This is a genomic window from Microbacterium sp. NPDC055910 (assembly GCF_042271185.1).
In the GTDB taxonomy this organism is placed as follows: Bacteria; Actinomycetota; Actinomycetes; order Actinomycetales; family Microbacteriaceae; genus Microbacterium.
The window spans coordinates 1-55,311 of record NZ_JBHJZS010000017.1 but is presented as its reverse complement, the minus strand read 5'-3'; the positions used below and the strand labels follow the sequence as shown (position 1 = coordinate 55,311).

Here is a 55,311-nt window from a genome sequence, read left to right as displayed (position 1 = left end):
GCGACGACCGGCGCGCGCGTCTAGGCGGCGGCACCGGTGTCTGCTCGCGAGGAGGACGACAGCGTCTTGCAGGCGCGGATCGCGCAGCTCGAGGCGGAGAACAGACGCCTGATCGAAGCGGATGCCGCGCGCTCGGCGCCCGGTCCGCGCCGAGGCCGATCGTGGCGGGCCTTCCTGTCCGCGATGTGCATCGTGCTGGCGGGATTGCTCGTGCCCGTGTCGATCGTGGGCGGCTGGGTGCGGGCGGAACTCGTCGACTCCGACCGGTTCGTCGCGACGTTCGGCCCGCTCGCGGAGGACCCCGCCGTCCAGGCGATGCTCGTCGCCGAGATCTCCGGAGTCATCGATGACCACGTCGACGTCGCTCAGCTGACCGACGACCTCTTCGATGGCGTGGCGACTCTGGACCTGCCGCCCCGGGCGCTCGCTGCCCTGGAGCTGCTGCGCGTGCCGGCCGCCGCCGGGGCGCGCGGCATCGTCGACAGCACGGTCACGCGAGTCGTGGAATCCGAGACCTTCGCGGACGTCTGGCGCACCGCGCTCGGCGCGAGCCACCGTGCGCTCGTCATCGCGGCGACCGGGGGAGCCGACGGTGGCCCGGTCACGATCGACGGCGCGGGCGTCATCGGCATCCAACTCGGTCCGATCATCGGCGAGGTCAAAGCCCAGCTGATCGATCGGGGTGTGACCTTCGCGAGCGTCATCCCGCAGGTGGACCGAACGATCGTCGTCGCGCAGAGTGACGCCCTCGTCACGCTCCGGCTCGTCTACGGCCTGGCCGTGACCGCGGGATGGTGGCTGCCGGTCATCGCTCTGGCTCTCTTCGCCGTCGGGGTGCTCGTCGCGCGCCGACGCACGACGGCGATCCTCGGCGTCGGCGTCGCGTCGGCTTTCGGAGGCGCGACGCTCGCCGTCGCGCTCGGCGTCGGCCAGCTCGCACTCGAGCTCGCGCCCTTGGAGGCCGGAGTGAGTACCGACGCGCTCCTGGCGATCTACGAACAGGTCATCGCCGCGATGCGTCAGACCGCCGTCGTCGTCGCCGTCGTGGGAATCGCCGCGGCGACCCTCGCCTGGAGCCAGGGCCGCTGGCGGGCCGCGACCTCGCTTCGCCGTCTCGTCGCCGCCGTGAACGCGTCCGTCCGGCAGGTGCTCGCACAGCGCTCGATCGGCTCGGGTGCGTTCGGAGCGTGGATGGACCGTCGCCGGGTGCTCGTCCGGACGATCATCGGGGCCGGGGCCGTGCTCTGGCTCGCCGCGCTGCGACCGCTCGGGATAGGCGACATCGTGGTGGTGATCGTCGTCGCACTGGTCGCCTGGTGGTTCTGCGAGCTCGCGCGCCGGCCGGGGACGCCCGAGATCGACGACCCGCTCGCGGCGTGATCTCGGCCCGGGCGGTCACGCCTGCGGTCGCCGCCAGCCCTTCGCCAGCACAGTGGCATCGCGACTGAGGCCGCCACCCAGCAGCATCCCGATCGCGATGGCGATGAGGGACCCGAAGGTCCGCAGGATCGTGCTGGTTGCTCCCGCCGTACCGGATGCCGCCTCACTCAGCCCGATGAAGCCCATCGACCCTGGCACGAGCACCCAATACGCGCACGTCAGCATGATCGCCGTCGACGCTGCGGGTGTGAGACGGCGGGCGAGGTACACGGCCGGGATCACGATGAGCGCGCCGATGAGTCCCGACAGCTCGGCCCCGACGAGCAGGTTGCCCAGCAGCTGCGCCGAGTGCGCGACGACGAGGGCGTACACGATCCAGATCAGAGACCCGGACGGCGCCGAGGAGAAGAGGTAGTAGCCCAGGCTCACGAGGAGGAGGCCGACCCACGGTGCCCAGGCACCCAGTTGAGCGGGAGCCGTGGTGATGGCGGGAGGCTCGCCGGCGACCGAGATGCCCGCGAAGACCCCGAAGGCGAGAAGGCCCAGCCGCGCGAGCCCGAAGACGAGCCGGCTCGCTCCGGCCATCACCTGGCCGGAGGTGAGTTCGACCGCGGCGATGGTGAGGGTGAGTCCCGGGAGGAACGAGACGAGCGACGGTGCGACGAGCCGCAACACGTCGTCGTGGACGAGCGGACGCACCAGCAGCGAGATCAGGAGGGTGACCGTGAAAGCGGTCGCGACGGGCAGGAGCAGCGAGAGCGTGGGGATGCGGGCGCCGATGAACACGATGGCGCCGACGATCACGCCGAGCACGACATAGACGGGCAGAGCGGTGACGGTGGGATTGAGCACCAGGCCGAAGCCGACGGTCAGGAGCGCATAGCCGATGACCGTCAGGATCGAACCGAATCGCGGCGGTGCGGCTTTGATCTCGGCGAGCGCCGCGACGACCTCTGCCGGCTCGGGCGCCTGCGCGAACGCGCGCTGGACGACACGCTCGACCGCGCCCGCCTGATCCAGCCGGAGGGGCTCCTGGTCGGCGGCGACGAATGCCATCTGCGCCGGAGACGTCGAGGGATCTTCGAGGAGCACGAGCGTCGGGAGGACGAAGATGCGCAGCTCGGGTCGTTCGTAGCGCACGGCGAGCTCCTGCAGCGTCACCTGGACATCGCTCGTGGCCTGAGAAGAGGCGAGCAGCGTCGCGCCGAGCTGCCCGAGCATCCCCGACACTCCGGCGTCTCGCTCCGCGGTCGCGTCGGCGCCCGCGTCGGGGTCGGCGGGACGCAGCGCGAGCAGCGCACCGCGGGCCCGGGCGAGGAACCCGGGTTCTCGCTGTCCGCCACGCGACATCGTCGACTCCTCAGCCGACCGGGACGGCGATGAGGCGGTGGCGGATCGCGACCTTGAGCGCCTCTTCGCGCGTCGAGCAGCCGAGCTTGCGGTAGATGGACTTCAGCTGCGACTTCACCGTGTTGGGGGAGACGTGGAATGACGCCGCGATGGCAGCCGTGGTCGGGTGCAGGGGGAGCGCGTTCAGGACGCGGAGCTCACCGGGGGTGAGCGCGGGTGTGCGATGGCTCTCGGTGTGCGTGAGCCCCGCCGTCGCGTCATCGAAGGCGGCGGCCTCCGGCTCCGGAAGGTCCGCACGGACGAGCGAGATCAGCTGCTGCGGCATCGTTGCGAGGAGCCGGCGGACATTCCTCTTCGCGGTGAGGCGCGCGATCTGCCGTGCGGTCTCGGGATCGACCGCGTCGGTGCGCATCATCTCGACCCACGTCGACAGCAGGAGCGCCTCGACCCGCTGCCCGGGCCCCAGGGTGAGATCGGCCGAGATCTGCCGCACACCCCGCGCGGCGAGGTCGAGACGCGAATCCTGCAGCGCGAGTCGAACGGACGCGATCGTCGTGAGGGTGCCGGCCTTGGCGTTCGTTCCCGCCACGCGCCGTGCTCCGGCCGCGTCTCCCGCGGCCCACAGCGCCTCGATGGTCGCCGAGTGGATGACATCGGACGCGAAGGATCCGTGCTGAGTGGGGTGCGCATCGCTCGCCAGATGAAGGGCTTCCAAGGCGTCGTCGGCGCGATGACGCGCCAGCAGCGAGCGCGTGCGAGCGAGGAGCGCGAACGGCCAGCTCAGCTCGATGCTGTCGTAGGACTCCAGATCCGCGAGCAAATCGTCGACGTCGTCCACCATCCGCTCGACGCCCACGAGCGCTGCCGCGGTGCGCTCGGTCATCGTGCTCGAGTTGACGTGCGCACCGGTCGGCGGCGGCTGGTGCACGAGCTCGGCCAGCGCGAGTTCGGCATCATCGAGCGACCCGCGCACGGCGTGCGCGAGGGCCGTGCGCCCGAGCGCCAGTCGTTCGGCATCCGCCTGAGGCGAGAGCCGTCCGAGCTGTCGCGCGGTGGCGAACTCGAGCAGCGCGCGTGAGGAGTCGCCCGCGGCGAGCAGGGTCGACCCGATCTGCTGGTGGTAGTACCACAGCGGTCCGTCGATGCGCTCGCGCGATTCGACCCGCACCTGCTGGATGCGCTCCTCGAGACGACGCGCATAGATGAGGGCCGCGGTGACATCACCGCTGAACCGGAACGCGATCATCTGCACGAGAGTGAGGATGTCCAGTTCGTCGGGGGACATCGATCGGGCGTCGTCGGGATAGATCAGCGGCTTGAAGGGACGCGTCGTCCGGGCGAGCACCGGTGTCATGCGGTGCACGATCCGCAGGACGGGATACCGGGCCAGGACCGAGTTCGGCAGGGCCTCGGTCGCGGCGGTCAGCAGCTCGAAGTGCGCGCTGTAGAGCGGCCACACGTTGGACATCGCCGCCCGCGCGATCGTCTCCGGCTTTCCGGACGCGATGGCGCGTCGCAACTCGGCTTCGGCTCTGACATCGTCGTGGAGGTTCATCAGGAGGCATCCGGCCGCACCACTGTTGTGCACATGCGGGCGGGCGCTACTTCTTGCGCGGGCGGAACCAGGGGAAGAGGGAACCGATCACGACGCCGGCGATGAGGACCGCGAGGAACCATCCCCAGGCGGGCATCGTGAACTGCAGGAACAGGAACCGCAGCGTCGCCGGTCCGACGTTCGAGAAGACGAAGGTCAGCGCAGCGATCGACAGGAGGATCGCGAGGATCACTTTGCCGTTCGCGGCGCGAGTCTCCTTCTCCGCCGCGGTAGTTTCCTTGTCAGGCATACGTTCTCCTTCTCGCCCTGCGATGAGCGTCTCGCAACGGACCCTATCCGCAAACGCACCTCGCGCACGATGGGGTGAGATGCGGGTGATCAGTGGGTGAGAGGCGAGATGACGGGCCGGGCGAAATCCTCTGGGATCCGGCTCGCGATATGAACGACGCGGAATAGTCTCGCCGGCATGACCCCAGGCACCAAGGCACCGCAGAGAATGATCATCCGCAACGTCCGCGTGTTCGACGGCGTGAGCGACACGACCCAGGACAACGTCGACGTCCTGATCGAGGGCGCACACGTGGTCGCCGTCTCGTCGTCACCCGTCGCCGGCGACGCGTCCGACGGCGTGCTCGAGATCGATGGCGGCGGGCGATTCCTGATGCCGGGGCTGAGCGATGCCCACGTCCACCTGATGGGCAACGCCAACAGCATGATGGAGTTCCTGCAGGGCCCGACCGGAGCCCTTTACGGCAACACGATCGCCGAGGCCAAGCGCATGCTGCTGCGCGGGTTCACGACGGTCCGCGACATGGGCGGCGACACCGCGCCCGTGAAGTCGCTCATCGACCGCGGCGTGTTCGAGGGGCCTCGCATCTTCCCGAGCCAGGCGATGATCTCCCAGACCTCCGGTCACGCCGACTTCTCGTTCGTGTACGACGTTCCGGAGGAGTTCGGCGGCAAGCCCAGCCGCACCGAGGACATCCACTTCACGCGCATCGCCGATGGTGTTCCCCGCGTGCTGGCCGCCGTGCGCGAGCAGCTCAAGCACGGCGCCAGCCAGATCAAGCTCACCCTCGGCGGCGGTGCGGCGTCGATGTACGACCCGCTCAACACGCTGCAGTACACGCCGGACGAGATCCGCGCCGCCGTCCAGGCGGCGACCGACTACGGAACGTATGTCGCGACGCACGTCTACACGCCGGCCGGAATCGCGCGTGCGATCGACGCCGGTGTGGCCTCGATCGAACACGGTCACCTGGCCGACGAAGAGACCATCAAGCGCATCGCTGACGCGGACATCTGGCTCTCGACGCAGCCGTTCGCCGAAGACGACCACCACTACCCCGACCCGTCGCGAGCGGCGAAGAACACCGAGATCTGCCACGGCACCGAGCAGGTGTACGAGTGGGCGAAGAAGTACGGCGTCAAGACCGCGTGGGGCACCGACCTGCTGCTCGAGCCGCAGTCGGCTCCGCGGCAGAGCGTCATGGCGGCCCGTCTGAGCGAGTTCTACACGAACGCCGAAGCGCTCAAGATGCTCACGTCGGGCAACGCCCAGCTCTTCGAGATGGCCGGTGAACGCAACACCTACCAAGGCGGCAAGCTCGGCGTCATCGCCGAGAACGGCTGGGCCGACATGATCCTCGTCGACGGCGACCCGCTCACCGACCTCTCGCTCATCGCGGACCCGGACACCAACTTCCGCCTCATCGTCAAGAACGGTCAGGTCGTCAAGAACACCCTCTGATCGGCCTGCTCGACGCCGACCGATTCTCGATATCCCCGCAATGTCAGGAGTGAAAGTGACTTCCAACACCAGCAAGGCGCGTCAGTCGACCAACATCGACCCGACGCTCGCCATCAACCCCGTCTTCGTCCGGCCCGGCGAAGCGACCGAGTTCGACAAGTTCGTCATGCCGGACGGCCCGAGCCTTCCCGAGACCGCCTATCAGATCGTGCACGACGAGGCGATCCTCGACGGCAACTCACGCCTCAATCTCGCGACCTTCGTCTCCACCTGGATGGACGACCACGCGCTGAAACTGTACACCGAGGCAGCCGACAAGAACATGATCGACAAGGACGAGTACCCCGCGACGGCGGCGATCGAGGACCGCTGCTGGCGCATGCTCGCCGAGCTGTGGCACGTCCCCGACACGGCCGACACGATCGGCACCTCCACGATCGGCTCGTCCGAAGCGTGCATGCTCGGCGGTCTCGCCCTGAAGCGCCTGTGGCAGGAGAAGCGCAAGGCCGAGGGCAAATCGACCGAGAAGCCGAACCTCATCATGTCGGCGGCGGTCCAGGTCGTGTGGGAGAAGTTCTGCAACTACTGGGACATCGAGCCGCGGTACGTCCCCGTCACGCCCGACCACATGGTGCTGGACGGCTTCGAGCTCGAGAAGTACGTCGACGAGAACACCATCGGCGTCGTGGCGATCCTCGGCCAGACGTTCACGGGGGCCTACGAGCCCGTCGAGGCGATCGCGAAGAAGCTCGACCAGATCCAGGCCGACACGGGACTCGACGTGAAGATCCACGTCGACGGTGCTTCGGGCGCCATGGTCGCGCCGTTCTGCCAGCCCGACCTGGTGTGGGACTTCCAGATCGACCGGGTCAATTCGATCAGCACGTCGGGTCACAAGTACGGACTGGTCTACCCCGGCGTCGGCTGGGTCGTGTGGCGCAGCCAGGCGGTGCTCCCCGAGAGCATGATCTTCCACGTCAGCTACCTCGGCGGCGACATGCCCACGCTCGCCCTGAACTTCTCGCGGCCCGGTGCTCAGGTGCTGCTGCAGTACTACCAGTTCCTGCGTCTCGGACGTGAGGGCTACCGCGCCGTCCAGCAGAACTCGATCGACGTCGCGACGTACCTGTCGAGCGAGATCGCGAAGATCGGTCCCTTCGAACTCATCAGCAAGGGCGACACGATCCCCGTGTTCGCCTGGGTCCTCAAGGACGGCTACACCGACAAGTGGAGCCTCTACGACCTCGCGGACCGCCTGCGCATGAAGGGCTGGCTCGTGCCGGCCTACCCCATGGCCGACAACATGTCGGACATGGTGCTCCAGCGCATCGTGGTCAAGGTCGGGCTCAGCCGTGACCTCGCCTCGGCGCTTCTGGCCGACATCAAGGGCGAGGTGGAGTTCCTGCAGTCGCTCACCGCGCCGCTTCCTCGCGAAGTGGCCAGCGGGTCCCACTTCCACCACTGATTCGACCGTGTGCGGGGAGGACGCTCGGCTGCGTCCTCCCCGCACACGCGATTCACCGACCGAAACACGGATGGAGAGACCATGACGACGGCGGCCATGACGGTGGACGTTCCCCGGCGCTTCTTCGTGCCGACCGTGACGAAGCAGTGCTGGATCTTCATGATCGGCTCGTCACTGTTCGCTGTGGGGTCCGCACCCGGACTCAGCGATCTGATGGGCGCGAGCGCATCGAACCTCTGCTATTTCGTCGGCGCCTGGTTCTTCACGACGGCGGGACTCATCCAGCTCTTCCTGAGCGGCGCCATCGCCGTCCCGGTGTCGTACGCGCCCGGACGGATGGTGCGTGCCGAGTGGCTCGCCGCCGCGACGCAGACGTTCGGGACGCTCATGTTCAATGTGAGCACGACGGCCGCCCTGCATGCGAAGACGGTCACCTCTCAAGAGCATCTCGTGTGGAATCCGGATGCCGGCGGCTCGGTCGCCTTCCTCGTGAGCGGCGTCCTCGCCTTCGTCGCGTACGCGCACCACGCGCGCCTGCTCGACCTGGGCAAACGCGCGTGGTGGTCGGTGCTGGTCAACTTCATCGGCTGCGTCGCGTTCGGCCTGTCGGCGGTGGGGTCCTACATCCTCCCCGGCGGCGACACGATCAACAACGCTCTCGCCAACGGCGGGACGTTCGTCGGCGCGATCTGCTTCTTCCTCGCGTCGCTCATCGTGCTGCCCCAGTGGAACCGCTCGGCGAACCGGGCGGCCGCACCCCGCGGGGCGGACGGCATTCCCCCGGTCATCCAGTGATCTCCGAGGGCCTTGCGACCGATCCGAAGCCGCGTCGCGCGCTCATCGACGACGAGTCCGCGGCGATCATCATCGCCGCCTCCGTCTTCGTCGTCTCCGCCATCGTGGCCGCGGTGGTGTTCTGGGGTCGTGAGCTCCCGATCGCCGGTCGCGGGTCGCTCGGCGAATTCGTCGCGATAGCGGGAGCGGTGGCGGCAGCCCTCGCCTTCGCGGGCGGCCGGTGGGTGGCATCCGTCCTCAAGATCGGGGGGATCCCCGGGCAGACCCGCGCGCGCTATCTGTGGTTCGATCTCGTGGCGCTCTCGGTCGCGCACGCCGCGATCGCGCTCCTGGGCTGGACCGGCATCGCGACGGTCCTCGAGCACAGCTTCATCGGCGCCACGGTCTTCACCACTCCCGCCGTCGTGATGGCCGCAGCCGCGACGGCGCTGAGCGGATACGCGGCGTATCTGTCGGGGCTGAGCCTGACGCCGCGCCAGCTGTCGCTCGTGCTCGCGCTGTTCCTCGCGGTCGGGATGATCACCGCGATGCTGAGCTCGAACGATCCGCAGTGGTGGCAGATGAACCTGTCGGCGCTCGGGATCACGCACGACATCTCCTCGCTGACGTTCAACCTGACCCTCATCATCTCGGGCGTCATCGTCACGACGATCGCGCGCTTCGGCACGGCGTCGCTGCCGGCCGAGACCGTGGCGGAGCGTCGTCGCCGTGCCGTCGTCCGCGCGCTGTTCGTACTCATCGGCGTCATGCTCGCGTGCGTCGGGGTCTTTCCCGTGGACCGCTTCTTCCTGCTGCACAACACCGTCGCGACGGGGATGGCGGTCGCCTTCGGCGTGCTCGTCATCGGTGCGCCGTGGCTGCTGCCCACGGTGCCGAAGACCTTCATCGTGCTCGGGTACGTCTTCGTCGCCGCCGTGGCGGGGCTGGCCCTGCTCTTCGCGGTCGGCATCTACAACCTCACGGCGGTCGAGCTCATCGCCGCCGTGCTGATCTTCGCGTGGATCATCCTGTTCCTGCGCAACGTGCAGACGAGAACCTGACGATGCTCGTCGTCCTGGCAGACCTGCTGACCATCGCGGTCGCGGTCGCCATCAGCCCGCTGGCGATCGTCGCCGTGATCCTCATGGCGACGGCGGGGAAGGGCCGCTCCAACGGCACGGCCTTCGTGCTCGGCTGCTACGTGTTCATGGTCGTGTTCGTCGGGGTTCTCGTGCTCATCGGTCGCGCCGCGGGAACCGAGGATGCGCATTCCGTCCCACGGCTGCTCGTCGACGGTGTCGAGATCCTGCTCGGCATCGCGCTGCTGACGATGGCCGTGCTGCAGTGGCGCAAGAGAGGGACGAAGGACACCCCCGGCTGGATGGACAAGCTCGACGGACTCACGGTCGGCAAGGCGTTCATCGTCGGCGTCCTGCTGTCCGGTCCGCTCTCGCCCAAGGACCTGCCGCTGCTCATCGCCGCGGGAGGGCGGATCTCCCAGGCCGACCTCCCCGTCGAGCAGATCGCCTCGGTCATCCTGATCTTCGCCGCGATCGGCATCACCGCGGTCGCGATCCCCTGGGTCGTGAGCATCGTGGCCCCGCACCGCGCCGAAGCGACGCTCGCCAAGCCGCGCGACTGGCTGGTCGCGAACCACGCCGTCATCGTGACCGTGCTGTTCATCATCCTCGGGTTCAAGCTGGTGGGCTCGGGCGTCGCCGACCTGGTCGGGTGATCGCCGGAATGTCCATCGAACTGCTCGTCGTCGCGGTGATCGCGATCATCGCGATCACCCTGACCTCGACACTGGCCGATCGCATCGGGGTCGCGGGGCCGCTCGTCCTCGTCGCCCTCGGCGTCGTCGTCAGTCTCGTGCCCGCGATCCCGGCGCTCAGCGTCCAGCCCGAGCTGATCCTGGTCGGTGTGCTCCCGCCGCTGCTGTACTCGTCGGCGGTGTCGGCTCCCGCGATCGAACTGCGGCGTGATCTGCGCGCGATCAGCGGCCTCGCGATCCTGCTCGTCATCATCAGCTCCCTCGTGCTCGGACTCTTCTTCGCCTGGGCGATCCCGGGACTGGGCCTTCCTCTCGCGATCGCGCTGGGTGCGATCCTCAGCCCCACGGATGCCGTCGCCACATCGATCGTCCGCAAGCAGGGGGCGCCGCGCCGGGTCGTGACACTGCTCGAGGGGGAGAGCCTGCTCAACGACGCGACGGCGCTCGTGCTCCTGCGCACGGCGATCGCCGCGGCCGCGGCGGGCTTCTCGTTCGCGGCGACACTCGGCGCCTTCGCCTGGGCGGTGCTGTCGGCCGTCGCGATCGGCGCCGTCGCCGGGGTGATCGCGCTGCGACTGAGGGCGTGGACGCGCAACGCGACGGCGAGCACGGCGGTGGGCCTGATCGTGCCGTACCTCGCCTATCTGCCGACCGACGCGGTCAACGGCTCGGGGCTCGTGGCGGCCGTCGTCGCCGGTGTCGTGTGCGGTCAGGGTGCTGTGCGCCGGCTCACACCGGAACAGCGGATCGCGGACAAGGTCACCTGGCGCACCGTCGAGTTCATCCTCGAGGGCGCCGTCTTCCTCGTGATGGGGCTCGAGCTCTACGGCATCGTCGAGAAGAACATCGCGGCGCACGAGGGTCTGCTGCACGGGGCGATGATCGCGGGCGCGGCGTTCCTGATCCTGATCCTGGTGCGCGCCGCCTATGTCTTCCCGATGCTCGCCTTCCACTCCTCGCGCATCAGGCGCGCCACGCGAAGGCGGCTGAGCACGGCGAGCGGCACGAGCCGGCGCGCGAGCGTGAAGCGCGCCGGGCGGATCCGTGCCGACATCGACTACTTCGATGCGTCACCGCTCACCTGGCGTCACAGCGTCATCGTGACGTGGGCGGGCATGCGCGGCGTGGTCACGCTCGCGGCGGCGCAGACGCTGCCCAGAGACACGCCCGAGCGCGAGCTGCTCGTGTTCATCGCCTTCGTCGTCGCGGCGGGAAGCCTGCTCCTGCAGGGCATGTCGCTGCCCGCGGTGGCGCGGATCGTGGGACTGGGCTCGTCGCCGCAGACGGGGTTGCCCCGTCGCGCGCTCACCTCGGTCAACCACGAGCTTCAGGATGCCGCGCAGTCGGCGATCGCGAACCGCGCGCTGCATCGCGAGAAGGGCGCCTTCCCGGAGAAGCTCTACGCGCATCCTCCGTCGCGCTTCCTCGCGGGCCTCGGGTCCGACGCCGAGGCCGAGGGTCCCGAGAGGCTGGAGTTCGAGCTGGCCCTCATCGGCGTCATGAGGGTGCGACTGCGTCAGATCGCGGCATCCGGTGCGCACAGCACGAGCGTCGTGCGATACGTGTTCGACGAGCTCGACGCGTACGAGATCAGTGTGCGGCTGCGACTCGAGAGCGAAGGGTGACAGACGGATGGACCTCACTTCCCTGCCGTTGGCGGGCATCGGACTGGCCGTCGCCTCGGCCGCGGTGCTCTCGGTCGGCAACCTCCTGCAGGCGCGCGGCGTGCACGCCATGGAGGAGCGGATGGACCGCGGCGCCGGCGGCTCGCGCACGATCCACCTGATCCGCACGCGCCTGTGGCTGCTGGGCGGCGTCCTCCTCGGCATCGCGATCCTCCTGCAGATGGGCAGCCTCGCGTTCGCGCCGCTCATCGTCGTGCAGCCCATCGGCGTGGCAGCCCTCGTCTTCACCGTGCTCATCACCGCGATCGCCGTGGGGCGACGGCCGCCGCCGGCCGTCGTGCGGGCGATCGTCGTGTGCGTCGTCGGGGTCGCGGCCTTCGTCACGGTGGCAGCCCTCGTGAGCACGCAGCACGCGATCACCGACGTCCAGCTCATCGCGGTCCTCGTCGTGCTCGCGGGAGTGCTCGTCGCGACGGGTGCCCTCCTGATCGTCGGCCGCGCCCGGACCGCTCCGCCGATCCTGTGGGTGCTTCTCGGCGGGGTGTACTCGGCGTTCGTCGCGACGCTCGGCAAGACCGTCATCCTGCGGGTCCAGACGGCGTGGCGTCACCGTGACTTCGCGATCGACGCCACGAACCTGCTCACGATCGGCTGCCTCGTGGGGATCGCGGTCGCGGGGGCCCTGTCGATCTACTTCGTGCAGCGGGCGCACGTGTCCAACCGGCCCGAGGTCGTCGTCGCGGGCCTGACCGTCATCGACCCGACGGTCGCGGTGGTCCTGGGGATCACGATCCTCGGCGAGGCGAGCGACGCACCGCTGTGGGCGGTCTTCGCGTTCATCGGCGCCGGGCTCGTCGCGGTCACGGGGGTGTTCGCCCTGTCCCGCGCCGAACGCCGCAGCGACATCGGCGAGGGGGCCCCTTCGTGAGGTCGTCGGCCTGCCGCGTCACCGACGACCGATGCCCGTGACGCCCGACGCCGCCCGGGGAGCACCCGGGTGGTTCCGGGCGCTCGCGCGCACGACGCCCGCGCCTCTGCAGTGGGATCGCGTCGTGCTCACCTCGATCGGTGTCGCCGCACCGGTCGGACTGGGCGTGCTGCTCGCGCCCCAGCATCCGGCGGCAATCGGGCTGGGCTCGCTGGCCTCGATGGGGGCGATGGCCACCTCGGTGATGGACCTCGGCTCGGCCGGAGCCGAACGCATCCACCGCATGGCCCTCGTGTCGGTCACCGCTGCGCTCGGATTCGCCCTGGGGACGCTCGTGTACGGGAACACCGTCGCGACCCTCGTCGCCGTGGTCGCCGCGACGCTGGTGTCCGGGCTCGCCGGCACGGTCAGCGCGACCGCGTCGAGGTCGGGACTGTACTTCCTCGTCTTCGCCGTCACGGCGGCCAACGCGGACTTCGGGCTCGCGAATCCGTGGGAGGCGCCGGTGGTGTTCTTCCTCGGCGCGGTGTGGCGGCTGAGTCTGACCACGGTCGTCGCCGCCGTGATCGGCGCCAATCTGGCACCCGAGAAGCGCGCCGTCGCCGCCGTGTACGACGCGATCGCGAATCAGCTCGCGGCGTCGGGCACCCCCGCCGCGGACGCGGCGGGGTCGAGGCTGACGAACGCGCTCAACAACGCGTACGACGTCATGATCGCGGCGCGCACCGCCGTCGCCGCGCGGGACGTGCGATGGCAGAACCTCGAGACGGTGCTGAACGCCTCTGCCCCGGTGGTGGATGCCACGATCGCCACGACGACGAAGGGGCTCGCGACCGATCCCGATGTCGTGACCTACGTGCGAGCGGTGGCAGCGTGGATCAAGGATCCGAGAGCGACCCCGCCCGCCCCGCCGTCGCCGGCGGGAGCGGGCGGGCCGGACGCCGAACGCGCGGCGCTCGCGTCGTCCGTGCGCTTCCTCGCCCGCGTGGTCGAACGGGTCGGCAGTGACGAACGGCGGCGGTTCGTCGCGGCATCCCGGGCAGGACTGCCCGTCGGGCCGTCCGTCCTGGAACGGCTGCGCGAGGCCGGCCGCACACTGGCGGCGGGCAGCGAGACGTGGCTCGCGATCCTGCGGCTCGTGCTGTGCATGGCCGTCGCGCAGGGGATCTCCCTCGTCCTGCACCTCGAGCACCCCTATGTCGTCATGCTCACCGTGGCGCAGATCATGAAGCCCGACCTGGGATCCGTTTTCGCACGGGCGATGCAGCGCGGAGCCGGCACGATCATCGGCGTCATCCTGGCCACGATCGCGACCGCGCTGATCCCGCACGACGGATGGCAGGTGCTCGCCGTCCTGGCACTGGCGGCCCTCATCCCGATCACCATGCCGCGGAACTACGGCCTCTATTCCGGCGTCAGCGTCTGTCTCGCCGTCCTCCTCGTCGAACTGCACGCGGGAGCGAGCGCGTCGCTCATCGAATCCCGCCTGTTCGACACCGTCCTCGGGTGCGTCGTCGTGCTGGCGATCGGATATCTGCCCTGGCCGTCGACGTGGCGCGCGCCTCAGCTCCTCGCGCAGCAGGTCGCCGACCTCGCCCGCGGCATGGCCGACTATGCGACCGTCGCCCTCGCGGATTCCTCCGCCGTTCGCCCGCCGAACGGCGACGGTCCGGCAGACCCGTCGATTCCCGGTCGCGCCCAGACGACCGCACGGCGCCAGACGTACCGCCGCATCTCCGATCTGCGCACGCGCATCGTGAGGTCGCTCGCCGAGCCCCCGGCGATCAGCGCCGCAGCAGCGTCGTGGACACCCGAGATCACGGCGCTGGAACGCGTGGCCGACGCGGTCACGGCCGCCGCGACGACGACCGTCGTCTCGGGCGCCGAGCTCGAGTCGCGCGATGTCGACCGCGTGCACGGGGCGCTGACAGACCTCGCCGCCGCGATCGCCGACGACCGTGCGCCCGGCGCGGACGACGTCCCCTCTTCCGGCGCGCTCGCCGATGTGGGCGACGAGATCAGGTCGGCGAGGGGCGCGCTGTCATTGCGCGTCCGGCAGCGCACGCACCACGTGCGTGCCGAAGCGTGACGAGGTCTCGAGGAGCCGGAACACCTCATCCGATGCGCCCACGACACAGACCTGCAGCACGCCGCTTTCGAACAGCTGGTGCATGAGCTCGTCGGTGAAGTCGGTCGTCACCGACTCCACCTCGTCGGCGACGAGTCTGAGCTCATCGGTGAACGCGAGGATGTGGGAGCGGCGGACGATCATCTCGGCGGCGGCCCGGGAGTCGGATGCTCGGGGGAGCGTGATCGAGTCCATTCGTCTCTCCTCAGGGGCGGTCGGAGCGAATCGACCCCGCTCCGGCTGCCGCCAGCCTAAGCACGGCACCGGGAACCGCCGCCGTCTCGCCAGCCGATTTCGCCCGCACCGTACCCCGGCCATCACCCTCGCCGACGAGCCGGTGCGGCAGGGTGATGACGGGGTGATCGGGGGAGTGCGCGGCGGGTGAAACCTGACGGAGTCACCGGGATGCGCCCCGGCGCGAAGTTAGAGTCTGGGGGTCACCGGGAGGTTCGATGTTCGAGGTCGTCATCACGATCGTGCTCGGTGCCGTCTTCGCCGTGGGTGCCGCCTGGGTCGCGCAGCACGTGCTCGGCACGCCGATCGGCTGGGTGCGGGCGATCATCTTCGTCGCGATCATCTATACGGCCACGGTCCCGATCGTGCGCGCTGCGCTCGAAGCCGGCGATGTCATGGTCGACGGACAGTTCGTGGTCTCCAGTCCGATCGGCGTCGTGTTCATCGCGGTGGCACTGGGCTGGCAGTTCGCCCTCGCGGTGACCGTCATCATGATCTCCGAGCTCTTCTGGCCGTCCGGGCGAGGGTGGCATCCGATCCGCGGGGTGAAGGAGCTCCTTCACCGCCGCAAGCGCATGCTGCGTTACGCGCAGACATTGCGGATCGCGTCCAAGCACGGTCTCAGCCTCTTCGGCAGCCACCGCAAGGGAGAGGACCAGGACGTCCCGGCGGCCGTCGTGGCCGCGATGAACGAGGCCGGGGTCACGTTCGTGAAGATCGGGCAGGTGCTCTCCACGCGCGACGACGTGCTTCCGAGCGAGTTCACGGATGCATTCGCGACGCTGCAGATGCAGACCACTCCCCTTCCCTGGGACGACGCGAAGGCGGCGATCGAGGCGGAGCTGCCGGGCACCATCGACGAGGTGTTCGCGTGGGTGGATGAAGTCCCGATGGCGGCGGCCTCGCTCGCTCAGGTGCACGCCGCGCGGCTGCATCCCGCGGAGGGCGAGACCGAGGGGGCGAATGTCGTCATCAAGATCCAGCGCCCGGACGCCCGCGCCTCGGTGCAGATCGACTCGGACATCATCGTGCGTCTGGCACAGCAGGCCGAGCGCCGGGCGGCGTGGGCGCGGGCCTACGGGCTGAACGCGCTCGCGGGCGAATTCGTGCGTTCCCTCAAAGAAGAACTCGACTACCGCATCGAGCTGGCCAACACCGAGCTGCTGCGCGACACGCTCGCGCGCTCGAGCGTCCGTGCGGTGCACGTGCCCGAGGTGTACCCGGCGCTGTGCACCGAGCGGATGATGGTGCAGGAGCGGATCGAGGGCATCCCGTTCTCGAACCTGGACGGCGGCCTTCCGGCCGCCATGGCCGACGCCGAGCCGCGCGAGCGAACCGAGGAGGAGCGGTTCGAGGTCGGCGACGTGGCCGGGACCGTCTCGTGGACGCGACCCGACCCGCTTCCCACGGCGCACGAGATCGCCGACGTCCTGGTCGACACCGTGTTCGAGCAGATCGCGGTCCGCGGGGTCTTCCACGCCGACCTGCACCCGGGGAACATCATCCTGCGCGCCGACGGGCAGATCGCCCTCATCGACTTCGGCTCCGTCGGCATCCTGGAGCGGAGCATGCGACGAATGCTGCTCGCGATGATGTCCGCGATGGGCGCCGAGGACGACATCGCCCTCACCGATCTGCTGCTGATGATCGCCGGCGAGCCCGCGGATGGATCGGAACTGGATCGGCGGGCACTGCAGCATGAGATCGGCGTCATCCTCACGCGCGTGCACAACGGGCGCACCGATGCGAGCATCTTCACCGAGGTGATCGACGTCCTGCGCCGGCACCAGCTCGCGCTTCCGCCCGCTCTCATCCTCGTGTTCCGCACGATCGCCTCGATGGAGGGCTCATTGCGCCGGCTCGTGCCCGACTACGACATGGTCGATCAGGCGCTGACTCGGACGACGTATTTCGCGCGGCTCGCGTTCGATCCGCGGGACATGCTGGCGGATGCCCGTGTGCAGCTGCAGGTGGTCGGCGAACAGCTGCGACGGCTGCCGCGACGGATCGAAGCGATCGGCGCGCAGTTCGAGAACGGCACCTTCGGCATGAGCCTGCGGATGTTCCGCGACCCCAACGAGCGCAGCTGGATCGCCTCGCTCGTCGGTCAGCTCACGACGGCGCTCGTGGGCGTCGTCCTCGTCATCGCGGCGGTCGTTCTCGTGGTGTTCGGCGGCGGGCCGCTGTTGACTCCCGACGTCTCTCTCTTCCCGTTCCTCGGTGCCGTTCTCGGTCTCGGCGGCATGCTACTGGTGCTCAGATCCCTGCGAACCGCACTCATGCGGGGCGATACGCCCGCAGGGCGGTAGCCGGAGGGTGTCTATCGCACGGGCGCTGCCGCATCGAGCGCGGCGGCCGCGGCACGTCGTCCCTCGGCGATGAGGCGCCCGACGTCGCGCATCGTCCACTGCGCCATCCGCTCCATCTCGGGTTGAACGAGCACGACACTCGGATCGCGCGCGAGATCGGCCGTCCGGGTGGCGGTGCGCATCATGCGCACGTTCTCCCACTTCGCGTGGAGGTGCACGACGATGACACGCTCCGCACCGAGCTGTCGCGCCGCCGCGTGCGGCACGTTGTCGACCATTCCGCCGTCGGCGAGCAGCTGGCCGCCGAGGCGCACGGGCGGGAGCAGCCCCGGCACGGCGATCGTCGCGCGCAATGCCGTGCTCAGCGGTCCGGTGTCGATCGTGACGGCACGGCGAGTGCGCAGATCGGTGGCGACGGCTCCGAAGTGACGCGGCAGGTCCTCGATGCGCGGGTCCTCCTGGAGGAGCCGCTGGATGGCATCGGTCACGACGTGCGAGTCCAGCAGCCCCCAGCGGGGCCGGAAGGTCCACCGGGCGACCCGACTCCAGCGGAAGGTCCGCGCGATCCGCTCGATGGCGTCGCCGTCGAGTCCCGCGGCGAAGGCAGCGCCCACGAGGGCGCCCGAACTCGTGCCGGTCACGATGCCAGGACGGATGCCGCGCTCCTCCAGCACCTGCAGAACCCCGACGTGTGCCGCACCGAACGCGCCGCCACCGCTGAGCGTGACGGCGAGCCGCGCATCGTCCGCGGCATCGCCTGTGTCGGGGATCACGTGGTGACCGTACCACCGGGCGAGCCGGGCACGGCAGAGTGAGAACCGGGTGATTCCGCGGGTGAGGAGCCGGGATGATTCCGCGAGCGTCGCGCACCGGCACGATCGGTAAGGTGCAAGCAGGAACGGACGGAGACGTGATGACGCGTGTAGCGGTTGCTCAGGTGGGCTCGGTGCTGTTCGACACCGACGGCACGATGCGCAAACTGCGCGCCTACGTCGATGACGCCCGTGAGCGCGGGGTCGAGTTCCTCGTCTTCCCGGAGGCGTTCATCGGCGGCTATCCGAAGGGGCTGTCGTTCGGCGCCGTGCTCGGCTCGCGAAACGATGCCGGGAGGGACGAATTCCTCCGTTACACGCGGGCCGCGATCTCGATCCCGGGGCCGGAGATCGATGAGATCGGGCAGCTCGCCCGCGAGGCTCGGATGACGATCGTGGTGGGGGTGATCGAACGGGACGGCGGCACCCTGTACTGCACCGCCGTGTATGTCGGGCCGGAGGGGGAGTTCCTCGGGAAGCACCGCAAGCTCATGCCGACCGGCACCGAACGTCTCGTCTGGGGTCAGGGCGACGGCTCCACGATCAGCGTCGTCGATTCTCCGGCCGGCCGTTTCGCCGCCACGATCTGCTGGGAGAACTACATGCCCCAGTTCCGGCTCGCGACCTATCAGCAGGGCGTGCAGCTGTGGTGCGCTCCGACCGTGGATGACCGCGACATCTGGCAGGCGACCATGCGTCACATCGCCTACGAGGGCCGGTGCTTCGTGCTCAGCGCGTGTCAGTACCTCAACGTCGACTCGCTGCCCGACGGCTACGATCTGCAGCGTTCCGGCGACGCCCGCGGCGACCTGATCCGCGGCGGCAGCGTCATCGTCTCACCCTTCGGTGACGTGCTCGCCGGCCCCGTCTACGGGGAAGAGACGCTGCTGGTCGCCGACATCGATCTCGAAGATCAGCTGCGCGGAAAGTACGACCTCGATGTCGTGGGTCACTACGCGCGGCCGGATGTGTTCTCGCTCACCGTCGACACGACGCCGAAGTCCGCCGTCGTGCGGTCGGGTGCATCCGATTCGGGAGCGCCCGCACCGGTCCCGTGATACGCGGCGCCGCCGTCGGCGACGGAGCGGTCCAATGCGTCGGCGAGCCGTGAGATGACCGTCGCGGCGGCGGCCGCTTCATCCTCGGAGAGCCCGTCGATCACCTCGACGATCGTCTCGTGGTGACCCGAGAACGCCTCGTCGACCCGTCGCACGGCCTCGTCGGTCGGAATGAGGTAGCGCGCGCGCCTGTCGGTCGGGTGCTGTTCTCGCGTGACGAGTGAGCGCCTGACGAGACGTTCGACGATGTTCGTGACGTTCGCGCTGGAGGTCGAGAGCATGACGATGAGGTCTTTCGGCCCGATGGCGCGGTCGTCGCGACGAGCCTGGACGAGGTATCGCAGGGCCGTGAGATCGAGATGCAGCAGTCCGGAGGACCGGAGAGCTCGCTGCGACTGCAGCCGTTCCGCACGTCGCAGCCGGAGGATGGCGTCGCTGAGCCGCTGCCCCTCGGGGGTCTCGGGCGGGGCCGCATAGAGGTGTTCGCCTTCGCGGCGCATGATGCTTCGCGGCACTGCTGCTCCTCTGCGCTCCTCGTGGCGCATCCCCAGCGTAGCCACACGGCAGCGGCCATCGCCAGGGAATTGCACAATATCGAGGAATCACATCGGATGTGAGTGTAAGAAAGGAAAAGACACTTCAGGTGAATTACTAGCTAGGTTGTAATAAAGCTCGTTTCCCCTTCCCCCAGAGAGGAACCCCGATGGGCTACCTGTACTACGGCGCTGAACGCACGCCTGCCGAGATCCCCGACCGCGTCCTCGCTCATATCAAAGTGGTCGTCACGACCAAGCTGCGCCGCAATGAGAGCTTCACACTGACCTGGCCGCACCCCGACGGCGCCGCGGGCCGCACGTCGATCTGGCTTCAGCCGTCCATCCCGCTGCGCTTCGTGTTCGACACCCCCGAGGCCGAGCGCCTCGATGAGCAGATGCTGCGTTCGTACGCCGAGCAGGCGCATTCGTCGAAGGGCCTCGTCATCGACTGGCGTGAGGAGCATTCGTCGACGGCGCCGTCACTGAAGATCGCGTCCCAGCCGGAGGACGTGCCGGAGCGTCAGGTCGCCTGAGGCGCGCGGTCACGCCAGAGCGGTGTCGGCGGGCAGCGCGTACCACGTGCGGTCGTGATAGATCAGCGGTCGGGAGCGCGCGGCCGCGTCGGCCTGCTCCGTGATGGCGAGCGCCTCGATGATGCACAGCGTCGACGTGCCGGCGCGCACCCGTTCGACGACGCGCGCCCGGACGAGGACGGGCGCACCCACGAAGTACGGTTCGCCCTCGGGCGTCACCGCCCACGTCCGCGGATCACCGAAGCGGTCGGCATCGTGCCGTGCGCCGAGTCTGGCCAGCCATGCGCTGCCGGCGTCGAGCAGATGCACGATGAGCGTCTCGGCGCGCAGCAGCACGGGTGCGCTCGAGGACTCGTCCGACACCGAGAAGACCAGCAGCGGCGGTTCCGCGCTGACCGATGCCAGCGAGCTGACCGTCATCGCGACGTGCCGCCCCGCGTGGGTGGCCGTCACGAGGGCCACGCCGGCCGGGTGGTTGCGCAGCGCATGCCGGAACCGGTCCGCCGTCGCGGCGTCGATCGTCAAATTCATGGTCGGCTCCTTCGCTACGACGTGACGGCGGGGGTCCACCCCAGGGCGGGCGCGATCGTCGTGGCGAACTGCTCGAGCCGCGCGATGCTGAGGTCGGCGCCGGGCGTGCTGTCGCCGGCGGCGGGGTAGAGGCCGACGGTCGGCAGCAGGTCGGTGACGTACCCGAGCAGTGCCGGATCGTCGCGCAGGTCGTCGATGACGTCGTCGACCGTGCCGTACCGCGTGACGCGTCTCAGGTATCCCTCGGTCGACAGGTCGGCGAGGTCGGGCTTGTAGGCGTCGGCGAAGGTGCGTCGGAAGGTGTTCAGCCCGTCTTCGACCGTGCGCTCGATGCTCTCCCGGCTCTCTCCGACATAGGTGAAGCGCAACGCGCCGATCCGCGGCGCCCGGTCGGCCGGCTGCGTCGCCTTCCACGCCGCGAGATAGGCGTCGATCTTGGCGCGCTGATCGTGCACGGGGTGGTCTGCGAACGTGCCGATCAGCAGTCCGTTGCCCGCCGCGGCGGCTTCGGCGGCACGTTCGGGGGTGCCGACCGACTGCCACAGGCGGTCGCGCAGGCCGGGTGCGACCGGACTCAGCCGGCGCGGCTCGTCGTCACCGGTGAGCGATCGTCCTTCCAGCAGCGCATGGAGCGTGCGCAGGTTGCGGTCGAACAGCTCGCGGCGCGCGGCGTAGTCGAGCCCGAACGCCGTGAACGCCGCGCGATCGCCCCCGCCCGACCCCAGCCCGAGGTTGAGGCGGCCGCCGCTGACGAGGTCGAGCACGGCGGCATCCTCGGCGAGTCGCACGGGGTCTTCGAGCGGCAGCACCGTGATGGCCGTGCCGAGCGTGATCCGCTTCGTCTGGGCAGCAACCGCCGCGAGCAGCACGAGGGGGGACGAGAGCCGACCCGACCCGAGCCCGAAGTGGTGCTGCCCCACCCACACGCTCTCGTAGCCGAGTTCCTCCGCGGCGACGATCGTGTCGATGAGCTGCGCGAGCACGTCGGCATCCGACTGCCCGGGCACCCCCGGCACCTGCGTGAAGAACCCGAGCCGGAAGCCCGGCGCGACGGCGGCGCGCTCGGGCGCCTTCTCGATGATCGTGCTGCTCACGGTGTCGTTCCTTTCGGTGGGGGCACCGCACCGACCGACCAGCGGCTGTCGAGCTCGCCGTTGACGAGCCAGTCCCCGACGAGTCGGGAGCGGTAGACGATGGGATTGTGGCTCGCGATCGTGCGAGCGTTGCGCCAGTGCCGGTCCAGCGCCAGCGTCCGATCCAGTGCCGACGCGCCCAGCGCATCGAAGGCGCGCCCGGCGGCGTCGGTGACGAGTCGGGGGACGACGGTCTGCGCCTGGTAGGTGGCGGCGGTGACGGCGCGGTCATCGTGCGGCTCCCCGTCGGGGTCGTCCGCGAAGAGCGCGTCGTGCCGGCGAGCCACATCGACGACGATCGCCTCGGCCGCTGCGGCCGCCGCGGCGACCTCGCCCACGATCTGCAGGATCTGCGGATCGGCCTGCACGGTGTCGGCGGCGCCGTGCGCATAGACGCGCCGGCGACGCCGCACTTCGCCGGCGAGATCGTCGCTCGTGCGCCGGGCGATGCCCGCCGTCACGGCGAGCAGGACGAGCTGCAGCAGATCTCCGTCACGGGCATCGGATGCCACCGGCGCGATCTGCCACGCCTCGATGAGCACGTCGTGGAAGTTCGTCGCCCCGGTCGCCGTGAGCTTCTGCCCGAAACCGTTCCACGTGTCTTCTCGCGACACCCCCGCGGCGTCGGCGGGAACGATGACGACCTCGGGGGACGCGTCGCCCTTCGCGACGATCACGAGGATCCAGTCGGCGTAGAGGTTGCCCGTCGAGTACTCCTTGCGTCCGCTCAGTCGTGCCGTGCCGTCCGCAGACCGCCGCAGCGTGACCGAGGACCCGCCGAGCGGGGTGCCCGGCGTGTCGGTGACGCCGTTCGCGATGAGATCGCCCGCCGTCACCGCGGCGAGCAGCCGTCGCCGGTACTCGCTGTCGGGAGAGCGCACCACGCCGTGCACGGCGTGGAAATGGCCGCGGAACGCCTGCGCGATGTTCGGATCGGCGGCGGCGAGGTCGATGAGCAGACGCGTGAGGTCTTCGATGCTCCCGCCGAGGCCGCCGTCGTCCTCCGGCACGAGCAGCGTGCCGAACCCGGCGACCTTGAGCGCGGCGATCTCGTCGAACGGAAGCTCGCGAGTGTCGTCACGGTGAGCCGCGTCGCGTGCGATGGCGGCGAACAGCGGTGCGAATCGCTCGCGCAGCAGCCGGTACACGGCGGCGCGGGCGGGCGCGATGGCGAGTGTCGACATGTGCTCGCCTCAGTCCACGAGGATGTCGTTGAAGTCGGACACGTAGATCTCCTCGAAGCCCTCGGGGAACGTCTGGAAGGCGCCGGTGCCGACGAAGAATTCGATGAGGGCGCGCTCGGTCTCGATGAAGGCGTCGTCGATCGGGATCCACGTGCTGCTCACCTTCTCGCCGGCGATCCGCGCGGCATCCACCGAGATCCCGTTGAGTGCGGCGACGTCCGCCGCCTCTTTCTCGGGGTCGTCGGCCGACGTCGCGAAGAAGTCGTTGAGCGCGGCCAGATAGCTCTCCAGCGCCGCTCGCTTCGCAGGATCGTCGAGACGGCCCTGATCGGTGACGAGGGGATAGTAGTTGTCGATCCTTCCTTCGCCGTCGGACAGTTCGCGCAGGCCCTTCGTCTCGACGAGCGAGCTCGAGACCGGCTCGATCGAGATGATGAAGTCGACCTGTCCCGACAGCAGAGCCGACGTCGCGTCGGGCACCTGCTCGAGGATCGTGAAGTCGTCCTCGCCGAGGCCCACCTCTTCGGCGGCCTTCAAGAACTGGATGTAGGAGTTCGTGCTGCGCGAGAACACGGTCGTGCCGCCCTTGAGGTCGGCGAGTGACCGGGCGGTGCTGTCGGGGCCGACCAGGATCGTGTGGGCCGAGCCGTTGGCATCGGTCGATCCGATGACGCGGATGCCGGTGCCGCCGTTGACGTACGACGTCACGGGCCCGACCTCGCCCCACTGCGCGAGATCGAACGCACCTGTCGTCAGACCCTGCGCCACGTCGATGCCGGCGCCGTCGACGTAGGTGACCTCGAGCCCTTCGGGCTGCAGGTCGGCGGCAGCGGCACGATTGAGCGGTCCGTTGAAGATCGAGTACTGCACGGTGAGCTGCAGCGGCCCGTCGCCGTCGGCTGCGGTGTTCTCGGCGGCCGACGAGCCGCCGGCGGCGCATCCCGCGACGGCCAGCATGAGTGCGAGGGCGGCGACGGGGAGGGCGGCGCGCAGGGGCTGTCTGGTCATGGGGTGTTCGCTCCTTGGTGCTGATCGGCGGGTGAGAAGTCTTCGTCGGCGTCCACGCCCAGAAGTGCCAGCACGACGCCTTTGAGGTCGGTGACACGGTGATCGGCGTGCGAGCGCGGGCGCGGCAGATCGACCCGGATGTCGGCGACGATGCGCCCCTCGTCGACGATCACGACGCGGTCGGCGAGCACGATGGCCTCCTCGACGTCGTGTGTGACCAGCGCGACGGCGAAGCCGTGCTGACGCCACACGCGCGACACGAGCGCTTGCGCCTGGAGCCGGGTCAGCGCATCGAGGGCGCCGAAGGGCTCGTCGAGCAGCAGCAGCCGAGGCTCGAGGGTGAGCGCCCGGGCGAGTGAGACCCGCTGGGCCTGCCCGCCCGACAGGGTGTGCGGCCAGGCATCGGCGAAGGCGTCGAGGCCCACTTCGTGCAGCGCTGCCACCGCGCGCCGCTTCAGCTCGCGCCTGTCGTCGCGGAGGCCGAAGACGACGTTCTGCCACACACGCTGCCACGGGATGAGACGCGAATCCTGGAAGCCGACGGCGACCGGTGCCGCCGTCGAGACGCTTCCCGCGGTCGGTCGCTCGATGCCGGCGAGCACGCGAAGGAGCGTGCTCTTGCCGCATCCGCTGTGTCCGACGATCGCGAGGAACTCGCCCGCGTCGACGGTGAGGTCGACCTCTCGCAGCACGATGTTGTCGTCGAACGCCTTCGTGAGGTGGTGGACCGCCGCGGCGGGTCGGGTGTCGAGGAGGGCGGTCATGGGGTGAACCCCTTCCGCCACGGCAGCAGCACGCGTTCGAGCAGCGACACGAGACCGCTGATCAGCAGGCCGATGAGGGCGTAGAGCACGGCGACGAGGATCATCGCGTCGGTCTGACTCAGCTGCGACGCACGCCACAGGATGTAGCCCAGCCCCTCTTGCGGTGCGATCTCCTCGGCGAAGACGAGCGCGAGGAAGCTGATCACGAGGGCGAGGCGCAGGCCCACGAGGAACTGCGGCAGTGCGCCGGGGAAGACGATCGTGCGCAGCAGCCTCCATCCGCGCACACCACGGGTGAGAGCGAGTTCGCGCAAGCGCGGGTCGATCCCGACGACACCGGCAACCGTGTTGAGGTAGATCGCGAATGTCGCGGCCAGCACCAGGATGCCGATCCGCAGCGTCTCGCCGACGCCGAGCCAGATGAGCAGCAGGGGGATCAGTGCCGGGAACGGGATCGCCTTGATCGCGTGGAGCGTGCCGTCCAGCACGCGGTGACCCCATCGCGACAGGCCCGAGAGCAGACCGAGCGTGACCCCGATCACGATGCTGAGCCCGAGACCGACGAGGACGCGCCGCAGCGACACGGCGACGTCGCGCACGAGCGTGCCGTCGGCCAGACGCGTCGTGAACTGCTCCCAGACCCGCTGCGGAGACGCCAGGAGCAGCTCGCTGACCCACTCGTTCGACGTCGCGACGAACCACAGGACGACGGCGGCGGCAGGAAGCAGCAGCGACACCGCGACGGGCGTGAGGCTCGAGCGTCTCACGCGGCGCCGCCGAACCGGGGTCGCGGGCGCCGCCCCGTCGTCGGCGGGGGCGACGTCGCCCGGCGATGGCGCCGCGTCGATCAGAACGGTTGTCGTCATGGGCCCAGGACACACCCGCACCCGGCGCCGCTCAACTTCCGTTGCGAAGTGTGTGCGCCTGTGACTCCGCGTGAATCCATCGCGCGAGGGTCCTTGCGCGCGAGCCGTGCCGTCGGCTATTCGCGCTCGCGGTGAAGATCAGTGCGGCAAGAAGTTCTCTCGCGCGAGCGGCGCGACCTCGAGGTGTTCGGCGTCGGCGCGCGTGACCCATCGCAATTCGGCGATCTCGGCCGCGATCACCGGAGTCTGGGCGCCGATGTCGGCGACGAAGACATCGGCGACGACGACGAATCCCGGCTCGTTCGCGGCCGCGGCGGTGAACTCGCCGAGCGGCCGCAGGTCGCCCGGATCCACGCGCAGGCCGAGCTCCTCCTGCAGCTCGCGGCTGAGGGTCTCATCCGCAGACTCACCCGGCTCCGGCTTTCCGCCGGGCTGCATGAAGGCCGATGTGCCGGTCTTGCGGACGAGCAGCAGGCGACCGTCGTCGTCGGCGATGACGGCGGCCGACACGCGAATGCTGCGCGCGTCGGGTTCGGCGAGAGAGGTCACCCCGGAACGCTAACAGCCCGCGCGTCGTAGAATCTCGTGTGCCTCCCGAGACTTCTGCCGCGACCGACCTGCCGCCCAGCGGCATCGACCCTTCGGATCTCGAGGTCACCCTGCGGGTGCTGGACGGGATGGCGGGGCTCGATGAGACGCATCCTGATTTCGTCGCCGTGCGGCGCGCGACGGCGGCGATGTTCAAGGCGGTCAAGAAGGTGCGACGCCGTGAGATCCGCGAGGCGATCGCGCAGGCCGACCGCGAGGTCGTCGCGGCGACCGCCACGGGAGCCCCCGACCGCATCGACGACGAGACGCGCGGCATCCCGATCTCGACGTCGACGACGGCGCCCACCGCGGGCACGCTCATCAAGGCGCGCGCCTGCTACATCTGCAAGCAGCTGTACACGCTCGTCGATGCGTTCTATCACCAGCTGTGCCCGGACTGCGCCGCGATGAGTCACGCCAAGCGCAATGCGCGCACCGACCTCACCGGCAAGCGGGCCCTGCTGACGGGCGGGCGCGCCAAGATCGGCATGTATATCGCGCTGCGGCTGCTGCGCGACGGCGCGCACACGACCATCACGACCCGATTCCCCCGCGATGCCGTGCGGCGGTTCAGCAGCCTGCCGGATGCTCCGGAGTGGATCGATCGGCTGAAGGTCGTCGGCATCGACCTGCGCGATCCGGCACAGGTCATCGGCCTCGCCGACGACGTCGCGGCGGCGGGAACCCTCGACATCCTCATCAACAACGCGACCCAGACGGTGCGGCGCTCGCCGGGCGCGTATCAGCCGCTCGTGGACGCCGAGCTCGCACCGCTCCCCGACGGACCCCTGCCCGAACTCGTCACGTTCGGCCACACCAATGACCGGCATCCCCAGGCCCTCGAGCGTTCGGTGACGGCGCACCCGATCCTGGCCGCGGCGGCCGAGCGCGCGGATGAACTCACGGAGCAGGCCATGACGGCGGGGTCCAGCTCGCTCGAGCGACTGGCCGCCGGGACGGCGATCGATGCGGGCGGCCTTCTGCCCGACCTCGACCACGTCAACTCGTGGACCCAGCACGTGCAGGACGTCGATCCGCTCGAGATGCTCGAGGTGCAGCTCGCGAACACGACGGCGCCGTTCCTGCTCGTCTCGAAGCTGCGCCCGTCGCTCGCGGCCAGCCCGGCCCGTCGCACCTATGTCGTCAACGTCAGTGCGATGGAGGGCGTGTTCGGTCGCGGCTACAAGGGCCCCGGGCATCCGCACACCAACATGGCGAAGGCGGCCGTCAACATGCTGACACGCACGAGCGCGCGCGAGATGTTCGAGAGCGACGGCATCCTCATGACGAGCGTCGACACGGGCTGGATCACCGATGAGCGCCCGCACTACACGAAGGTGCGCCTCGCCGAGGAGGGCTTCCACGCTCCGCTCGACCTCGTCGACGGTGCCGCGCGGGTCTACGACCCGATCGTGCGCGGCGAAGCCGGGGAAGAGCTGTTCGGCGTCTTCCTGAAGGACTACGCCCCGGGTGCCTGGTGACCACCGACGATCGTGCAGCCGGGCGCGGACGCATCGCGCTCCCCGCGCCCGGTCACCGCGTGGTGGTGCGCTACCTGCTCGCGTCCGGTCAGGCGACGGATGCTCTGGGCGAGCTGCTCAGCGCCGACGAGAACACCCTCGTGGTCGACGGCAAGCGGGGCGTCGAGCGCATCGCGCGGGCGGACATCATCGCGGCGAAGGAAGTGCCGCCGGCTCCCGAGCCGCGACCGCGCAGGGCGTAGGCGCGGACGAATCATAGTCCGGGCCCGCGCCGGCGGATACGGCCCGGGTCGGTGGCATCGGCGGATCTATGCTCAGGGCATGTCGAGAAGGCTCCGGGCGATCGCCGTCGGCGCGATCGTCGCGATCGCCTCGCTCACGGGGTGCTCGGGCGGAATCCCCGCCGACCCCGAGGGCACCCTCGAGAGGGTGACCGGGGGGACTCTGCGCGTCGGCGTCTCGCACAATCCGCCCTGGACGCAGCTGAGTCAGACCTCCGACCCGTCGGGGTCGGAGGTCGAGCTCGTCCGGCAGTATGCCGAGCAGCTCGGGGCGGAGACCGAGTGGACCGAGGGGAGCGAGGCCCCGCTCGTCGAGGCTCTCGAGCGAGGTGAGCTGGACCTCGTCATCGCCGGGTTCCACGACGACACCCCGTGGACCGAGATGGCTGCGGTGACGGCGCCGTACGCGGAATCGACCGACGCCGACGGCAAGACCCGGCGCCACGTGATGCTCGCCCCGATGGGGGACAACGCGTTCCTCGTGAGCGTCGAGCACTTCCTGCGGAACTCGGAGGGCTGAGCCATGGCGGTGCGTTTCGGAAGGAACGAGCTTCCGCCCGACCAGGAGCAGGCCCTTCGCCGCGCGATCCGGATCGAATGGTTCACGATCGCGTTCCTCATCGTCATGATCGCGCTCATCTACCTCGTGATGGGCAATTCGCAGGCCATGAAGGCCGCGTGGATCGAAGACATCCTCTCGCTCGCCCCGCCGATCGCCTTCCTTCTGGCCGTGCGCATCGTCAACCGGCCGCCCTCGGCGAAGTATCCCTACGGCTTCCACCGCGCGGTCGGCGTCGCGCATCTCGTCGCGGGCGTGGCGCTCCTCGCGATGGGGCTGTTCCTCGTCGTCGATTCCGCGACGGGCCTGCTCACGGCCGAGCATCCCCCCATCGGCTCGGTCGAGCTCTTCGGAAACACCGTCTGGCTCGGCTGGCTCATGATGTTCGTCATGGCGCTGACGATCCCGCTGCCGGTCTATTTCGGCCGGGTCAAGATGAAGATCGCCGAGCAGCTGCACGACAAAGTGCTGTATGCCGATGCCGACATGAACAAGGCGGACTGGATGACCGCCGTGGGGTCGATCATCGGCGTGGGCGGCATCGGGCTGGGGCTGTGGTGGATGGACTCGGCCGCCGCGCTGTTCATCGCCGCGAGCATCCTGTGGGACGGTTTCAGGAACATGAAGTCGGCCATCACCGACCTGATGGACACCGCCGCGACCACCTTCGACGACAGCGAGCCGCACCCCCTCACGCGGCAGATCGACGAAGTGCTCCTGCGGCAGCCCTGGGTGCGGGCGGCCGGATCGCGGACGCGGGATCAGGGCCACGTCCTGCACGTCGAGGCGTTCGTCGTGCCGGCGACGACGGGCAAGGTGTCGGTGCGCAAGCTGCGCGAAACGCGCGAGGAGTGCATCAACCTCGACTGGAAGATCCAGGACATCGTCCTGATCCCCGTCGAGAAGCTGCCCGAAGAGGTCGGCGGTCCGTCCGAGCGTCAGACCGAGCGCAATTTCTGAATCGCGCGGCTACACGAAGTCGCGCGACACGTCGATGATGCGGCGCAGGGCGAGCACCGCCCCCGCCTCGTTCGCTACCTGCGGCATGGCCGCCGCCGTCTGATCGGTGAGCGCGCGCTCATAGGACTCCAGGGCATCGGATGCCGCGTGCAGCAGGTCCGGCGCCCGTTTCGAGCCGAGCGGGGCGTCGACGAGCTCGCCGGTGCGCCGGATCGCGCGCGCGAGGTCGTCGCGCAGGGTGCTCGTCAGCGTCGGATCCTCGGCGGCATCCATGTGCAGGATCACATCGATGAGGTCGCGCGTGAGGAACGACGTGCGCTCGAGCGCCGCGAGGCGCCGGGCGTTCTCATCCTGCTCGCCCGTGTGCCGACGGCCGCGCGGATTGATGCGCTGACTCTCGTCGCCCTGGGCGACGTCGTCGGTGACGGCTGCGATCACGGCGCCCAGCTCGTCGACCGCCGCGTGAAGGCGCTCGTCGTCGAGTCGCGCGTGCGCGACCGCGTCGCTCAGCTCGTCGAGGACCCGCACGACCGTGGCGCGCAGCTCGGTCAGCTTCTCGCTCGCGCGCCGCAGATACAGCGGCGGCACGACCACGAGGTTCACGACGACCCCCACGACGACGCCGAACCCCATCGTGACGAGGTACGACACCGAGAAGTCCTCGGCGTTGTTGCCGGCGACGAGGACGAACAGCGCGGCGAGCGCGATCCAGTCGCGGCCCGCGCCCAGACGACGGAACCCGCCGATCAGGATCGCGATCAGCACGATACCGGCCAGCACGAGACCCGCCGGCATATCCAGGCGCGCGAGCGCCATGCCGCCGAGTCCGAGCGCGATGCCGAGCGCGAGGCCGAGCAGGGCCTGCGCGCCGACCCGCAGCGATCGCGCGACCGTGGGGTGCATCGTGACGAGCACGCCGAGGGGTCCGTAATAGGAGTACTGGTCCTCGGCGAAGGGGATGAGAGGCGCCAGGTACCAGGCCAGCGTCGCGGCGAGGGCCGTCTTCGCCGCCAGCAGCAGGCGAGGCTGTCCCGCCACGCGCGCCATCCACCCCGCGGCACGCCGCAGCGGCGGTGGATCGTCACGCCGTGTCAAGGGCGTTCCCCTCTCGCAGGGCGCGACGCACGATGGTGGGTATGGACAGAGACGACCCGAACCGTACCGGCCCAGGATCCGACCTCGCGGGCGACGACTTCACCGAGCAGATGCACGAGGGGGAGCAGCAGGCCGACGCCGCGAGCGGAGCGACCGAGGGTGCCACCGATGCCCCACAGGACCGTTAGCGTCAGTCCTCCGAGATCTCGGCGACCGTCTCACCCGTCTGAGTGGCGGACAACTCGCGGGCGATGTCGGCCTGACTGATGATCCCGACCAGGTCATGGCCGTCGATGACGGGAAGACGCCGCACCTGGTGGTCCTGCATCACCGTCAGCGCCTCGCGGATGTCGTCGTCGGCGCCGATCGTGACGGGCTTGCCCTGCGCGAGGCTGCCGGCCGTCGTCGTGACGGGGTCGCCGCCGTCGGCGATGCAGCGCACGACGATGTCGCGGTCGGTGAGCATGCCCTTCAGTCGGTCGTCTTCGCCGCAGATCGGGAGCGCGCCGACGTCGAGGTCCCGCAGCAGCCGGGCCGCGTCGACGAGGGTGTCGTTCTCTCGCACGCACGTCGGGTCGAGGGTCATGATGTCGCGTGCAGCAGTCATGGGATGACTCCTTTCTCTCCTGCACGCGACGCTAGGCGAGCCCGCGCACCGCAGCACCGGGGTTGACGTCCGGCCCATCGCGTGGATCGACCCGGCGCCGCCCCCGGTGCATCCGGCTTCCGGTCAGAAGGCGGGCTGGATCGTGCCGTTCGATTCGATGACCTCGCGCACTTCGTCGCTCGCGAACGCTGTCTTGAGGGCGGCCGTGGCGGCGGAGTCGGCGTCTTCGTCGCGCACGACCAGGTGCAGCACGAAGCGGTCGTCGAGCTCGGTGATGAGGCCGTCCTGCTCGGGCGTGAGGCCGAGTGCGGCGATGTGCGACGGCCACTGGAAGACGAGATCGGCCTCGTCGTATGCGGCGTTGAGGGCACTGATGCCGACCTCGAGGAACTCGAGGTTCTTCGGGTTCTCGGCGATGTCGGCGACGGTCGCGTCGTAGGGATCGACGGAGGCGTCGAGGGTGATGACCCCCTCATCGGCGAGCAGCTTCAGCGCGCGGCCCCGGTTGGACGAGTCGTCGGGCACCGCGACCGTGCCGCCCTCGGGAAGATCGGCGATGTCGTCGATCGTCTTCGAATAGAACGCGATGACGAAGTTGTAGACGGGCTGCACCGCGACGAGGGTGCCGTCGTTGCCGGCGTTGAACGATTCCATGTACGGCTCGTGCTGCGAGAAGTTCGCGAACACGTCTCCGGCGTTCACGATCACGTTGGCCGTCACATAGTCCGACACCTCCACGAGCTCGATCTCGTAGCCGTCCTCGATGGCCTCGGCGGCCGCCGTGACGACATCCGTCATGGGAGAGGTGACCGCGGCGACCTGGATCGTCACCGTCTCATCGCCGCCGGGCTCGGGCTGCGCGTCGTCGCCGCCCGACGCGCAGCCTCCGATGAGCAGCGCGGAGGCGACGAGGCCGGCGAGGATGCCGAAGCGGGCTTTTGCCATGGTGGTACTTCTCTTTTCTGTGGTGGGGGTTCTGTGCGCTGAAGATCAGCGGTGGTCGAGGCGCTGCGACGTGCGGTAGCCGACGGCCTGGATGGCCAGGACGCACACGATGATGATGAGGATCGTGATGTACATGAGGGCGTCGTTGTATTCCTGGTAGCCGTAGCGCATCGCGAAGTCGCCGATGCCGCCGCCGCCCACGACACCGAGCACGGTCGAGTACGACAGCAGGCTGATCGCGGCCGAGGTCAGCGCGTAGACGAGACCGGACCGCGCTTCGGGGAGGAGCACGCGGAACACCGCCTGGGGAAGGGTCGCGCCCATCGCATCGGCGACACGCGATATGCCCGCGGGGATCTCGCGCAGGATCTGCTCGACCAGGCGGGCGTAGATCGCGACGGCGACGAAGCACAGGGGGAGGGTCGCCGCCTGCGTGCCGAAGCTCGTGCCCATCACCAGGCGCGTGAATGGGATGAGGAACACCACGAGCAGCAGGAACGGGAAGGAGCGCACGATGTTGATGAACATGTTCGCCGCCGACCAGAACACGCGGTGCTCGGCCAGTCCGCCGCGCTGGGTCAGGAAGACGATGACGCCCAGCGGCAGACCGATGAGCACGGCGGCGGCAAGAGACACGACGAGCATGTAGCCGGTCTCGGCGAGCGACTCGACGATCGCGTCGCCGTACTCGTCGAACAGCTCGGTGAGCCAGGTCATCTCATCAGCTCCCGTCGCACCTGTTCGCGGTAGCTGGGAAGGGTCGGATACTCCGTGCGCGCGACGCGGAAGAGCTCCTGCAGCACGCCGCGCTCGAGCAGTGCCGCACGGTCGCAGAGCGCCTTGACGACGTCGAGGTCGTGCGTGATGACGACGACGGTCGTGCCGAGCTCGTCGCGAGCGTTGCGCAGCACACGCAGCACGTCGGAGGTCGTCGCGGCGTCCAGTGACGAGGTCGGCTCGTCGCACAGCAGCAGGGCGGGTCTGGCCACGAGCGCCCGCGCGAGACCGACGCGCTGCTGTTCGCCGCCGCTGAGCTGAGCGGGGTAGTGGTCGGCCCGATGCGAGAGCCCGACGAACGCGAGGATCTCGTCGACGGCTTCCCGCTGCGCCCGGCCGTTCGTCCGCTTCGCGAGCGTGAGGGGCAGGGCGACGTTGTCGCGCACGGTCCGGCTGCTGAGGAGGTGGATGCCCTGGAACACGACGCCGATGTCGCGACGCAGCATCCGGAGCGCTCGCCGACCGAGCGTCGCGACGTCGGAACCGTCGACCGTGACGGTTCCCGAGGTCGCGGTGGTGAGCCCGTTGACGAGCTGCAGCAGTGTCGACTTGCCGGCGCCGCTTTCTCCGATGACGCCGAAGATCTCGCCGCGCTCGATCGTGAGATCGATGTCGCGCAGCGCGGGCCGTCCCTCGGCGGGTGCGCCGAAGTGCTTCGTGACGGCGTCGAACGTCACGATCGCCGGCTCGGCTGTGCCCATCGCGTCGGGTCGCTTCCTGCTTGCGCCGCGCATTCCGGCGAATTGATGTACAGCGTCCAATTATACTGGCCGGATGCGTGCACGGTACCGGACGGCGGCCTTCAACACAGACGGCGGTGACGGCGTGAGCCGCGTGCCCGGAGGGCTCGAGGTGGCCGTCGCGTCGCCGCTGTCGGATGCCGCGGACTCAGACGCGACCAATCCGGAGCAGCTGCTCGCCCTGGCCTGGGCGACGTGCCTCAACGCGACGGCGCAGGTCATCGTCGGCGGTGCTCGGCGCACCGCCGTGCGTGTCGAGGTGGCGCTGCACGATGCGCGGCCCGGCCCCGGACTGGAGTTCCATGTCGACGCCTACCTGTCCGCCGAGGGTGCCGGGGTCGCCGAGGTGGAGCGCGTGCTCGCCGCCGCGCACGCGCGCTGCCCCGTCTCGAAGCTGCTCGCCGGCGCTGCCACCGTCCGCGTGCACACCGAGGACTACGCCGCCGCGTGACACCTAGTCTCACGTAGACTGAACCGCAGTCCCACTGCCGTCGTCGTGTGAAAGAGGCTCTCATGGTCGATTCGTACCGTCCCCCGATCGAGGACTACACGTTCCTGCTGAGCGAGGTGTTCGGCACCGACCTCGTCTCGCGCGCGACGGCGGGAGAGCTCACGGCCGACGACGCGACCGAGATCCTCGCGGCAGCCGGAGAGTTCGCGGCATCCGTCATCGCTCCCCTCGAGCGGATCGGCGACGAGGTCGGCGCACGCCTCGAAGACGGCGACGTGCGCCTGCCCGACGGCTTCGCCGAGGCGTATCAGGCCTTCGTGGAGGCCGGATGGGTCACCGCCGAGGCTCCCGTCTCGGCCGGCGGCGACGGGCTGCCCGGCGGCATCCGCGCGGGCCTCGGCGAGATGTGGAACGCCTCGAACGCCGCGTTCGCGCTGTGCTGGCTGCTGACGGCGGGACAGATCCACGCCCTCGACGCCGCGGCATCCGAGGATCTGCGCGAGACCTACCTGACACAGCTGGTGTCCGGGCGCTGGACGGGCACGATGAACCTCACAGAGCCCGCCGCCGGCACCGATCTCGGCGCGATCCGCACGCTCGCGACGCCGCGCGATGACGGCAGCTGGGCGATCCGCGGGCAGAAGATCTTCATCACGTGGGGCGATCACGACATCGCCGAGAACATCGTGCACCTCGTGCTGGCGCGCACGCCCGGAGCGCCCGAGGGGGCGAAGGGCCTGTCGCTGTTCGTCGCGCCGAAGTTCCTCGTCGGCGGCGACGGCTCGCTGGGGGAGCGCAACGCCATCACGACGGTCGGGATCGAGCACAAGCTCGGCATCCACGGCAGCCCGACCTGCGTGCTCGACTACGCCGACGCGACCGGCTACCTCGTCGGCGAGCTGCACGGCGGCCTTGCCGGCATGTTCGTCATGATGAACTCGGCGCGCGCCGGCATGGGCTTCCAGGCGACCGGCATCGCCGACCGCGCCTACCAGGAAGCCGCCGACTACGCCGCGCAGCGCCTGCAAGGACGCGTCCTCGACCGGCCCGCCGGCACGCCGATCGCCGAGCACCCCGATGTGCGCCGTCTGCTGCTGTCGATGTCGAGCAAGATCTTCGCGATGCGCGCGCTGGGCGTCTACGTCGGCGACCTGCTCGATCGCGGCGAGACCGACCCCGCTGTCGCGACCCTCGCCGAGTTCTTCGTGCCGATCCTCAAGGGCTGGACGACCGAAGACGCCATCGGCGTCACGAGCGACGCGATCCAGGTCTTCGGCGGGATGGGCTTCGTCGAAGAGACGGGGGTCGCACAGCACTATCGCGACGTGCGCATCACGACGATCTACGAGGGCACGACGGCGGTCCAGTCCAACGACCTCGTCGGCCGCAAGGTGCTGCGCGACAACGGGGTGACGGCAGAGCACCTGTTCGACCTGATCGACGAGACGGTCGCCGGACTGCGCGCGCGGGATGCGCCGACGGCCGCACGCACCGCCGACCAGCTCGCGCGCGCCGTCGATGCGGCCCGCCGGGCGACGACCGATCTGCTCGCGTTCGAGGGATCGCGCGACGCGTACGCCGTGAGCGTGCCGTACCTGATGCTCCTCGGCACACTCGCCGGCGGATGGATGCACGCGCAGGCGGTCGCCGCTGTGCTCGCGCACCCGACCGAGACCGAGACGGATGCCGCGCGCCTGACGGCCGCTGACTTCTACGGCAGCCACCACCTGCCGCGCGTGCACGCGCTCGCCGAAACGGTCGCGAACGGCGAGATCGCCTGATCTCTGCGACGCGGAATCGCCCGCGTTAGGCTCGAACGATGGGTTCCGGGAAGAGGAAGCGAGCTGCACGGCGGGCCAAGCCCGGAGACGGCCATGTGCTGCCGGGATACCGGTGGTGGCAGCCCCTGTCTCGGTCGCTGTTCCACCTGCGACTGGCCGACGAGCACGGAAGACCCCAGGTCTGGTCCGTCGACGTGCGCCTGTGGGGCGACTCGAACGGTGAAGTGATCGCCCAGCTGTACCGTGACGGCCGCAACCTCGCGCGGTCGAAGCTTCCCGCAGCCTTCGCCGTGCCCGGCGGCACGATCGAGGTCGTCGCCAGCAGCTTCGGGCTCAAGCGCTGCCACTACATCGCCGACGACGGGACCGAACGGCAGCTCAGCCCCGATTCGGCGTCTGCGGAGGGCCGGCGCTCACGACTGAACACGACGCGCCCCGCGCTCAGTCGTGGCATCGGGATCGCCTCGGTCGCGGTGCTCCTCGTCGCCCTCGTTATCGGCGTGCCGCAGATCATCGAGCAGATCACGCGGATTCCGCCCGTCGCCGAAAGCGTCGGCACGTTCATCAGCCCGATCCACCTCCCCGCCTGGGCGAATATCTCGCTCCTGATCGCGACGCTCGTGGCGAGCACGGAGCGCGCGCTGCGGCTGCGCTACAACTGGCTCCTCGACGGCGGTGTCTTCGACGGCGGCGAATGACCCGTCTCGTCTAGACCGCCATGAGTCCGCGGCGATCCGGGGCGCGCAGTTCGCCGTGGAGTCGCTCCATCCGGGCGTCGAGTTCCGCGGCGGAGTCCGCCGCATCCTTCAGCTCGGCCAGCAGCCCGTCGGGGACGACACCGTCGTACTTGTAATAGATCTTGTGCTCGAGACTGGCCCAGAAGTCCATGGCGATCGTGCGGAACTGCACTTCGACCGGCACGCTGACGCGACCCGTGGACAGGAAGACAGGCACGTCGACGACCGCGTGCAGGCTCTTGTACCCGTTGGGCTTGGGCTCGGCGATGTAGTCCTTGACCGTGCGTACGGTGATGTCGTCCTGTCCGGCGAGAAGGTCGAACAGGCGGTAGGCGTCCGGGGCGAAGCTCGTCGTCACGCGCACGCCGGCGATGTCGGTGACCTCCCGGCGGATCGTGTCGAGTGAGGGGTCGATGCCCTTGCGCACGAGTTTGTCGATGAGGCTGTCGCTGGTCTTGACACGACTGGACACGTGCTCGATCGGGTTGTAGTCGTGAACGAGGAGGAACTCGTCGCGCAGGATGCCGAGCTTCGTCTCGACTTCGCGCAGTCCGAACTGGTAGTCGAGCAGAAAGCGCTGGAACTCGTCGCGCATCGTCCGCAGCTGATCGGGCGAGAACACGCTGGGCCCGTCCTCGGTCATGACGGTCACGGATTCCGGCCTCGCGCGCATGACCGAAACGTTAGCCGCCGGGCATAGGCGGGCGCTGTGAGCAACAGCGCTCCGCGGAAGCGACCGCTGTAGCCGAGCCGCGCGGCAAAGCAAGCCCTCGCGACCTCGCGCAGGATGCGGGAAGGTGGGGACGTCGGCCGATCACCCGCGAGACGTGGGCGCTGACCGGCCTGTGGCCGCGACCGAGGTGATGACGAACGGAGGGGATGGCGGTGCAGGCGACGTCGTTCTGGATCGAGGAGCCGGGCCGAGGGGCGTTGCGCCGAGAACGGATCCGCGACCCCGAGTTCGGCGACGTCCGCGTGCGCACCGTCTACACGGGCATCAGTCGCGGCACCGAGTCGACGGTCTTCCGCGGCGAGGTTCCCGAGCGCGAACACGCCCGCATGCGGGCGCCTCTCCAAGAGGGCGACTTTCCCGCACCCGTCAAGTACGGCTATCTCAACGTCGGGGTCGTCGAGACGGGACCGTCGACCCTCGAAGGCCGCACCGTCTTCACGCTCGCGCCGCACCAGTCCGCCTTCGTCGTGCCGGAGTCGGCGCTCGTCCTCGTGCCCCACGGTGTGCCCGCCCGCCGAGCGGTGCTCGCGGGAGCCGTCGAGACCGCGGTCAACATCCTGTGGGATGCCGCACCCCTCGTCGGCGACCGCATCACCGTGATCGGTGCGGGCATGATCGGCTGTGCCGTCGCGCGTCTGGCCCGCGGCATCCCGGGCGTGCAGATCGCCGTCGTCGATGTCGACGAGACGAAGGCCGAGGTGTGCGCCGCCCTCGACGTCGCCTTCCACGTGCCCGCGGACGCTCCGCACGGCCGGGAGATCGTGATCGACACGAGCGGCTCGGAAGACGGCCTGCGAACCGCTCTGCGCACCGCGGCGACCGAGGGCGAGATCATCGAGGCGAGCTGGTTCGGCAGCCGCGAGGTCAGCCTGCCGCTGGGCGAGGACTTCCACTCGCGAAGACTCACGATCCGCTCGAGTCAGGTCGGTGTCGTGCCCGCGCGCAGACGCGGCACGCGCACGACAGGCGACCGGCTCGAGATCGCGCTGCGGCTGCTGCGCGACCCCGCCTACGACGCACTCCTCACGGGCGAGTCGTCGTGGACCCGACTGCCCGAGACGATGGCGGCGATCGCTGCCGGCGACCTGCCCGGACTCTGCCACGTCATCGACTGGAAGGACGACGAATGACCTACACGCTCACGGTGCGCGACCACATGATGATCGCGCACAGCTTCACCGGCGAGATGTTCGGCCCCGCGCAGCGGCTGCACGGGGCGACCTTCGTCGTCGACGCGGCCTTCCGCGTCGCCGAGCTCGACGAGAACGGCGTCGTCGTCGACATCGGCCTCGCCTCCGAGGTGCTGAGCGGCATCCTGTCGTCGCTGACCTACCGCAATCTCGACGACGACCCCCGCTTCACGGGCGTCAACACGACGACGGAGCGCCTGTGCGAGTACGTCGCACAGCAGCTCGTGACGGCCGCGCGGAACGGCGATCTCGGAGCGGATGCCGGCAGGATCGACGCCATCGCGGTGACGCTGCACGAATCGCACATCGCGTGGGCGACCTACGAGGTCGCGTTGTGACGGATGCCGTGAGCTTCGTCGTGCCGCGCGGGCTCGATGATCCCGCGCGGGTGAGCGGGGGGAACGTGTACGACCGGCAGGTGCGCGACGGGCTCCTTCGCACGGGATGGCGCGTGCGCACGGTCGAGGTCGATCCCGCCCAGGCCCGGGGCGCGCTCGAGGCCGAACCCGACGGCGCCCTCGTGCTCGTCGACGGTCTCGTCGCGGGTGCCTCGGCGGCAGCGATCGAAGACGCCTCCGCGCGCCTTCGGATCGTCGTGCTCGCGCACATGGTGTCGTCGGCGTTCCCGCAGCCCGATCCCGCCGCGGCCGAGGGGGAGCGGCGTGCGGTGCGCGCCGCACGCGCCGTCATCGCGACGAGCGAATGGACGGCGGCGCAGCTCGATCGGGACGACGTCGCGGTGGCCGCGCCGGGGGTCGCCCCCGCCACCGTCGCGTCCGGGACGCAAGATGGCGGAGCGCTGCTGTGCGTCGGCGTGCTCGCCCCGCACAAGGGACAGGACGTCCTCGTCACGGCGCTCGCCGAACTCACCGGCATCCCGGACTGGCACTGCACCCTCGCCGGCGCGACCGACGCGGATCCCGCCTTCGTCGACGACCTGCGCGATCGGCTGCAGGATGCCGGTCTGCGCGAGCGCGTCGAGCTCGCGGGCGTGTGCACGGCGGACGAGCTCGACCGCCGGTACGACGGCACCGATCTGCTCGTCGCGCCCACGCGCGTCGAGGCGTACGGCATGGTCGTCGCCGAGGCGCAGGCGCGCGGCATCCCCGTCCTCGCGAGCGGGGTCGGCGGTGTACCCGAGGCGGTGGCCGACGACGCCGCGCTCCTCGTGCCGCCCGGCGATGCGGGAGCGCTCGCCGACGCGCTGCGGCAGTGGATGACCGACCCGGATCTGCGCGGCCGCCTGACGACGGCGGCCCGGCGTGCGCGCCCGCTGCGACGCGGGTGGGACACGACCGTGGCGCGGGTCTCGGACGCCCTGGCGGGTGTGCCATGACGCGGCCGTACGTGACGCTCAGCGCAGCGATGTCGCTCGACGGCTGCCTGGACAGTGCCGCGCCGCACCGGCTCGCGATGTCGAACGAGGCCGACTTCGACCGCGTCGACCAGCTGCGGGCCGACAACGACGCCATCATGGTCGGCGCCTCGACCGTGCGGCGCGACAATCCGCGGCTGCTCGTGCGCAGCGAGGAGCGACGTCGCGCGCGGGTCGCGCGGGGGCTGCCGGCCTCGCCCGCGAAAGTCACGATCACGGCGACGGGCGACCTGCCCGCCGACTCGGCGTTCTTCACGCTCGGCGACGTCGAGAAGATCGTGTACTGCCCGCGCGGTGAGGCCGGGCGCCTGACGCGCGCGCTCGGCGATCGCGCGACGATCGTCGGCTTGGACGGCGAGACGCCGATGGCGGACGCGATCACCGACCTCGGCGCGCGAGGGATCGGGCGGCTCATGGTCGAGGGCGGAGGCCGCGTGCACACGCAGTTCCTCGTGCAGCGGCTCGCCGACGAGCTGCAGCTCGTGATCGCGCCGTTCTTCGTGGGAGAAGCCGGCGCGCCGCGCTTCGTGCATCCGGGACGGTTCCCGTGGGACGACGAGCACCGCGCGCGGCTGCTCGACACGCGGCCCATCGGCGATGTCGTGCTGCTGCGGTACGCCCTGTCATCGCGGTGCCCGAGCAAGATCGCCGGCGCAGCGCCGTCGTGAATCATGGGCGATCGGACCGATCAGCGTGACACGGGATGCACCGGGGCGGGCCGCAGGAGGACGAGCCGGCTCGTCGTCCTCGTCATCGCGACGTAACGGTCCACCGCGCCGGTGACATCGTCCCCGAAGTCGTCGGGGCGGACGATCACCACGAGATCGAACTCCAGCCCCTTGGCGGCGGCGGGGCTGAGCGAGCGGACCCGCGGCCTCGGCGCGAAGCCCGGGTCTCCGATGACGCACGCGATGCCGTCGGGGTTCTCGGCGAGCCATTCGCCGATGATGCGGTCCCGCTCATGGACCGAGCCCTCCTGGACGGCGATGCCGCTGTCGCGGACGGAGGTCGGCACGTTCGCATCGGGGATCGCGGCGAGGATCACCGGCGCCGCGGCCGCCATCGCTTCGGACGGCGTGCGGTAGTTCACACCGAGGTGGGCGAGGTGCACGCCGCGGGCGCCGACGCGTTCGAGGCGCTCGGTCCACGTCTCCACGAAGCCGTGCCGGGCCTGGGCGCGGTCGCCGACGATCGTCAGGCTCTTCGACGGGCATCGCGCCAACAGCATCCGCCATTCGGCGTCGGTGAGCTCCTGCGCCTCGTCGACCACGATGTGGGCGAAGGGGCCGGCGAGCTCGTCCGGATCGGCGACCGGAGGCGCATCGGCGCCGGCGAGCACGTTCCGTGCGTCCTCACCGTGCAGGATGGACATGACCTTCATCTCGCTGTCGTCGTTCTCGATGAGGTGGTCGATGACGTGGGACATCCGGTCCTGCGTCGCGGCGATCACGGCCTGACGGCGATGCTCGCGTCGCGCCGCCTCGGGGTCGCCGATGCGTCGATGCGCGGCATCCAGCAGCGGAAGGTCGGCTGCCGTCCATGCCCGCGGCTGGGATCGCTGCAACGCCACGGCGTCGGCGGGGGAGAGATGCGGTGCGCAGCGCTGCAGGAGATCCGCGTCGCTCCACAGCCGGGCGACGATCTCCGTCGGAGAGAGCAGGGGCCAGGAGCGCAGGAACGTGCCGGTCAGCTCCTCGTCCTGGCGCAGCCAGCGGCGCACGACCTGCGGCGCGGCATCCGGGTCGTCGATCTGGTCGACGAGGAGCTCCATGAGCTCCTCCCACACACCGTCGCGTGCCTCGTTGTGCGCGACACCGCGGTCGGCGTTGCGGAACACATCCGCCCACTCGTCGCGGGTCACCCACAGCTCGCCCCACGGCGAATCGATCGGGAGTGCACGCCGAGGCGGCCGCTCGTGCTCGGCCGCGGCGGCGTCGATCACCGCGATCGGATCCAGAGCGGCCTTGAGGCCCGCGACCCGCGCGTCGCTCTCGTCGCCGGCGTCACGACCCTCGGGCACCAGGTCGCGCAGCGTGCACAGCCGCACCGTGTCCTCGCCGAGACTCGGCAGGACATCTTCGACGTACGAGAGGTAGTGCGGGTGGGGGCCGACCAGCAGCATCCCGCCGCCGCTCTGCGTGAGCCGCGGCTCGGCATACAGCAGATGCGCCGCGCGATGGAGCGCGACGACCGTCTTGCCCGTGCCCGGGCCGCCGTCGACGACCAGGGCGCCGGGGGAGGGTGCGCGGATGATCGCGTCCTGATCGGAATGGATGGTCGCGAGCACATCGCGCATCTTCGACGTCCGGTGCGAGCCGAGGCTCGCGATGAACGCGGACTGGTCGTCGAGCGACGCGCGATCGTCGAATCCCGCGGCGGCGAGCGCTTCGTCCCAGTAGTCGACGACGCGGCCGTGCGCCCAGCGGTAGCGACGGCGTGAGACGAGCCCGCGGGGATCCTCGAGCGTCGCGGCGAAGTAGGGCTCCGCGGCGGGCGTGCGCCAGTCGATGACCAGCCGCGTGCCGTCGGGCGCTGCGAGTCCGGTGCGTCCGATGTACACGCACTCGCCGCTCGCCCGGGTCATCCTGCCCAGGCAGAGGTCGATCCCGAACCGACCGAGCAGTCGAAGACGACTGCTGAGCCGGCGGATCTCGAGGTCCCGTTCGACGGCGGCCTCACCCGAGCGCGCCGGAATCCGTCGTGCGGCGGCGAGTCGGGCCTCGGCCTCGTCGTGCTGGTGTCGCAGCGCATCGGCGATGCGCGCGAAGTGCCTGCGGTCGGCGTCGATGAGCGACGGATCCGCCTTCGCGGGCGGAAGATCCGAGAACGGGTCCTTCGGGTCGTTCGTCATGCGGCCTCTCCCGCTCGGGCGCACACCGCGCGAGCGGGGATCGATTCTGCCCCAGGAGGGGGGTCTTGCGGCAAGGCCCCCCTCCGGCGATACTCTGAAAGTGGGAGGACATTCTGTTCTCCCTTCGTCTTTTCCCGCTCAGGCGGTCGCGACGACCTGGATCGTGGCCAGGGTGGGGTCGGCGGCGTAGGCGATGCGACCGCCGTCGGCGCGCGTCTCGCGCAGCGCGTCCAGCGCTTCCCGCGTGACGATCTCGCCCGGTGCGAGCACGGGTACCCCCGGCGGGTAGGGCGCGATCAGCTCGGCGCACACGCGGCCCACGGCGGCGTCGGCCGGGACGCTCTCGTGCGGGGCGAAGAACGCGTCGCGCGGGGTGAGCGCCTGATGCGGTTCGACCGCCCAGGCCGATGAGGGCGCGACCTTGCGCGGGCTGCCCCGGTGCCGGTCGACGGCCGCGATGAGGGCGTCGACGAGGCGATCGACCGAGCGCTCGTCGTCGGCGAGTGTGACCATCGGCACGAGCACGTCGCGGTCGGCCATCTCGAGACTGATCCCCTCGGCGAGAAGGTCGGCCTCGAGGGAGTGCCCGTGGGCGCCGGTGCCGGCGACGAGCACGACGAGCTTGGCCGGATCGACCGCGAGGCCGGGCCGGCTCTCGAGCACCTCGATGCCGTCGACCGCCGACAGCCGCGCCCGGGCGCGCGACACGAGCGCGACGAGTCGTCCGATGAGATGCTCGCCGTCGCGCTGCAGCAGTGCGCGTGACGCGTCGATGCTCGCGAGGATCGCGCCGGCGGGGCTCGTCGAGTTCGACGCCTCGAAGCCGCGCTCGAGCCGGTCGGGGTCGAGCAGGCCTCCGGCCCGGGTCGTACGGGCGACGAGCAGAGCCCCCTGGCTCCAGGCCGGCAGCGTCTTGTGGGCACTGGTCACGAGCGCATCCGCACCGCGAGCGAGAGCGTGAGCGGGGACGAGCGGCGAGAAGCCGAAGTAGGCCGCCCACGCGGCATCCACGACCAGCGGGACTCCGGCGGCGTGCGCCGCATCCGCGATCCCGCCGGTGTCCGACAGCGTGCCCGTATACGAGGGGTCGCCGATCAGCACGCCGCACGCGTCGGGGTTCTCGGCGAGGGCGGATGCCACGACCTCGGCCGGCACGGCACCCGGAAGCCCCGTCGCGGCGTCGACCTCGGGGCGCACCCACACCGGTCGCAGCCCCGCGAACACGATGCCGAGCAGCACCGAGCGGTGCAGCGTGCGCGACACGACGACGGACTGGCCGGGCCGGCCGAGCGCGAGGACCGCCGCCTGGTTCGCGTGCGTCGATCCGCCCGTCGACAGTCGCGCCCAGTCGACGCCCCACGCTGCGGCCGTGCGCGCCTCGGCGTCGGCGAGGAGACCGTGCGACTGCTTCATGGTGTCCAGCCCCGCGAACAGCGGCACATCGCCGCGGATCACCTCGCCGACGAGGTCGCGGCGGTGCTTGTGGCCCGGGATGCTGAACGGCGTGACGGCGCCGGCTTCGGCGGCCGCCGTGAAGCGCTGCCAGGCATCGAGGAGCGGCGCGTCATCGGGGTTCAGGGCGGGCACACGCACGACCCTAGCGAGGACGGCGGGCAGGGGCGTTCACCCGTGCCGCGCGTGCGCGGTAGCATCCCCACAGTGGATCCCGAAGCCCCGACCTCGACGCCCCGTGCGCCGTTCGGCGAGACCGTACTCGTCGTCGGCGCCGGACGGATGGGCACCGCGCTCACCGCGGCGCTCGCCGACGCGGGCGTCGCCGTGCGCGGGCCCGCCGGGCGCGGAGCGACGGGCGACGACGCCGACATCGTGCTGCTCGCCGTCCCGGACACCGCGATCGCCGCGGCCGCGGCGCACATCGCCCCCGGGCGCCTGGTGGGGCATCTGTCGGGATCGACGACGCTCGACCCGCTCGCCGCGCACGAGGCCTTCAGCATCCATCCGCTCATGACCGTCACGGGCGCCGGCGCCCGGTTCGCCGGCGTGCCCGCCGCCCTCGCCGCCTCGACTCCGCGGGCCGAGCGGGCGGCGCACGCCCTCGCCACGGCCCTCGGGCTCGATGCCTTCGAGGTCGACGACGCCGACCGCGTCGCGTACCACGCCGCGGCGAGTGTCGCCTCGAACTTCCTCATCACCGTCGAGGGGTTCGCCGCGGAGCTCGCGGCGACCGCCGGCATCGAGCGGTCGGCGCTCGTGCCGCTCGTGCGGGCGGCCGTGGAGAACTGGGCGGACCACGGCGCCTACGTCGCACTCACGGGACCGATCGCGCGCGGAGACGACGAGACCGTGCGGCAGCAGCGCGCCGCCGTCGCCGAACGTCTGCCCGGCCGCCTCGAACTGTTCGACGCCCTGGTGTCGGCGACGCGCGACCTGGCGGCCGCCGAGCCGCAGGGAAGGCCGTCATGATCACCGTGCGCACCGTCGCCGAACTGCGCGAAGCGCTCGCCCGGCGCGGCGAGGGCCGCATCGGCTTCGTCCCGACGATGGGTGCGCTGCACGAGGGCCACCTGACGCTGCTGCGGGCCGCCCGCGAAGCCGAGGACACCGTCGTGCTGTCGATCTTCGTCAATCCGACGCAGTTCAACGACGCCGCCGACCTCGACGCGTACCCGCGCACCGAGCAGCGCGACGCGGAGATTGCGGCATCCGTCGGCACGGACATCCTGTTCGCCCCGGCGCCCGCCGAGATGTACCCGGCGGGCTCTGCCACGACCGTCAGCGTGACCGGCCACATCGCCGAGACGCTCGAGGGCGCGCATCGCGGCCGCGGGCACTTCGACGGCGTCGCCACGGTCGTGGTCAAGCTGCTGCTCGCCGTGCGTCCCGACGTCGCGTACTTCGGCGCGAAGGATGCGCAGCAGGTCGTCGTGGTCCGTCGCGCCGTGGCCGATCTGGGCATTCCCGTGCGCATCGCCGTATGCCCGACGTCACGCGATCCCGACGGCCTCGCGCGCTCCAGCCGCAACGCACTGCTGTCGCGGTCCGAGCGGGAGCGGGCGCTCGCGATCCCCCGTGCGCTTCGCGCGATCCGGGATGCCGCGGCCGCGGGCGAGCGCGACGCGCAGGTCCTGCGGGCGCGGGCGATCGAGGTGCTCGGCGCGAGCGGCCTGACCGCCGAGTACGTCGCGATCGTCGACCCCGATACTCTCGAGGAAGTGCGGGCAGTCGACCGCCCGGCGCTCGTCGCCGTCGCGGTCCGGGTCGGAGCGACCCGGCTGATCGACAACGTCGTGCTCGCGCCGGGAGGAGAGCCGTCATGACGCACCGCGCTCCCATCACGATCACGCGCCTGGCCCAGATGAAGGCCGGCGGCGAGCAGATCGTCATGGTGACGGCCTACGACCACCCCTCGGGGCGCATCGCCGACGAGGCCGGGGTCGACATGGTGCTCGTGGGCGACTCGGGCGCGCAGGTCGTGCTGGGTCACGATTCGACGGTGTCGATCACGGTCGACGAGATGCTCGTGCTGGCCGGCGCCGTGCGGCGCGCCGTGCGCACGGCCTTCGTCGTCTGCGACCTGCCTTTCGGGTCGACCGAGACCTCGGACGAGCAGTCGGTGGCGACCGCCGTGCGCTTCGTGAAGGAGGCCGGCGCCGACGCCGTCAAGCTCGAGGGCGCGACCACGTCGCGGTTGTCGCGCATCCGCGCGATCGTGGATGCCGGCATCCCCGTCGTCGGTCATGTCGGCCTGACGCCTCAGACCGCCGTCGCGCTGGGTGGTCTGCGCGCGCAGGGGCGCACCGAGGAATCGGCGGCTCGCCTCATCGACGAGGCGCTCGCCGTGCAGGATGCCGGAGCGTTCGCGCTCGTCGTCGAAGCCGTGCCGGCCGAGCTTCTCGCCGTCGTGCTTCCGGCGCTGCGCATCCCGGTGATCGGCATCGGCGCGGGGCCGGCCGACGGACAGGTGCTCGTGCTGCACGATCTGCTCGGCATCACGCCGGGAAGGCTCCCGACCTTCGTGAAGCGTTTCGCCGACGTCGGCGACGCGATGACCGCAGGGGTCGCCGCGTACACCGACGAGGTGCGCACCGGGCTGTTCCCCGCCGCCGAACACACGTACCGCTCCCGTCCGGAGGCTGTCGACGCCGCGCGGGCGGCGCTCGAACGACGGGCGACGAAGGACCCGGGTCCGCCGAATCCGTGAGCTCGGTTCGGATCCGACGACGCGGATGAATGGTGGTGCGATGAACGACGCTGCGCCTTCCCGTGACGTTCTGAACGTCGTCGTCGCGACGGATTCGTTCAAGGGCACGTTCGACGCGAGGGCGGCAGCCGACAGCATCGCGCGGGGGTGGCGGTCGGTCCGTCCAGACGACGCGGTCCTCCTGGTGCCGCAGGCCGACGGGGGAGAGGGCACGCTCGACGCGCTCGCCGCCTCGATGCCCGCCGCGCGGTGGGTGGAGACGGGGGCGGTGACCGGTCCCGACGGGTCGCCCGCGCGCGGGCGGTATCTGCTTCTCGCCGACGGCACGGCATGCGTCGAGCTCGCGCTCACGTCGGGGCTTCCGCTCATGCGTGCGCTCGACCCGGTCGGCGCGACGACGCGCGGTGTCGGCGAGGTCATCGCTCAGGTGCTCGCCGACGGTGCCCGGAGTGTGCTCCTCGGTCTGGGCGGATCGGCGTCGACCGACGGAGGGGCCGGCGCGCTCGCCGCGCTCGGACTGCGCCTGCTCGACGAGCGCGGGCGCCCCGTCGTGGACGGAGCCGGTGGGCTGCTCGCCGTGCGCTCGATCGACCGTACGCATCTGATCGCACCTCCGCCCGGTGGCATCCGGTTGCTGTGCGATGTGACGGCACCCCTGCTCGGTCCGCGTGGGGCGGCGGCGACGTTCGGTCCGCAGAAGGGTGCGACGCAGGATCAGATCGCCGGACTGGAGCGTGCGCTGCTGCGACTTGCCGATGCCGCGGGCGCGTCGGATGCCGCCAGGTCGCTGCCGGGCGCCGGTGCCGCCGGCGGCACGGCGTTCGGCTTCACGGAGTTCTGGGGCGCGACCATCGAGCCCGGAGCCGCGACGATCTCGCGCTTGACGGGGCTGGACGACGCGCTCACGGATGCCGACGTCGTGGTCACGGGAGAGGGCCGCTTCGACGCGACGAGCCTGACGGGCAAGGTCGTCGGCGCGGTGCTGGCCTCGGCCGGGCGGAAGGACGTCAGAGCGATCGTCGTCGCCGGAAGCGTCCGCTCGGTTGCCCCCGGCGCCACGACGCTGTCTCTGTGCGAACTCGCCGGCGGTGAGACCGCGGCGATGCGCGATCCCGGTCGCTGGCTCGAGGAAGCGGCGATGGTGGCGGCCGGTCGAACCCGCCGCTGAGCTGTGCAGACAGCGAGTAGCGCGATTCGTCGTCCGTGCCACTCGTGCGGGGCTGATTCGGGGCTTCAGATGCTCCGCGTCGGAAGAGTGGCGTAGGTGAACGCGATCAGGTAATCATTCAGATCGATCGAAGCAGCGACTGCTGCGTCCTCGTCGTGCGCGGCGATCGCGGCGAGAATCGCCGCGTGGAGGGCGCCGGCGCGGGCGAGCTCGGCATCGGGGTCTTTGACATGAGAGAACCAGAATCGCCGGGATAGGCCCTGGAGTGGCGCCATTGCGACACTCAGAAATTCATTGTGCGCGGCCGACACGATCAGTTCGTGGGCCTCGCGAAGGAACCCCGGAAACGACTCCAACTCCGTCGGCGCCATCACGGTGGCGCGACGAGCCAGTTCCTCGGCGCGTTGGCGCTGAGCTTTCGTCGCGCGAGCGGCAGCGAGTCGGGCGGAGAAGGGTTCGAGCTGCCGGCGGAGCTCCAGAAGCTTGAGCTGCGCTTCAACCGAGCTGGAGGGAACGAGAACTCCCCGCTGCGGGTGGATCTCCACCATGCGATCTCGAGCGAGCCGCTGCAACGCCTCACGGACCGGGGTGCGTCCGATGCCCGTGAGCTCCATGAGCTGCTTTTCGGAAACCAAACTGCCGGGCGCGATTTGCTGCAGCACGATGAGTCGTTCGATCTCCTCGAATGCGCGGTCGGCCAGATTCTTCCCCGTCATCGCATCCCTTCGCATTGGGGTAGACAATACCGCGTGAACATATGTACTCTCCATACATGACTCATATATCAGTGTCCGATTGGGCGCTGGATGGCGTTGTCGCCGACATCGACTCCCTCCCTCTGCTCGCCTCGGTGGACGTTCTTGTCGTCGGGGCGGGGGCTGCGGGAGTGGCAGCCGCTACCGTTACCGCAGAGAGTGGCCTCGAGGTCATGATCATCGAGAAATACGGCTTCGCCGGAGGGGCCGCCGTCGCCGGACTTTCAGGGACGATCTGCGGCCTCTATCTAGCCAGCGACAGGGCACACGAACCTGCACAGGTCGTACGCGGTTTCACCCAGCGCTTCATCGATGAGCTGGAATCGCGCGGCGGACTGACTCCACCTCAGGTCTACGGCAAGACCTTCACACGAGCACACGACCCGCTCAAGTGGCGCGAGTCCGCCGATCAGCTGCTCTTACAGGCGGGCGTTGAGGTGCTCTTCCACACGACGCTCGTCGGGGTGATCATGGAAGGCGACGACTTCCGCGGTGTCGTCGTGGCGTCGAATGCGGGATTGTCCAAGATCGGCGCCCAACGGATCGTGGACGCGTCCGGGGATGCCGCGGTCGTCTCACGCGCTGGCGGAGAATACAGTTTTGGCCAGAACGGACGGATCCAGAACCCGACGATGTTCTTCAGGATCGCTAACGTCGATACCGAAGCGTTCTGGAACGCGTGGGGGCCAGACACGATCTCGCCCGAGTGGGTGTCTGCCGAGATCCGAGATGCACGTGAGCGGGGACTCGACCTTCCGCGCGAGAAGATCTGGATCTTCGACACGGGACGGCCGGGTGAACTCCTGGTCAACGCGACGCGCCTCGTGGGCCCTGAAGCTCGGATGCTGAACGTGATCGATCCGGCCGACTTCACGATCGCCGAGGTCGACGGGCGTCGCCAGGTGCGGGAATATGCGCGCTTTCTCGCGGACAGCATTCCCGGATGTGAGGACGCATACGTCGTGGATACCGGGGTGGAAGCAGGCGTCCGGCAGACTAGAACGGTTGCGGGAATCGCCACGCTCACCAACGATGATGTGGTCGGGGCGGCGAGATTCGACGACGCTATCTGTCGCTCTCCCTGGCCCATCGAGTTGCACGACGGCGAGCGGCCGAAGCTGCACTGGATCATCGATGACTATTACGAAGTCCCGTTCGGCACTTTGGTGCCGTTGGCCGGTGAGAACATCATTGTCGCGGGACGATGCTTGAGCGCTGAGCACGAGGCGCTCGCATCGGCGCGGGTCACTGCGCAGTGCTTCGAATACGGTCATGCCGCCGCCGTCGCGACGATCATGTCGCTGGAAAGTGGGACGGCCTATCGGCGCATCGACGGCCGAGAGGTGCGCGCGCGGATGGTGCGAAACGGCAGCGATCTCGGCGTGCCTGCAGGTGATACCCCGGTCGAGGATTCCTTCGCCGGCAGTACAAGGAGGACAGAATGACCGGACCACTCGAGCGAAGCACCGTGCCGGGTCGCCTTCGCAGTAACTTCGAACCCGGGTCCACGCGATGGGCTGTTCGTCGGGCGCAATGGAGCGCGATGGGGATCAGTGTCGAGGACCAGGACAAGCCGAAGATCGCAATCGTCAACACGTCGTCGCGGCTGTCCGTCTGCTTCTCGCACATCGATGATGTCGCACTTCGAGTGGCCGACGCCGTCCGCGAGGCAGGCGGTCTCCCGTTCGAGATCCGCACGACCGCACCGAGCGATTTCGTGACCAGCGCCGGTCGCAAGGGTCGCTATCTCATGCCTACCCGAGATCTGATCGTCAACGATGTCGAATCGGCTGTGGAGGGTGCCGTGCTCGATGGGATCGTCTTCCTCTCGTCTTGTGACAAGACCACCCCGGCACACCTGATGGCCGCAGCACGACTCGATCTGCCGTCCATCATCGTGATCGGCGGTTACCAGCGGGGCGGCACGTGGAGCGGATGCTCGGTCGACATCGACACCGTTTACGAGTCTGTGGGCGCAATCGCGTCCGGTGAGATGACCGTGTGCCAGCTCGGTGAATTGGCGGACTCGGCCATCCAAGGCCCGGGGGTGTGCGCGGGATTGGCCACCGCCAACACGATGCACTGCCTCGCAGAGGCCCTGGGCATGACGGTGGCAGGCTCGGCCCCGACCCGTGCCAACTCCGAGTCCATGCTCGCCAATGCCAGCGCGGCTGGCCATCGGATCGTCGAGATGGTTGCCGAGGATCTGACAGCGCGCCAAATCCTCACAGAGGATGCGATCGAAAACGCCATCGAGGTCGCCTTGGCTCTCGGCGGCTCCGTCAACTGCATCCGGCACCTCACGGCGATCTCGGCTGAGGCCGACCTCAATCAGGATGTCGTCGCGCTCTTCGAGTCGAAGGGTCATGACGCCGTCCAGCTTGCGGCGATCCGACCCAACGGTGCTCACCAGGTGTGGGACCTTGATGACATCGGAGGCGTCCAGACGGTGATGCGCACGCTGCTTCCTCGGCTTCACGGCGATGCGATCACGGTCGATGGCTCGACCGTTGCCGCGCGAGCGGCGGTTGCACGTGCCGCAGACGGCGATGTCCTCCACACCCTCGACGACCCGATCAAGCATGAGCCCGGCCTCATCATCCTCCGCGGCTCCCTCGCGCCAGACGGCGCCATCGTGAAGGTCGCCGGTGTCGGGGCAGCGCGCCGCGACTTCTCGGGTCCGGCCAACGTCTTCGTGGGTGAGGACGACGCGATCGCCGCGCTCGGTGACGGACGAATCAACCGAGGCGATGTCATCGTCCTCCGCGGCATGGGCCCGCGCGGTGGCCCCGGCACGGTGTTCGCGGCGAGCTTCGTTGCGGCGCTCAACGGCGCGGGACTGGGCGGAGAAGTCGCGGTCGTGACGGATGGTGAGCTCTCCGGGCTGAACCACGGACTCGTGGTCGGCCAGGTTATGCCCGAAGCGGCCGACGGAGGTCCGCTCGCCGGAATCGAGCAAGGCGACGACATCAGCATCGACCTGGATCGGCGGCGAATCGACGCGACCCCCGTTCGTAACGGCGCTCCTGTAACAGCCGGCGATCCATCCGCAGAGCGAGGCTGGCTCGGGCAGTATGCCGCGCTTGTCAGCCCTATTCAGCAGGGAGCGGTCCTTCGCCGACCGGTGGCGCCGTGACCGCGAAAGACAATCCGCCGACAAAGGAGATGGCAATGACACACACCGGCACCGGTGCCACGAGAACCGACGCTCAGCGCAAGCAAGCCAGAAAGGCGGGCATCGCCGCGCTCGTCGGGACCACGCTCGAGTGGTACGACTTCCTCATCTACGGCACGGCCGCAGCTCTCGTGCTGAACTCTCAGTTCTTCCCCAGCGTGGATCCCGTCGTCGGGACCCTCGCCGCATTCGCCACCTACGCCGTGGGCTTCTTGGCGCGTCCGTTCGGCGGGCTCATCCTCGGAAACATGGGTGACAAGGTCGGTCGCAAGAAGATGCTCGTGTTCACGATCGTCCTCATGGGGATCGCCACGATGCTCATCGGACTGCTGCCGACCTACGCCGCGATCGGAATCGGCGCTCCCATCCTTCTCATCGCACTGCGGCTTGTGCAGGGCTTCGGAGCCGGAGGCGAATACGCCGGCGCGGTCGTGCTGTCAGTCGAGCACGGCAATCAGAAGCGCCGTGGACTTGCCGGTTCGTGGGCGCCCATCGGGTTCGCGCTGGCGACGCTGCTGTCCACGGGTGTCTTCCAGTTGATGACATCGATCCTCAGCCCCGAGGACTTCGAGAACTGGGGCTGGCGCGTGCCCTTCCTCCTCGGCGGTGTGCTCCTGATCGTCGGCTACTTCATCCGCCGCAACATTGACGAGACCCCCGCCTACGAAGATGCGATCCGCGCGGAGGACGAGGGGCTCGCGAAGCAGACGAAGGTCCCGGTCTTGGAAGCGATCCGCCGGCACCCGCGAAACTTCTTCGTCGTCGTGGGCGCGCGCTTCGCCGAGAACGGGTTCGCCTATTTGTTCCCCGTATTCGCCGTCGGCTTCGCGGTCAACACGCTCGGCGTGAGTAGCAGCGTCACCTTGACGGCGGTCGTCATCGCATCGGCGGTGCAGATCATTGCGATCCCCCTCTGGGCCGCGCTCAGCGACAAAGTGGGACGCCGGCCTGTGTATGCCGGTGGGGCGATCGCCTCTGTGGTGTGGCTCGTGCCGTTCTTCCTCTTGCTCGAGTCGATGGACCCGCCGTTGCTCGTCATCGGATTCGTCGTCGGCCTCGGCATCTTCTACCCCGCGATGCTCGCACCGCAGGCGGCCTACTTCGCTGAGCTGTTCGACACGCGCACACGCCTCTCGGGGTTCGCATTCGCGCGAGAGATCGGCTCCGTACTCGCAGGAGGGTTCCTGCCTCTCATCGCGACGGCGCTCATCGCTTCGTTCGGGCACTGGTGGATCATCATCGTCTATCTGGCATTCCTCACGGCAATCACCCTGGTTGCTCTGGCGTTCGGTCCGGAGACCAACAAGGAAGACATCGAGACGGTGCCCGCCGACGACGTCTCGCGTGTGGCCGCCGACTGAGCGAAGAAGATCAGACGTGCCCGGTCGTGACAATCGCGACCGGGCACGGGCGGTGTCGACACGCCCGCGCCCGTCAGGCGCCGGGGCGCCCCGTGAACTCGTCCATCGACGAGTAGACCTTGAAGACGCGCGCCGCTACCGTGTCCCACACTCTCGTCGGCAGGACGCCGCGCAGCGCCATCGCGAGTTTGACCGTCCACGGCCGCAGGACGACGGCGGTGCCCCGCAGCATCCCGTTCCAGGCGGCGGCCGTCGCCTGCTTCGGCGTCATGATGGGGGTCATCAGCGGACCGCGGGCGCCCGCGAACATACCTGTCGAGACGTAGCTCGGGCAGAACGTCGTGACGGCGACGTGGCGATGCCCGGCCTTCTCGAGCTCGAGTCGCACCGAATCGCTCCAGCCGATCATCGCCCACTTGGATGCCGCGTAGACGCTCATGTTCGGGTTGGCGAGGGTTCCCGCGGCCGAGGCGATGTTGAGGACGCGCTTGGGCTTGCCGGCATCCGCGATCATGTCGGGCAGCACTTCGCGCGTGAGCCACATCGCGGCGAGGACGTTGATGCGCATCGTCGCCTCGATGTCGCGTTCGGGGTCGTGCTCCCAGAAAGGTGCGCCGCGCACGATGCCGGCGTTGTTGATGACGACGTCCGGTGCCCCGAGGTCTTCGCGCACCCGCGCGATGCCGCGGCGGATGTCATCGAGCTGTGAGATGTCGACCCGATAGGCCCGCGCATCGACACCGGATCGTGACAGATCGGTGGCGACCTGCTGCGCGAGCTCTTCGTCGATGTCCCACAGGGCGATCGCGCGAGCACCGGCCGCGACGGCGCGGCGGGCATAGATCTCACCCATGCCGCGGGCGGCGCCGGTGATGAGCACCGTCGCACCTCGAACGGGGTTTCGGTCGCGTCGGTCAGTCATCGGGAAGCCCATCGTCGCAGCGGATACGTCGTTCCTGGAACCATAATCCAGCTGCGGCGGATGCCCTGATCCAGACGCGGGCGAACCCACCGCGCGTCAGGACACCGGGTTCGCGGGGCGTTCGGTGCCGGCCAGGCGGGCATCGGTCATCGTGTCGCGCAGACCGAGTCCGTTGCGGACGTCGTCGCTGATCGCTCGCCGCCGCGCGACGACCGTCTCGGCCTGGCGCAGCACCGTGTCGATGTGGGCGCGCGGCACGACGACGAATCCGGTCGGGTCGGCGAACACGAGGTCGCCCTCGTGCACGACACGACCGGCGATGTGCACAGGCTCGCCGGCCGTGCGCTGCTGCAGCCGACCGCGCGCCGAGGCGGGGACCGTGCCGCGGGCGTAGACGGCGAGGTCGAGCCGGCGGTTCTCCTGCACGTCGCGCATGGCGCCGTCGATGATGATGCCGCGCACGCCCCGAAGGCTCGCGCCCAGCCCGAGGATGCCGCCCCACGCCGCGACGTCGGTGCGCCCGTCGTTGTCGACGACGAGGACGTCGTCTTCGCCCGCGGCATCCACCACTTCGGTGAGGATGTGCGTGTGCAGCACGTCCTGATGACGGGGTTCGAGTTGCGCGGTGCGCGCGTACCCGATGACCGGTGCGTCGACCGTGAGGGGAAGGAGCCCGCCTACTCCCGACAGCAGACTCAGCGAGTCCAGGGCATCACTGACCGCGGAGGTCTCCAGCGTGGCGTAACGATCGAGCAGGCTCATGTGTCCATGACATCGCACTCCGCGCCGGGAGTACAGCGCGGCGCGCGGTCGCCGCCTGTTCGTGACCGCGCGACTGCTCCATGACCGCGAGACTGCAACGGCCGGCCGAGACAGCGGGTGGACCCCGCAGTCTCGGCGGCCCGTTGCGGTCTCGCGGT

55 protein-coding genes are annotated in these 55,311 nt (G+C 69.7%); 31 read left to right on the top strand and 24 right to left on the bottom strand.

What is annotated here, in order from left to right:
• Positions 1-36: 36 nt before the first annotated feature.
• A complete protein-coding gene (locus ACFC3F_RS09200; protein ID WP_376128747.1) occupies positions 37-1,380 on the top strand; it encodes a hypothetical protein in 1,344 nt (447 codons plus the stop codon).
• 15 nt (positions 1,381-1,395) lie between these two features.
• Here the strand turns inward: ACFC3F_RS09200 and ACFC3F_RS09195 are convergent, their stop codons facing one another.
• The 3 genes from ACFC3F_RS09195 to ACFC3F_RS09185 are packed head-to-tail and all read right to left on the bottom strand — an operon-like array spanning position 1,396 to position 4,574.
• Positions 1,396-2,730 carry a threonine/serine exporter ThrE family protein gene (locus tag ACFC3F_RS09195; protein WP_376128745.1) on the bottom strand — a complete coding sequence of 445 codons (1,335 nt, stop codon included), beginning with the start codon at positions 2,728-2,730 and terminating at the stop codon, positions 1,396-1,398.
• 10 nt (positions 2,731-2,740) lie between these two features.
• Positions 2,741-4,285: a response regulator transcription factor gene (locus tag ACFC3F_RS09190; protein WP_376128743.1), complete on the bottom strand. Its 1,545-nt coding sequence runs from the start codon at positions 4,283-4,285 to the stop codon at positions 2,741-2,743.
• Positions 4,286-4,331: 46 nt separating this feature from the next.
• On the bottom strand, positions 4,332-4,574 hold the full coding sequence (locus ACFC3F_RS09185; RefSeq protein WP_376128742.1) for a hypothetical protein: 243 nt from the start codon (positions 4,572-4,574) through the stop codon (positions 4,332-4,334).
• 177 nt (positions 4,575-4,751) lie between these two features.
• Between ACFC3F_RS09185 and ACFC3F_RS09180 the strand changes: the two genes are divergently transcribed.
• The 8 genes from ACFC3F_RS09180 (at position 4,752) to ACFC3F_RS09145 (ending at position 14,690) form a co-directional block, all read left to right on the top strand.
• The gene (locus tag ACFC3F_RS09180; protein WP_376128740.1) at positions 4,752-6,035 is read left to right on the top strand and encodes an amidohydrolase family protein; all 1,284 of its coding nucleotides are present in this window, start codon (positions 4,752-4,754) and stop codon (positions 6,033-6,035) included.
• Positions 6,036-6,090: 55 nt separating this feature from the next.
• A complete protein-coding gene (locus ACFC3F_RS09175) occupies positions 6,091-7,500 on the top strand; it encodes a glutamate decarboxylase (RefSeq protein WP_376128738.1) in 1,410 nt (469 codons plus the stop codon).
• Positions 7,501-7,581: 81 nt separating this feature from the next.
• The gene (locus ACFC3F_RS09170; protein WP_376128736.1) at positions 7,582-8,295 is read left to right on the top strand and encodes a hypothetical protein; all 714 of its coding nucleotides are present in this window, start codon (positions 7,582-7,584) and stop codon (positions 8,293-8,295) included.
• Positions 8,292-9,335, top strand: a complete 1,044-nt coding sequence (locus tag ACFC3F_RS09165) for a DUF998 domain-containing protein (protein WP_376128734.1) — start codon at positions 8,292-8,294, stop codon at positions 9,333-9,335. Before ACFC3F_RS09170 ends, ACFC3F_RS09165 begins: the two co-directional genes overlap by 4 nt.
• A gap of 2 nt (positions 9,336-9,337) precedes the next feature.
• A complete protein-coding gene (locus ACFC3F_RS09160; protein WP_376128732.1) occupies positions 9,338-10,009 on the top strand; it encodes a GAP family protein in 672 nt (223 codons plus the stop codon).
• Between the two features lie 8 nt (positions 10,010-10,017).
• On the top strand, positions 10,018-11,673 hold the full coding sequence (locus tag ACFC3F_RS09155; protein ID WP_376128731.1) for a cation:proton antiporter: 1,656 nt from the start codon (positions 10,018-10,020) through the stop codon (positions 11,671-11,673).
• Positions 11,674-11,680: 7 nt separating this feature from the next.
• A complete protein-coding gene (locus ACFC3F_RS09150; protein ID WP_376128730.1) occupies positions 11,681-12,601 on the top strand; it encodes a multidrug DMT transporter permease in 921 nt (306 codons plus the stop codon).
• A gap of 31 nt (positions 12,602-12,632) precedes the next feature.
• Complete coding sequence (locus ACFC3F_RS09145) at positions 12,633-14,690, top strand: FUSC family protein (protein ID WP_376128729.1); 2,058 nt, start codon at positions 12,633-12,635, stop codon at positions 14,688-14,690.
• Here the strand turns inward: ACFC3F_RS09145 and ACFC3F_RS09140 are convergent.
• Positions 14,643-14,924: a hypothetical protein gene (locus tag ACFC3F_RS09140; protein ID WP_376128728.1), complete on the bottom strand. Its 282-nt coding sequence runs from the start codon at positions 14,922-14,924 to the stop codon at positions 14,643-14,645. The genes ACFC3F_RS09145 and ACFC3F_RS09140 overlap by 48 nt on opposite strands.
• A 257-nt stretch (positions 14,925-15,181) precedes the next feature.
• Here ACFC3F_RS09140 and ACFC3F_RS09135 point away from each other — a divergent pair, with 257 nt between their 5' ends.
• Positions 15,182-17,272: an ABC1 kinase family protein gene (locus ACFC3F_RS09135; RefSeq protein ID WP_376128726.1), complete on the top strand. Its 2,091-nt coding sequence runs from the start codon at positions 15,182-15,184 to the stop codon at positions 17,270-17,272.
• Between the two features lie 11 nt (positions 17,273-17,283).
• On the opposite strand, the gene ACFC3F_RS09130 is transcribed toward ACFC3F_RS09135, so the two are convergent.
• A complete protein-coding gene (locus ACFC3F_RS09130; RefSeq protein WP_376128725.1) occupies positions 17,284-18,045 on the bottom strand; it encodes a patatin-like phospholipase family protein in 762 nt (253 codons plus the stop codon).
• Positions 18,046-18,185: 140 nt separating this feature from the next.
• Between ACFC3F_RS09130 and ACFC3F_RS09125 the strand changes: the two genes are divergently transcribed.
• Complete coding sequence (locus ACFC3F_RS09125) at positions 18,186-19,142, top strand: carbon-nitrogen hydrolase family protein (RefSeq protein ID WP_376128723.1); 957 nt, start codon at positions 18,186-18,188, stop codon at positions 19,140-19,142.
• Here the strand turns inward: ACFC3F_RS09125 and ACFC3F_RS09120 are convergent.
• Positions 19,037-19,657, bottom strand: a complete 621-nt coding sequence (locus tag ACFC3F_RS09120; RefSeq protein ID WP_376128721.1) for a MarR family winged helix-turn-helix transcriptional regulator — start codon at positions 19,655-19,657, stop codon at positions 19,037-19,039. The two genes, ACFC3F_RS09125 and ACFC3F_RS09120, sit on opposite strands and share 106 nt — an antisense overlap.
• 188 nt (positions 19,658-19,845) lie before the next feature.
• Between ACFC3F_RS09120 and ACFC3F_RS09115 the strand changes: the two genes are divergently transcribed.
• Complete coding sequence (locus ACFC3F_RS09115; protein ID WP_376128720.1) at positions 19,846-20,211, top strand: hypothetical protein; 366 nt, start codon at positions 19,846-19,848, stop codon at positions 20,209-20,211.
• Positions 20,212-20,220: 9 nt separating this feature from the next.
• On the opposite strand, the gene ACFC3F_RS09110 is transcribed toward ACFC3F_RS09115, so the two are convergent.
• The 7 genes from ACFC3F_RS09110 to ACFC3F_RS09080 form a co-directional block, all read right to left on the bottom strand.
• Entirely contained in the window at positions 20,221-20,742 is a 522-nt protein-coding gene (locus ACFC3F_RS09110; protein WP_376128718.1) for a flavin reductase family protein, read from the bottom strand.
• A gap of 14 nt (positions 20,743-20,756) precedes the next feature.
• Positions 20,757-21,836 (bottom strand): LLM class flavin-dependent oxidoreductase, encoded by a 1,080-nt coding sequence (locus tag ACFC3F_RS09105; RefSeq protein WP_376128717.1) that lies wholly within the window; start codon positions 21,834-21,836, stop codon positions 20,757-20,759.
• Entirely contained in the window at positions 21,833-23,059 is a 1,227-nt protein-coding gene (locus tag ACFC3F_RS09100; protein ID WP_376128716.1) for an acyl-CoA dehydrogenase family protein, read from the bottom strand. The genes ACFC3F_RS09105 and ACFC3F_RS09100 overlap by 4 nt, the downstream gene beginning before the upstream one ends.
• A gap of 9 nt (positions 23,060-23,068) precedes the next feature.
• The gene (locus ACFC3F_RS09095) at positions 23,069-24,067 is read right to left on the bottom strand and encodes an ABC transporter substrate-binding protein (protein ID WP_376128714.1); all 999 of its coding nucleotides are present in this window, start codon (positions 24,065-24,067) and stop codon (positions 23,069-23,071) included.
• Positions 24,064-24,831 carry an ABC transporter ATP-binding protein gene (locus tag ACFC3F_RS09090; protein WP_376128713.1) on the bottom strand — a complete coding sequence of 256 codons (768 nt, stop codon included), beginning with the start codon at positions 24,829-24,831 and terminating at the stop codon, positions 24,064-24,066. Before ACFC3F_RS09090 ends, ACFC3F_RS09095 begins: the two co-directional genes overlap by 4 nt.
• Entirely contained in the window at positions 24,828-25,697 is an 870-nt protein-coding gene (locus ACFC3F_RS09085; RefSeq protein WP_376128712.1) for an ABC transporter permease, read from the bottom strand. Before ACFC3F_RS09085 ends, ACFC3F_RS09090 begins: the two co-directional genes overlap by 4 nt.
• Positions 25,698-25,835: 138 nt before the next feature.
• Entirely contained in the window at positions 25,836-26,246 is a 411-nt protein-coding gene (locus ACFC3F_RS09080; protein ID WP_376128710.1) for an NUDIX domain-containing protein, read from the bottom strand.
• A 38-nt stretch (positions 26,247-26,284) separates the two neighbouring features.
• On the opposite strand from ACFC3F_RS09080, the gene ACFC3F_RS09075 reads away from it, so the two are divergent.
• From ACFC3F_RS09075 to ACFC3F_RS09060, 4 genes are all read left to right on the top strand, one after another.
• A complete protein-coding gene (locus ACFC3F_RS09075; protein ID WP_376128708.1) occupies positions 26,285-27,766 on the top strand; it encodes an SDR family NAD(P)-dependent oxidoreductase in 1,482 nt (493 codons plus the stop codon).
• Positions 27,763-28,008, top strand: a complete 246-nt coding sequence (locus ACFC3F_RS09070) for a hypothetical protein (RefSeq protein WP_376128707.1) — start codon at positions 27,763-27,765, stop codon at positions 28,006-28,008. The genes ACFC3F_RS09075 and ACFC3F_RS09070 overlap by 4 nt, the downstream gene beginning before the upstream one ends.
• Positions 28,009-28,087: 79 nt before the next feature.
• Positions 28,088-28,567, top strand: a complete 480-nt coding sequence (locus tag ACFC3F_RS09065; protein ID WP_376128705.1) for a transporter substrate-binding domain-containing protein — start codon at positions 28,088-28,090, stop codon at positions 28,565-28,567.
• 3 nt (positions 28,568-28,570) lie between these two features.
• A complete protein-coding gene (locus ACFC3F_RS09060) occupies positions 28,571-29,566 on the top strand; it encodes a cation diffusion facilitator family transporter (RefSeq protein WP_376128704.1) in 996 nt (331 codons plus the stop codon).
• A gap of 9 nt (positions 29,567-29,575) precedes the next feature.
• On the opposite strand, the gene ACFC3F_RS09055 is transcribed toward ACFC3F_RS09060, so the two are convergent.
• Complete coding sequence (locus ACFC3F_RS09055) at positions 29,576-30,613, bottom strand: FUSC family protein (protein WP_376128755.1); 1,038 nt, start codon at positions 30,611-30,613, stop codon at positions 29,576-29,578.
• A gap of 89 nt (positions 30,614-30,702) precedes the next feature.
• On the opposite strand from ACFC3F_RS09055, the gene ACFC3F_RS09050 reads away from it, so the two are divergent.
• Entirely contained in the window at positions 30,703-30,849 is a 147-nt protein-coding gene (locus ACFC3F_RS09050; protein WP_376128703.1) for a hypothetical protein, read from the top strand.
• A gap of 2 nt (positions 30,850-30,851) precedes the next feature.
• Here the strand turns inward: ACFC3F_RS09050 and ACFC3F_RS09045 are convergent, their stop codons facing one another.
• The 4 genes from ACFC3F_RS09045 to ACFC3F_RS09030 all read right to left on the bottom strand — a co-directional run bounded on the left by ACFC3F_RS09045 (position 30,852) and on the right by ACFC3F_RS09030 (position 33,691).
• Entirely contained in the window at positions 30,852-31,268 is a 417-nt protein-coding gene (locus tag ACFC3F_RS09045; protein WP_376128701.1) for a CBS domain-containing protein, read from the bottom strand.
• 123 nt (positions 31,269-31,391) lie between these two features.
• Positions 31,392-32,213, bottom strand: a complete 822-nt coding sequence (locus ACFC3F_RS09040) for a MetQ/NlpA family ABC transporter substrate-binding protein (RefSeq protein WP_376128699.1) — start codon at positions 32,211-32,213, stop codon at positions 31,392-31,394.
• A gap of 45 nt (positions 32,214-32,258) precedes the next feature.
• Positions 32,259-32,930: a methionine ABC transporter permease gene (locus tag ACFC3F_RS09035; RefSeq protein WP_376128697.1), complete on the bottom strand. Its 672-nt coding sequence runs from the start codon at positions 32,928-32,930 to the stop codon at positions 32,259-32,261.
• Positions 32,927-33,691 carry a methionine ABC transporter ATP-binding protein gene (locus tag ACFC3F_RS09030; RefSeq protein ID WP_376128695.1) on the bottom strand — a complete coding sequence of 255 codons (765 nt, stop codon included), beginning with the start codon at positions 33,689-33,691 and terminating at the stop codon, positions 32,927-32,929. Before ACFC3F_RS09030 ends, ACFC3F_RS09035 begins: the two co-directional genes overlap by 4 nt.
• Positions 33,692-33,764: 73 nt before the next feature.
• Here ACFC3F_RS09030 and ACFC3F_RS09025 point away from each other — a divergent pair, with 73 nt between their 5' ends.
• From ACFC3F_RS09025 to ACFC3F_RS09015, 3 genes are all read left to right on the top strand, one after another.
• Entirely contained in the window at positions 33,765-34,181 is a 417-nt protein-coding gene (locus ACFC3F_RS09025; RefSeq protein WP_376128694.1) for an OsmC family protein, read from the top strand.
• Between the two features lie 62 nt (positions 34,182-34,243).
• Positions 34,244-35,962, top strand: coding sequence for an acyl-CoA dehydrogenase (locus ACFC3F_RS09020; RefSeq protein WP_376128692.1), 1,719 nt, complete (start codon positions 34,244-34,246; stop codon positions 35,960-35,962).
• Positions 35,963-36,000: 38 nt separating this feature from the next.
• Positions 36,001-36,660: a hypothetical protein gene (locus ACFC3F_RS09015; protein ID WP_376128691.1), complete on the top strand. Its 660-nt coding sequence runs from the start codon at positions 36,001-36,003 to the stop codon at positions 36,658-36,660.
• A 10-nt stretch (positions 36,661-36,670) separates the two neighbouring features.
• Here ACFC3F_RS09015 and ACFC3F_RS09010 read toward each other — a convergent pair whose 3' ends face one another.
• Positions 36,671-37,372: a GTP pyrophosphokinase family protein gene (locus ACFC3F_RS09010; RefSeq protein ID WP_376128689.1), complete on the bottom strand. Its 702-nt coding sequence runs from the start codon at positions 37,370-37,372 to the stop codon at positions 36,671-36,673.
• Positions 37,373-37,578: 206 nt separating this feature from the next.
• Here ACFC3F_RS09010 and ACFC3F_RS09005 point away from each other — a divergent pair, with 206 nt between their 5' ends.
• Genes ACFC3F_RS09005 through ACFC3F_RS08990 form a run of 4 tightly spaced genes read left to right on the top strand, consistent with a single transcriptional unit; the run spans position 37,579 to position 40,665 of the window.
• Positions 37,579-38,562, top strand: a complete 984-nt coding sequence (locus ACFC3F_RS09005) for a zinc-binding alcohol dehydrogenase (protein ID WP_376128687.1) — start codon at positions 37,579-37,581, stop codon at positions 38,560-38,562.
• On the top strand, positions 38,559-38,960 hold the full coding sequence (locus tag ACFC3F_RS09000; protein WP_376128685.1) for a 6-pyruvoyl tetrahydropterin synthase family protein: 402 nt from the start codon (positions 38,559-38,561) through the stop codon (positions 38,958-38,960). Before ACFC3F_RS09005 ends, ACFC3F_RS09000 begins: the two co-directional genes overlap by 4 nt.
• Positions 38,957-39,958: a glycosyltransferase gene (locus ACFC3F_RS08995; protein WP_376128683.1), complete on the top strand. Its 1,002-nt coding sequence runs from the start codon at positions 38,957-38,959 to the stop codon at positions 39,956-39,958. Before ACFC3F_RS09000 ends, ACFC3F_RS08995 begins: the two co-directional genes overlap by 4 nt.
• Positions 39,955-40,665 (top strand): RibD family protein, encoded by a 711-nt coding sequence (locus tag ACFC3F_RS08990; RefSeq protein WP_376128681.1) that lies wholly within the window; start codon positions 39,955-39,957, stop codon positions 40,663-40,665. The genes ACFC3F_RS08995 and ACFC3F_RS08990 overlap by 4 nt, the downstream gene beginning before the upstream one ends.
• Before the next feature lie 20 nt (positions 40,666-40,685).
• Here the strand turns inward: ACFC3F_RS08990 and helR are convergent, their stop codons facing one another.
• Together helR and ACFC3F_RS08980 are read right to left on the bottom strand one after the other, a co-directional pair.
• Positions 40,686-42,848, bottom strand: coding sequence for an RNA polymerase recycling motor ATPase HelR (gene helR, locus ACFC3F_RS08985; protein WP_376128679.1), 2,163 nt, complete (start codon positions 42,846-42,848; stop codon positions 40,686-40,688).
• A 138-nt stretch (positions 42,849-42,986) separates the two neighbouring features.
• The gene (locus ACFC3F_RS08980; RefSeq protein ID WP_376128677.1) at positions 42,987-44,435 is read right to left on the bottom strand and encodes an aminotransferase class I/II-fold pyridoxal phosphate-dependent enzyme; all 1,449 of its coding nucleotides are present in this window, start codon (positions 44,433-44,435) and stop codon (positions 42,987-42,989) included.
• Between the two features lie 72 nt (positions 44,436-44,507).
• Between ACFC3F_RS08980 and ACFC3F_RS08975 the strand changes: the two genes are divergently transcribed.
• From ACFC3F_RS08975 to ACFC3F_RS08960, 4 genes are read left to right on the top strand one after another with little or no spacing between them, the layout of a single operon-like run.
• Positions 44,508-45,272, top strand: a complete 765-nt coding sequence (locus tag ACFC3F_RS08975) for a DUF2520 domain-containing protein (RefSeq protein ID WP_376128675.1) — start codon at positions 44,508-44,510, stop codon at positions 45,270-45,272.
• On the top strand, positions 45,269-46,126 hold the full coding sequence (gene panC / locus ACFC3F_RS08970; protein WP_376128673.1) for a pantoate--beta-alanine ligase: 858 nt from the start codon (positions 45,269-45,271) through the stop codon (positions 46,124-46,126). Before ACFC3F_RS08975 ends, panC begins: the two co-directional genes overlap by 4 nt.
• Complete coding sequence (panB, locus tag ACFC3F_RS08965; RefSeq protein ID WP_376128671.1) at positions 46,123-47,010, top strand: 3-methyl-2-oxobutanoate hydroxymethyltransferase; 888 nt, start codon at positions 46,123-46,125, stop codon at positions 47,008-47,010. Before panC ends, panB begins: the two co-directional genes overlap by 4 nt.
• Before the next feature lie 40 nt (positions 47,011-47,050).
• On the top strand, positions 47,051-48,178 hold the full coding sequence (locus tag ACFC3F_RS08960; protein WP_376128669.1) for a glycerate kinase: 1,128 nt from the start codon (positions 47,051-47,053) through the stop codon (positions 48,176-48,178).
• A 65-nt stretch (positions 48,179-48,243) separates the two neighbouring features.
• Here ACFC3F_RS08960 and ACFC3F_RS08955 read toward each other — a convergent pair whose 3' ends face one another.
• Positions 48,244-48,894, bottom strand: a complete 651-nt coding sequence (locus tag ACFC3F_RS08955; protein ID WP_376128667.1) for a GntR family transcriptional regulator — start codon at positions 48,892-48,894, stop codon at positions 48,244-48,246.
• 71 nt (positions 48,895-48,965) lie between these two features.
• On the opposite strand from ACFC3F_RS08955, the gene ACFC3F_RS08950 reads away from it, so the two are divergent.
• From ACFC3F_RS08950 to ACFC3F_RS08940, 3 genes are all read left to right on the top strand, one after another.
• The gene (locus ACFC3F_RS08950) at positions 48,966-50,378 is read left to right on the top strand and encodes an FAD-dependent oxidoreductase (RefSeq protein WP_376128665.1); all 1,413 of its coding nucleotides are present in this window, start codon (positions 48,966-48,968) and stop codon (positions 50,376-50,378) included.
• A gap of 98 nt (positions 50,379-50,476) precedes the next feature.
• Entirely contained in the window at positions 50,477-52,069 is a 1,593-nt protein-coding gene (locus ACFC3F_RS08945; RefSeq protein ID WP_376128663.1) for a dihydroxy-acid dehydratase, read from the top strand.
• A gap of 35 nt (positions 52,070-52,104) precedes the next feature.
• Positions 52,105-53,469: an MFS transporter gene (locus ACFC3F_RS08940; protein WP_376128661.1), complete on the top strand. Its 1,365-nt coding sequence runs from the start codon at positions 52,105-52,107 to the stop codon at positions 53,467-53,469.
• 73 nt (positions 53,470-53,542) lie between these two features.
• Here ACFC3F_RS08940 and ACFC3F_RS08935 read toward each other — a convergent pair whose 3' ends face one another.
• Positions 53,543-54,391 carry an SDR family NAD(P)-dependent oxidoreductase gene (locus tag ACFC3F_RS08935; RefSeq protein WP_376128659.1) on the bottom strand — a complete coding sequence of 283 codons (849 nt, stop codon included), beginning with the start codon at positions 54,389-54,391 and terminating at the stop codon, positions 53,543-53,545.
• Positions 54,392-54,487: 96 nt separating this feature from the next.
• Positions 54,488-55,153 carry an RraA family protein gene (locus tag ACFC3F_RS08930; RefSeq protein ID WP_376128657.1) on the bottom strand — a complete coding sequence of 222 codons (666 nt, stop codon included), beginning with the start codon at positions 55,151-55,153 and terminating at the stop codon, positions 54,488-54,490.
• Positions 55,154-55,311: the final 158 nt, after the last annotated feature.

Excerpts from the sequence above, each read along its gene's own strand:
- ACFC3F_RS09055 (WP_376128755.1), bottom strand. The coding sequence starts at position 30,613 with ATGGCGCGCGTGGCGGGACAGCCTCGCCTGCTGCTGGCGGCGAAGACG.
- ACFC3F_RS09090 (WP_376128713.1), bottom strand. The coding sequence starts at position 24,831 with ATGACCGCCCTCCTCGACACCCGACCCGCCGCGGCGGTCCACCACCTC.
- ACFC3F_RS09060 (WP_376128704.1), top strand. The coding sequence starts at position 28,571 with ATGGCGGTGCGTTTCGGAAGGAACGAGCTTCCGCCCGACCAGGAGCAG.
- ACFC3F_RS09015 (WP_376128691.1), top strand. The coding sequence starts at position 36,001 with ATGGGTTCCGGGAAGAGGAAGCGAGCTGCACGGCGGGCCAAGCCCGGA.
- ACFC3F_RS09035 (WP_376128697.1), bottom strand. The coding sequence starts at position 32,930 with ATGACCTGGCTCACCGAGCTGTTCGACGAGTACGGCGACGCGATCGTC.
- ACFC3F_RS09125 (WP_376128723.1), top strand. The coding sequence starts at position 18,186 with ATGACGCGTGTAGCGGTTGCTCAGGTGGGCTCGGTGCTGTTCGACACC.
- ACFC3F_RS09160 (WP_376128732.1), top strand. The coding sequence starts at position 9,338 with ATGCTCGTCGTCCTGGCAGACCTGCTGACCATCGCGGTCGCGGTCGCC.
- ACFC3F_RS08955 (WP_376128667.1), bottom strand. The coding sequence starts at position 48,894 with ATGACGGGGAAGAATCTGGCCGACCGCGCATTCGAGGAGATCGAACGA.
- ACFC3F_RS08930 (WP_376128657.1), bottom strand. The coding sequence starts at position 55,153 with ATGAGCCTGCTCGATCGTTACGCCACGCTGGAGACCTCCGCGGTCAGT.
- ACFC3F_RS09020 (WP_376128692.1), top strand. The coding sequence starts at position 34,244 with ATGGTCGATTCGTACCGTCCCCCGATCGAGGACTACACGTTCCTGCTG.
- panC (WP_376128673.1), top strand. The coding sequence starts at position 45,269 with ATGATCACCGTGCGCACCGTCGCCGAACTGCGCGAAGCGCTCGCCCGG.
- ACFC3F_RS08960 (WP_376128669.1), top strand. The coding sequence starts at position 47,051 with ATGAACGACGCTGCGCCTTCCCGTGACGTTCTGAACGTCGTCGTCGCG.
- helR (WP_376128679.1), bottom strand. The coding sequence starts at position 42,848 with ATGACGAACGACCCGAAGGACCCGTTCTCGGATCTTCCGCCCGCGAAG.
- ACFC3F_RS09190 (WP_376128743.1), bottom strand. The coding sequence starts at position 4,285 with ATGAACCTCCACGACGATGTCAGAGCCGAAGCCGAGTTGCGACGCGCC.
- ACFC3F_RS09095 (WP_376128714.1), bottom strand. The coding sequence starts at position 24,067 with ATGACCAGACAGCCCCTGCGCGCCGCCCTCCCCGTCGCCGCCCTCGCA.
- ACFC3F_RS09155 (WP_376128731.1), top strand. The coding sequence starts at position 10,018 with ATGTCCATCGAACTGCTCGTCGTCGCGGTGATCGCGATCATCGCGATC.
- ACFC3F_RS09195 (WP_376128745.1), bottom strand. The coding sequence starts at position 2,730 with ATGTCGCGTGGCGGACAGCGAGAACCCGGGTTCCTCGCCCGGGCCCGC.
- ACFC3F_RS08935 (WP_376128659.1), bottom strand. The coding sequence starts at position 54,391 with ATGACTGACCGACGCGACCGAAACCCCGTTCGAGGTGCGACGGTGCTC.
- ACFC3F_RS09135 (WP_376128726.1), top strand. The coding sequence starts at position 15,182 with ATGTTCGAGGTCGTCATCACGATCGTGCTCGGTGCCGTCTTCGCCGTG.
- ACFC3F_RS09110 (WP_376128718.1), bottom strand. The coding sequence starts at position 20,742 with ATGAATTTGACGATCGACGCCGCGACGGCGGACCGGTTCCGGCATGCG.
- ACFC3F_RS09030 (WP_376128695.1), bottom strand. The coding sequence starts at position 33,691 with ATGGGCACAGCCGAGCCGGCGATCGTGACGTTCGACGCCGTCACGAAG.
- ACFC3F_RS09145 (WP_376128729.1), top strand. The coding sequence starts at position 12,633 with ATGCCCGTGACGCCCGACGCCGCCCGGGGAGCACCCGGGTGGTTCCGG.
- ACFC3F_RS09150 (WP_376128730.1), top strand. The coding sequence starts at position 11,681 with ATGGACCTCACTTCCCTGCCGTTGGCGGGCATCGGACTGGCCGTCGCC.
- ACFC3F_RS09025 (WP_376128694.1), top strand. The coding sequence starts at position 33,765 with ATGCGTGCACGGTACCGGACGGCGGCCTTCAACACAGACGGCGGTGAC.
- ACFC3F_RS09045 (WP_376128701.1), bottom strand. The coding sequence starts at position 31,268 with ATGACTGCTGCACGCGACATCATGACCCTCGACCCGACGTGCGTGCGA.
- ACFC3F_RS09005 (WP_376128687.1), top strand. The coding sequence starts at position 37,579 with ATGGCGGTGCAGGCGACGTCGTTCTGGATCGAGGAGCCGGGCCGAGGG.
- ACFC3F_RS09085 (WP_376128712.1), bottom strand. The coding sequence starts at position 25,697 with ATGACGACAACCGTTCTGATCGACGCGGCGCCATCGCCGGGCGACGTC.
- panB (WP_376128671.1), top strand. The coding sequence starts at position 46,123 with ATGACGCACCGCGCTCCCATCACGATCACGCGCCTGGCCCAGATGAAG.
- ACFC3F_RS09115 (WP_376128720.1), top strand. The coding sequence starts at position 19,846 with ATGGGCTACCTGTACTACGGCGCTGAACGCACGCCTGCCGAGATCCCC.
- ACFC3F_RS09065 (WP_376128705.1), top strand. The coding sequence starts at position 28,088 with ATGTCGAGAAGGCTCCGGGCGATCGCCGTCGGCGCGATCGTCGCGATC.
- ACFC3F_RS08945 (WP_376128663.1), top strand. The coding sequence starts at position 50,477 with ATGGGGATCAGTGTCGAGGACCAGGACAAGCCGAAGATCGCAATCGTC.
- ACFC3F_RS09100 (WP_376128716.1), bottom strand. The coding sequence starts at position 23,059 with ATGTCGACACTCGCCATCGCGCCCGCCCGCGCCGCCGTGTACCGGCTG.
- ACFC3F_RS09140 (WP_376128728.1), bottom strand. The coding sequence starts at position 14,924 with ATGGACTCGATCACGCTCCCCCGAGCATCCGACTCCCGGGCCGCCGCC.
- ACFC3F_RS09010 (WP_376128689.1), bottom strand. The coding sequence starts at position 37,372 with ATGCGCGCGAGGCCGGAATCCGTGACCGTCATGACCGAGGACGGGCCC.
- ACFC3F_RS08990 (WP_376128681.1), top strand. The coding sequence starts at position 39,955 with ATGACGCGGCCGTACGTGACGCTCAGCGCAGCGATGTCGCTCGACGGC.
- ACFC3F_RS09170 (WP_376128736.1), top strand. The coding sequence starts at position 7,582 with ATGACGACGGCGGCCATGACGGTGGACGTTCCCCGGCGCTTCTTCGTG.
- ACFC3F_RS09000 (WP_376128685.1), top strand. The coding sequence starts at position 38,559 with ATGACCTACACGCTCACGGTGCGCGACCACATGATGATCGCGCACAGC.
- ACFC3F_RS09180 (WP_376128740.1), top strand. The coding sequence starts at position 4,752 with ATGACCCCAGGCACCAAGGCACCGCAGAGAATGATCATCCGCAACGTC.
- ACFC3F_RS09040 (WP_376128699.1), bottom strand. The coding sequence starts at position 32,213 with ATGGCAAAAGCCCGCTTCGGCATCCTCGCCGGCCTCGTCGCCTCCGCG.
- ACFC3F_RS08940 (WP_376128661.1), top strand. The coding sequence starts at position 52,105 with ATGACACACACCGGCACCGGTGCCACGAGAACCGACGCTCAGCGCAAG.
- ACFC3F_RS09050 (WP_376128703.1), top strand. The coding sequence starts at position 30,703 with ATGGACAGAGACGACCCGAACCGTACCGGCCCAGGATCCGACCTCGCG.
- ACFC3F_RS09185 (WP_376128742.1), bottom strand. The coding sequence starts at position 4,574 with ATGCCTGACAAGGAAACTACCGCGGCGGAGAAGGAGACTCGCGCCGCG.